General features: G+C 62.0%; 28 protein-coding genes (1 of these 28 cut by a window edge). 17 read left to right on the forward strand and 11 right to left on the reverse strand.

The window, feature by feature from the left end:
- Positions 1 to 1,451 carry the 3' portion of a hypothetical protein gene (locus ACILSR_RS23385; protein ID WP_395752225.1) on the forward strand. It extends 742 nt beyond the left edge of the window, so 1,451 of the gene's 2,193 nt are visible here — the last part of the coding sequence; its start codon lies off the left edge, out of view; it ends in the stop codon at positions 1,449 to 1,451.
- Between the two features lie 332 nt (positions 1,452 to 1,783).
- Here ACILSR_RS23385 and ACILSR_RS23390 read toward each other — a convergent pair whose 3' ends face one another.
- The 5 genes from ACILSR_RS23390 to ACILSR_RS23410 all read right to left on the reverse strand — a co-directional run bounded on the left by ACILSR_RS23390 (position 1,784) and on the right by ACILSR_RS23410 (position 15,791).
- Positions 1,784 to 10,423 carry an autotransporter-associated beta strand repeat-containing protein gene (locus ACILSR_RS23390; protein ID WP_395752226.1) on the reverse strand — a complete coding sequence of 2,880 codons (8,640 nt, stop codon included), beginning with the start codon at positions 10,421 to 10,423 and terminating at the stop codon, positions 1,784 to 1,786.
- Between the two features lie 199 nt (positions 10,424 to 10,622).
- Positions 10,623 to 11,534 (reverse strand): HAD-IIA family hydrolase, encoded by a 912-nt coding sequence (locus tag ACILSR_RS23395; RefSeq protein WP_395752227.1) that lies wholly within the window; start codon positions 11,532 to 11,534, stop codon positions 10,623 to 10,625.
- 116 nt (positions 11,535 to 11,650) lie between these two features.
- Entirely contained in the window at positions 11,651 to 12,487 is an 837-nt protein-coding gene (locus ACILSR_RS23400; RefSeq protein ID WP_395752228.1) for a helix-turn-helix domain-containing protein, read from the reverse strand.
- Positions 12,488 to 12,872: 385 nt separating this feature from the next.
- Positions 12,873 to 14,096, reverse strand: coding sequence for a DUF5722 domain-containing protein (locus ACILSR_RS23405; RefSeq protein ID WP_395752229.1), 1,224 nt, complete (start codon positions 14,094 to 14,096; stop codon positions 12,873 to 12,875).
- A 462-nt stretch (positions 14,097 to 14,558) separates the two neighbouring features.
- Complete coding sequence (locus ACILSR_RS23410; RefSeq protein WP_395752230.1) at positions 14,559 to 15,791, reverse strand: hypothetical protein; 1,233 nt, start codon at positions 15,789 to 15,791, stop codon at positions 14,559 to 14,561.
- Positions 15,792 to 15,917: 126 nt separating this feature from the next.
- Here ACILSR_RS23410 and ACILSR_RS23415 point away from each other — a divergent pair, with 126 nt between their 5' ends.
- The 5 genes from ACILSR_RS23415 to ACILSR_RS23435 all read left to right on the forward strand — a co-directional run bounded on the left by ACILSR_RS23415 (position 15,918) and on the right by ACILSR_RS23435 (position 23,660).
- On the forward strand, positions 15,918 to 18,020 hold the full coding sequence (locus ACILSR_RS23415; protein WP_395752231.1) for an acetate--CoA ligase family protein: 2,103 nt from the start codon (positions 15,918 to 15,920) through the stop codon (positions 18,018 to 18,020).
- Positions 18,021 to 18,229: 209 nt separating this feature from the next.
- A complete protein-coding gene (locus ACILSR_RS23420) occupies positions 18,230 to 19,417 on the forward strand; it encodes an efflux RND transporter periplasmic adaptor subunit (RefSeq protein ID WP_395752232.1) in 1,188 nt (395 codons plus the stop codon).
- A gap of 6 nt (positions 19,418 to 19,423) precedes the next feature.
- Positions 19,424 to 22,546 (forward strand): efflux RND transporter permease subunit, encoded by a 3,123-nt coding sequence (locus tag ACILSR_RS23425; RefSeq protein ID WP_395752233.1) that lies wholly within the window; start codon positions 19,424 to 19,426, stop codon positions 22,544 to 22,546.
- Between the two features lie 295 nt (positions 22,547 to 22,841).
- A complete protein-coding gene (locus ACILSR_RS23430) occupies positions 22,842 to 23,027 on the forward strand; it encodes a hypothetical protein (RefSeq protein ID WP_395752234.1) in 186 nt (61 codons plus the stop codon).
- A 15-nt stretch (positions 23,028 to 23,042) separates the two neighbouring features.
- Positions 23,043 to 23,660 carry a hypothetical protein gene (locus ACILSR_RS23435; protein WP_395752235.1) on the forward strand — a complete coding sequence of 206 codons (618 nt, stop codon included), beginning with the start codon at positions 23,043 to 23,045 and terminating at the stop codon, positions 23,658 to 23,660.
- Between the two features lie 229 nt (positions 23,661 to 23,889).
- On the opposite strand, the gene ACILSR_RS23440 is transcribed toward ACILSR_RS23435, so the two are convergent.
- The 4 genes from ACILSR_RS23440 to nuoF all read right to left on the reverse strand — a co-directional run bounded on the left by ACILSR_RS23440 (position 23,890) and on the right by nuoF (position 27,060).
- The gene (locus tag ACILSR_RS23440; protein WP_395752236.1) at positions 23,890 to 24,327 is read right to left on the reverse strand and encodes a hypothetical protein; all 438 of its coding nucleotides are present in this window, start codon (positions 24,325 to 24,327) and stop codon (positions 23,890 to 23,892) included.
- A gap of 22 nt (positions 24,328 to 24,349) precedes the next feature.
- Complete coding sequence (locus tag ACILSR_RS23445; protein WP_395752237.1) at positions 24,350 to 25,009, reverse strand: hypothetical protein; 660 nt, start codon at positions 25,007 to 25,009, stop codon at positions 24,350 to 24,352.
- 67 nt (positions 25,010 to 25,076) lie between these two features.
- Positions 25,077 to 25,307 (reverse strand): hypothetical protein, encoded by a 231-nt coding sequence (locus ACILSR_RS23450; protein ID WP_395752238.1) that lies wholly within the window; start codon positions 25,305 to 25,307, stop codon positions 25,077 to 25,079.
- A 358-nt stretch (positions 25,308 to 25,665) separates the two neighbouring features.
- The gene (nuoF, locus tag ACILSR_RS23455) at positions 25,666 to 27,060 is read right to left on the reverse strand and encodes an NADH-quinone oxidoreductase subunit NuoF (RefSeq protein ID WP_395752239.1); all 1,395 of its coding nucleotides are present in this window, start codon (positions 27,058 to 27,060) and stop codon (positions 25,666 to 25,668) included.
- A gap of 495 nt (positions 27,061 to 27,555) precedes the next feature.
- On the opposite strand from nuoF, the gene ACILSR_RS23460 reads away from it, so the two are divergent.
- Positions 27,556 to 29,592: a DUF1549 and DUF1553 domain-containing protein gene (locus tag ACILSR_RS23460; protein WP_395752240.1), complete on the forward strand. Its 2,037-nt coding sequence runs from the start codon at positions 27,556 to 27,558 to the stop codon at positions 29,590 to 29,592.
- A 239-nt stretch (positions 29,593 to 29,831) separates the two neighbouring features.
- On the opposite strand, the gene ACILSR_RS23465 is transcribed toward ACILSR_RS23460, so the two are convergent.
- Positions 29,832 to 30,872 (reverse strand): hypothetical protein, encoded by a 1,041-nt coding sequence (locus ACILSR_RS23465; RefSeq protein WP_395752241.1) that lies wholly within the window; start codon positions 30,870 to 30,872, stop codon positions 29,832 to 29,834.
- Positions 30,873 to 30,972: 100 nt separating this feature from the next.
- Positions 30,973 to 32,511: a sialidase family protein gene (locus tag ACILSR_RS23470; protein WP_395752242.1), complete on the reverse strand. Its 1,539-nt coding sequence runs from the start codon at positions 32,509 to 32,511 to the stop codon at positions 30,973 to 30,975.
- A 138-nt stretch (positions 32,512 to 32,649) separates the two neighbouring features.
- On the opposite strand from ACILSR_RS23470, the gene ACILSR_RS23475 reads away from it, so the two are divergent.
- The 10 genes from ACILSR_RS23475 to ACILSR_RS23520 all read left to right on the forward strand — a co-directional run bounded on the left by ACILSR_RS23475 (position 32,650) and on the right by ACILSR_RS23520 (position 41,342).
- On the forward strand, positions 32,650 to 34,077 hold the full coding sequence (locus tag ACILSR_RS23475; RefSeq protein ID WP_395752243.1) for a hypothetical protein: 1,428 nt from the start codon (positions 32,650 to 32,652) through the stop codon (positions 34,075 to 34,077).
- 274 nt (positions 34,078 to 34,351) lie between these two features.
- Complete coding sequence (locus tag ACILSR_RS23480) at positions 34,352 to 34,909, forward strand: hypothetical protein (RefSeq protein WP_395752244.1); 558 nt, start codon at positions 34,352 to 34,354, stop codon at positions 34,907 to 34,909.
- 233 nt (positions 34,910 to 35,142) lie between these two features.
- Entirely contained in the window at positions 35,143 to 35,574 is a 432-nt protein-coding gene (locus ACILSR_RS23485) for a hypothetical protein (protein ID WP_395752245.1), read from the forward strand.
- A gap of 30 nt (positions 35,575 to 35,604) precedes the next feature.
- Complete coding sequence (locus ACILSR_RS23490) at positions 35,605 to 36,090, forward strand: hypothetical protein (protein ID WP_395752246.1); 486 nt, start codon at positions 35,605 to 35,607, stop codon at positions 36,088 to 36,090.
- A gap of 191 nt (positions 36,091 to 36,281) precedes the next feature.
- Positions 36,282 to 36,944, forward strand: coding sequence for a hypothetical protein (locus ACILSR_RS23495; protein WP_395752247.1), 663 nt, complete (start codon positions 36,282 to 36,284; stop codon positions 36,942 to 36,944).
- A 532-nt stretch (positions 36,945 to 37,476) separates the two neighbouring features.
- Positions 37,477 to 38,199 (forward strand): hypothetical protein, encoded by a 723-nt coding sequence (locus ACILSR_RS23500; protein ID WP_395752248.1) that lies wholly within the window; start codon positions 37,477 to 37,479, stop codon positions 38,197 to 38,199.
- Positions 38,200 to 38,215: 16 nt separating this feature from the next.
- Positions 38,216 to 38,410 carry a hypothetical protein gene (locus tag ACILSR_RS23505; protein WP_395752249.1) on the forward strand — a complete coding sequence of 65 codons (195 nt, stop codon included), beginning with the start codon at positions 38,216 to 38,218 and terminating at the stop codon, positions 38,408 to 38,410.
- Positions 38,411 to 38,477: 67 nt separating this feature from the next.
- The gene (locus ACILSR_RS23510; RefSeq protein ID WP_395752250.1) at positions 38,478 to 39,116 is read left to right on the forward strand and encodes a histidine phosphatase family protein; all 639 of its coding nucleotides are present in this window, start codon (positions 38,478 to 38,480) and stop codon (positions 39,114 to 39,116) included.
- Positions 39,117 to 39,265: 149 nt separating this feature from the next.
- Positions 39,266 to 39,916, forward strand: coding sequence for a hypothetical protein (locus ACILSR_RS23515; RefSeq protein WP_395752251.1), 651 nt, complete (start codon positions 39,266 to 39,268; stop codon positions 39,914 to 39,916).
- Positions 39,917 to 39,974: 58 nt separating this feature from the next.
- Positions 39,975 to 41,342: a DUF1501 domain-containing protein gene (locus tag ACILSR_RS23520; RefSeq protein WP_395752252.1), complete on the forward strand. Its 1,368-nt coding sequence runs from the start codon at positions 39,975 to 39,977 to the stop codon at positions 41,340 to 41,342.
- Positions 41,343 to 41,640 lie beyond the last annotated feature (298 nt).

Genomic DNA, 41,640 nt, shown 5'->3' on the forward strand with positions numbered 1-41,640 from the left:
TTACCGTGCTGATCAGCGACTACCTGGCCAGCGATGCCGAAGTCACACGCGCGAAAGCCAAGGCGAAAGAAAAGCCCACCAAGGCCAATCAGGTTCTGGCGGATCAGGCGGAGGGCGCACGCAGCCGGCTGAAAAAATATGCGGACAGCTGGACCCACCTGGCGCTGAAGTTTGCCACCGCGGAGTTTCCGATGACCTGGGAGGACATGATGACGGAGAAGGTGCAGTTCCCCGGAGCCACGGACTTCTTTTACAATCAGCGTTCGGCAGACATGGAGAGCACCTGGGCCGCGCTGCACGCGCTGTCCGTCTGCGCAGAAATGAAACGCCTGCCGAAGGCGTCCGTCCGCCCGCTGATACCCGCAGCCTTCAATTCCGTGCAGAAGATCGGCGCCACCGTGACGACCAAGCAAGGCCCGGTGACGAACTCCCAGCTCAATGAGACGACGGTGCCGCCGGAAGCCTCCATGGCCGTGCTGGCCCGCGCTGCCAATGCCCTCGCGGGACTGCTGCCGGAGAAGAGCGGCTGGACGGAGTGCAACTTCCACCAGCCCGTCACGGACTTCGACGCCTTCAGCAAGTTCCTCGCCGTGCCTGCGGACGCCGCGAGCTTCCCGCCGCTCGCCTCTCCCGTCACTGCGAAGAGCGCCTCCATGGGCATCGCCGCGCTGGACAGCATCGGCCGTGCGGTGGGCATGGAGAAGATGGCAAAGTTTCAAAGCAAGTACACCTCGGGCGCCCAGGGCCGCACCGCCGCGCAGCAGGACCTGCTCAAGAGCCTGTGGCCGAAACCCATGCAGAAGCCAAAGGGACTGAACACCGACTTCCTCGAGTTCTTCCTTTCCACCGTCCGCCCTCTGCAGGGAGAAATTCCCGATGCTGCGAGCGCGGATGCGCTGGCAGAGCAGTTCACGCGCTATCTCATTCTCGCCGCTGACGCCGATGGCGGCTGGGGGGAGAAGCTGCGCCGCACCCACATCCCAAGCAGTTCACGCGAGCGCTACAAGGCGCTGGAAAATCTCCAGGGCCAGATCTGGAAAGCCTGGCGGCTGGATGTGCCGATCGATCTGCACAAGGCGCACATCAGCCTCTGGCATGTGACGCCTTCGAACAGCTCCTACTACCAAAACATCAGCCCCGCGTCTCCCTTTGCCACGGCCATCGCGGTGAGCTACCTCGCCTCCCGCCTCAAGAACCCCGGCGCGATTTTGGAAAAGCTCTGCGCGGATCCCACGCTCGAGGATCAGCGCAAAGGCCTCGATGCTCTCCTGCTGCCGCAGCCCAAGCCCAAGCCCAAGCCGAAGCCGAAGCCTGCCCCCGTCGTGGCCGCCAAGCCGCCTCCGCCTGCGGAGAAGCCGCCGGAGAAGGCCATGGTGAAAGCCGAGGAGATCATCCCCATCGTCCCCATCAAGCCCGTCAGCACGCAGCCGAAGAAGGACGAGACGTTTTGAGAATGTACGATGGACACTCCTGTCCGTTGGTCTGGGGGGATTTGTGTGCGCCAGGGATCAACCGGCAGAGACCATCCCCTGCTCCTGCCATGAGACCACAGAGCACCCGAACACAAGGTGACTTGATGATGAAAAGAAGATTGTTTCTCGGATCTCTCGTTCCCTCTGAATCTGCTCAGAGCGTGTGGCACGGGAGATGTAGCTCGGTATTCCATTACCGAGTCGTCACCGTCGCGGTATCGGAATACCGCGCTACATCCCCGCATGGTTCCACTCGAAGTGATGGGTGAACTGTCGATGCCGCAGTGACTTCTTCAGGAGACTGCATCCACTCACCGCCTCCTGCGAGCGCACATCACCGCCAGCGCCATGCCCAGCAGCAGCAGCCGCGCTGGTTCGGGAACGGCCACGACTGCGATCGTGCCGTCGGTGGTGAAGCTGCTGATGTCCCACGTATAGCCTGAGCCGGAAATGTCCGGAAGATCAAAGCCAGTGGCTTCGTCGCCATTGCCCATGAGCAGCGTGCTGAAGCTGAAACGGCTGTCAAAGACAGGGCCGGATGCCAGGCCGGACCAGTCGAGCAGATTGAACACCGCAGGCGCGCCGGGCGTGTAGCCCGTGGCGGTGACGGTGATGTTGCCGCTGAAGTTCACGGTGTTCGTGCCGGTGCCCACGAGATTGATCATGTCCGATGTGCCGCCTGGATTGAGGCCGAGAATGATTGTGCTTCCTGCCTGGAAATCGAGGGTGCCAGAGCCTGTAACGGGTTTGAAATTCAGCGTGCCGTAGCCGGCCTGCACCGTGCTGTCGCCTGCCTGAACGAAGGAGCCGCTGGCGGCGGTGAAGCTGGAGCCCTGCACTGTGCCGGTGCCGGAGAGCGTGGCGCCGCTTTGCACCGTGACATCGCCCGTGCCCGTGGTGCCGACTCCGCCACTGCCCACCTGCAGCGTGCCGCCCTGAACGGTGGTCGCGCCGCTGTAGCTGTTGTAGCCGCCCAGCAGGGCCGTGCCGGCGCCTGTCTTGATGAAAGCGACCGTGCCTGTGCCGCTGGAATTGTCAGCAATGCTTCCCATGAACTGTCCGCCTGTGGCATCGCCAGAGCCCACGGTGAGCGTGCTGCTCGTGCCTGTGGCATTGTTGAGGATGGTGCTGGATGGGTTGCCGTTGAGATTGCCCAGCGCCTGATTGTAACCGTTCAAGTTCATGGATGAGCCAGCGTTGATGCTGAGGGTTGCGGTACTGGCGATCTGCTGGCCCGCGTTCAGTTGCAGTGAGGCGGTGCCTGAGGTGCCATTGACCGAACCGAGTGTCAGATTGGTCGGGATGGCGATGGCGCCGTCGGTTTTGGCGAGGATGACCGCGCCGCTGTTGATCACGGTGGCTCCAGTGCCGCTGTAAGTGTTTGAGACAGCGCCGCCCAAAGTGAGGCTGCCCTGTCCGGATTTCACCACGGAGAGGCCGCTGCCCACCAGCGCACCGTTGAAGGTGGAGTTGGTCACATTCGGGCTGAGCACGTTGCCAATCGTCAGCGTGGAATTCACGGTGGTCGTCACCGTGCCGGAGCCGTTCAAGGCGGAAATGGTTTGCGAAGCACCGAGCGCGAAGGTGTTGCCGCTGCCCACGCTCACCTGCGCAAAGGTGCCGAGGGCATTGGTGATGTTGGCATTGACCGTCACTGTGCCGCCGGTGCTGGCGAGATTAACCATCGTGCCATCCACCAGGCTGGTCGCTGCCGTGGCCAGGATGACACTGCTGGCCGCCGTGCCGCTGTTTTGGAAGGTGATGGTGCGTGGCGCGATGGCCTGATCCGTCAGTGCGCCAAGCGTCAAAATCATGGAGGCATTGGCCGTGCTTTGCACATCGAAAAAGGGATCCCCCGGAGCCATGGCGGGGCCGCCGAGTGTGATGGTTCCGAGTGTCAAACCCATCGTGCCGCTGCCCACATTGCCGCCTGGTTTGACGGTCAGCGTGCTGCCGCCGGTGATCATGGCCCCGAGGGTGAAGGTCAGCCCACCGGCTCCGCTGGTGGCGCGATCTGCGATGATCGTAGAGCTGGAAAGAAGATTGACCGCATTGCCCAGAGAGCCGCCTGCATCATAGCCCAGGCTCAGGGTGCCGCCATTGAGCGCAAATGCTCCCGTGCCCACGGGATTGAGCAGCGTGGCCGACTGCAGCCGCAGGGTGCCCTCATCGATTTGATTGGTGCCGCTGCGTGCGCTGCTGGCCGTGCTGGTGAAGGTCAGCGTGCTGCTGCCCACTTTGGTGAGCAGCGCATTCCCGGTGATGCCACCTGCGTTGTTGATGAAGATGTCGCCGCTGCCGCCGATTTTGGCCACGGCTCCCTGCACCAGGGTCCCTGTGATGGTGGCCTGCGTGCTGCTGCTGTTGATGATGGCGCCGCCGCCGTTGTGACCTGTTCCGCTCACGGAGGTGAAGTTCCGGTCCGTGCTCTGACCATTCAGATCCACCGTGCCTCCGGCGCTGATCGTCACTCCGCTGCTCGCTCCCAAAGCGGTGGCATTGTTCAGCTTCAGGATGCCGAGGCTCACGACCGTGGCTCCGGTGTAGGTGCTTGCTCCGCTCAGGGTGAGTGTGCCGAGTCCGTTCTTGGTCACTGCCAGGGTTCCCGCGCCATTGCTCAGCGTGCCGGTGAATTCCGTGCTCAAAGGCGTGCTGCTGTTGGCATTGCCCACTGTCAGGATGAAGGCGCCGCTGGCGGTGACGGTGCCGCTGCCGGCCAGTGATCCGATCGTTTGCGCAGCGCCGATGTTGAGGATGCTGTTTCCATTCACCGTCACCTGCGCCAGCGTGCCCAGGGCCGCCGCGATGTTGAGGTTCAAAGTCACGCCGGCTTTGCTGCCGTTGTTGAGCGTGACCACGGTGCCATCCACCAGGCTGGCCATGGCGGTGCCCAAATTGGCAACGCTGTTGATGGTGGAAGTGCCGGAATTGGAAAACGTGATCGTTTTGGCCACGCCCTGATCATTCAGCGCTCCGAGTGTCAGCGTCGTCGTGCTGCTGGCAGCCGCGGTGGGGCTTTGCACATCAAACGTGGGGCTGCCGAGCAAGGTGGTGGCTCCAAAGGTCACGCCCGCATTGGTGCTGGCGGTGGTGACATTGCTCCCGGCCTGGATGGTCAGGGTCTGGCTGCCGATGGCCAGCACACCGAGCGCGTGCGTGAGTCCTGCGCCTGCAGTATAGACATCGGAGATGATGGTGGAACTCGCTGTCACCGAAACAGGATAGGCCAGCACGGAAGCCGAACTGCCGAGGCTCAAGGTGCCGCCATTGAGGATCACTGCCGCCGTGGCCGCGCCGATGGCGGAGGTCGAATTGCTGATGCGCAAAGTTCCTGCATCGATGCGCGTGGCCGCAGTGCGCGTGCTTGGCAGTGCAGTGCCGCCGTTGTCACCGAAGGTCACCGTGCCAGCGCCCGTCTTGACGAGGATGTTGTTGCCGCTCAGCACTCCGGTGGAGGTGATGCTGCCGGAGCCGCCGATGCTCGCGCCAATGCCTCCCGTGCCATTGCCCAGCCCGATCGTCAGCGCACCGATAGAAGCGCCGGTGCCACTGTTGTTGACCAGCGCACCACCGCTGCTGATGCCCGCGCCATTCAGCACGGCGGTGTTGATGATGACCTTGCCGTTGAGGTCCAGCACGCCGCCCACCTGCACCGTGGCGGTCGAACTGCTCAGCGCGCCTGCGTTTCCGAGCACCAGGGTTCCCGCATTGATGCTGGTGGCTCCCGTGTAGGCATTGGCGACGGTGAGTGTCAGAGTGCCCGCACCGTTTTTGGTCAGGCCGCCGGTGGTGGTGCTGATGATCGAAACCTGAATGTCCAGACTGTCGCCCGCAGCGTTCGTGCCGATCACCAGATCCCCGCCGCCGCCGGTGGTAAGGCCTGTGGCACTGCCTTCGTTGGCGATGACTGCAGCCACTCCGCCGGTGACCAAAATGCCGCCGGCGGTGTTCGTGCCGTTGTTGATCGTCAGCAGCGTGCTGTTGCTGATCGTCAGGGTGTCGCCTCCGGCAAATTTCAGACCCGCATTCACGGTGACGGAACTCGTCTGTGCAAAAGAGCCGCTGATCAGATAGGGCGCGGTGTTGCCGTCAGTCATGCTGCTCGTGGCTGTGGTGGTCGTTGCGGCACCGATGGCACCGGCTGTGGATGCGGCGAAATCGACTCCATTGTAAGTGATGCGCGGATTGATGATGCCATTGGTGTTGGCAGCGCCGGTGATGGTCACACTGGTGCCGGTTGGTGAAAGGATGTTCAGGCCCGAACCCAGCGCCGGTGCCGCGAGTGATGTGAAAGTGAGCGCATTGGTGCCGGAGCCTGGCGCATCCACTTTCAGCACACCGCTGCCTGACGTAAGCGTAAGTGCGCCGAGCGCCTGCGTCGTCGCGGCAGTGGATCCGCCATATTCAAAGGTGCCGCTGCCCGTGTAGGTGAGGCCCGGTGCGCTGCTCCATCGGCCCGTGGTGCCGTCTCCGAGTTTCAATGTCCCTGCATTCAAGATGATGGCTCCGGTGCTGGTGTTGACCCCTTTGAGCGTCCAGGTGCCGGTGCCGTTTTTCGTCAGCGTGCCGGTGGTGGTGCCGATGATGCTGCTGACGCTGCCGTCCCCCGCACCCGCAAAGACCAGGCCGATGGTGGCACCGGTGATGGTTCCCGCATGGGTCAAATTGAGCGTGCCACTGTCCGAGGAGATCGTGACTGCCGCCGTGGAAAGGGTGAGCAGGCCGGCGTAGTTGTTCACGCCGCTGGCATTGACCAGCGCACCGGTTTGAATGTTGATTCCATTTGAGCCCACGAAACCGGAGCCGCCCGCGAGGGTCAGCGCCTCCGCCAGGGTGGTGATGCCCCCTTGGATTTGCAACGTCGCCCCGCTGGTGACAGACGTGCCGCTGGCTGTCGTGCCGAGTGCGTTCGCACTGCGGATGCTCAGAATGCCGGAGCTCACGGTCGTGGCGCCGGCATAGGAGTTGTTTCCCGCCAGGATCAAAGTGCCCAGCGCGGTTTGTCCGGAATTGCCGGACACGATCGCGCCGCTGTTGGTGCCTTGCGTCACATTGCCGCTGATGGTCAGCTGGTCGGTCACATTGGTCAAAGCCATGGTGCGGGTGGCGGACACGCCTGTTCCGGTCAGCTGCAGCGTGCTGCTGCTGCTGATGGTGCTGACGCCATTGAAGGTCATGGTTCCGCCGGTTTGATTGATCACCAGCGTGCCCGCGCCTGTGATCGTGGTGCCAAACGAAGTGGAAAGGGTGAGCACGGTCAAATTGAAGCCGTTCAGGTTCAGCGTTGAGCCGGCGTTCAGCGTCAGTGCGGTCGTGGCGGCGGCTGCCTGATCGCTGGCATTCAATTTAAGCGTGGCGTTTCCCGCCGTGCTGGCAGCCGCCACGCCCACGGTCAGAGCGCCGGGTATGGCAACTGCTCCTCCGGTCTTGCCCAAAATCAAAGTGCCTGAGTTCACGGTTGTAATACCCGTGTAGGTGTTTGAGGTGCTGCCGCTCAGCGTCTGCGTGCCCAGTCCCGCTTTCGTCAGCGCCAGGGTTCCCGTGCCATTCGCCAGCACGCCGCTGAAGTCGCTGTTCAGCAGGGTCGCGTTGGCGGCGTTGCCGACGATCAGCGTGAAGGTGCCGCTCGCATTGACCGTGCCCGTCCCTCCCAGCGAGCCAAGCACCACGCTCGTGATGCCCGTCGTGAGTGTGCTGTTGCCATACACATTGACCTGGGAGAGCGCGCCCAGCGCACCCACCACATTCATGTTCACCGTGACGCCTGCCGTGGCGCCGTTGTTGATGTTGATCACCGTGCCATCCACCAGGCTGGTGGCCAGTGTCCCCAGCGTGATCGTGCTCGCGGCAGCGCCGCTGTTTTGAAAGGTGATGGTGCGTGGCGCGATGGCCTGATCGCTCAGCGCACCCAGAGTGAGTGTCATTGCTGCTGCCGTCGTGCCCTGCACATCAAAGGTCGGGTTGCCGGGTTTCATCGAGACGCCGCCGATGCTCACCGCGCCCAGCGTCAGCCCCATGGTGCCGCTGGTCACATTGTCACCCGGTTTCACCGTCAGAGTGCTGCTGCCGATGGTGAGCGTGCTGAGGGCGAGCGCGAAACTGCCCGCACCAGCGCTGGCGCGATCAGCGATGATCGTGCTGCTGCTGATCACATTCACCACATTGGTCATCGTGTTGGCCACATCAAAACCCAGGCTCAAGGTGCCGCCGTTCAATGCATAGGAACCCGTGCCAATGGGCGCGATGGCAGTGGCCGCCTGCACTCTGAGCGTGCCTGCATCGATCTGGTTCGTGCCCGTGCGCGCACTGGTGGTGGTGGAATCAATCACGGTAAGCGTGCTGCTGCCCGTCTTGGTCAGCAGCACGTTGCCGGTCAGGCCCGTGGCGTTGCTGATGGTGATGTTGCCAGAACCACCCACATTGGTGGAGGTGGCGAGCGCCACGGTGCCAGTGACAGTCGCCGTTGTGCCGCTGCTGTTGATGAGTGCTCCCAAACTGCCGATGCCGGTGCCGTTGAGGGAGTAGCCGCGGTCCGTGGTCTGTCCATTGAGATCCACCGTGGCGCCGGAACTGACGGTGATGCTGGCCGCCGCCCCGCCCGCGGCGGTGCTGGCAAGTTTGAGCGTTCCCGCGCTGACCGCCAGAGCACCGGTGAAAGTATTCGTGCCTCCGAGCACCAAGGTGCCGGTGCCGATCTTGGTCACGGTGGCGGAACCGTTGAGGACGGCATTGACCGTGACCGTGCCTGCCCCGCCAAAGGTGATGGCGCTGCTGTAGGTCATGGTGCTGGACGATTGGATCGTCAGCGAGGCTCCGGCATCTGCCGCGATCATGAACATGGCATTCTGAGTGATGGCTCCGGAGATGATGTTGTCTCCGCTGATGCTGCGGATGGCGCCGTTGTTGCCATCGCCAAAACCACCGATGGCTGCGAGAGCGCGGCTTAGGGTGATGTTTCCAGAAAGCGCCAGCGTGGCTCCGTCCACCACCGTGACGGTTCCCGAGGTGCCGAGCGCCCCATTGCTGCGCACTTCCAAAATGCCGCTGGAGATCTGAGTGCCGCCAGTGTGCGCATTGGTGCCGGTCAGCACGGTGCGGGATCCCGGCGCGCCATTGATCACCAGCGTGACGGCGCTGGTGCCGTTGTTGGCGAGATTTGAATTGATCGTGAGCAGTTCGACGCTGCTGTTATTGGTGAGAAAGAGAGAGCCCGTGGTGTTGGTCACCGCACCACCGGCGGAGAGCGTGCTGGTCTGGCCGCTGATGCCCACGGTCAGGGCGCGTGCGCCATTGACCAGCTGAATGCCGCCCGCCGTGCCCAGACGCAGCGTCTGCCCTGTGCCGAGCGAGATCTGCCGCGCCGTGGTGAGATCTGCCATGGAGATCGTCGCCAGATTGGTGGTGCCGGAACCCAGCGTCAGCGCGCCGGTGGAGGTGTTGTTGATGCCCACATTGGAAGTGGCGGAAAAAGGCGTCGTGCTCAGGCTGCTGCCGGTTGTGTAAGAAAGAGCGCCGCCATAGCCGCTGGTGATCAATCCTCCGGCAGATTGCGCCCAGCTCCGGCTGCCATTGCTGGCGGTGTAGGTCAGCCACGGCCCGACGAATCCCGCCGCCTGTGTCGTCGTGATGGAGCCCGAAACCGGTGCCACGATGGAAAGCGTGGCATTGGCATCCGTGCGTGTGAAGGTCCCGAGGCTGACATTGACCGTGCCTCCTGCGCCTGAGAGCAGCTCCAGGGAGCTGTGCGTGCCATTCACCGTCACATTGTTAAAGCGCTGGCTGTCCGTCAGGCCGTCTTTGCCCACGAGGCGCAGGACGCTGACCGAGTTTCCTCCGATGAAGTTGAGGTTTCCCGCCGAGGCCAGGCCATTGTAAAGGATGTCGTTTTGCGGTGAAGTGGCTGCTGTGAAGTCGAGGATCGTGATGCCGCCGGAGTATCCGCTGAGCGCGCGACCCAGCGTGGTGGCGCCGCCATAGGTGTTGGCAGCGGCCAGTGTCAGAGTGCCGTCTCCTCGCGTGAAGGCAAAGCGGGTGAAGCCAAAGTTGCTGCCGCCATCAGTGATCGCTGAATTGATGAGGATGCCGGTGGTGCCATTGGCTCCGCTGAAGTTGGTGTGGACGCCCGCGTCCGCAGTGAGGAGGATGCCGCCGGAGACCGTGGTGTTGTTGGAGGTGAAGCGGATGGCTCCGTAGGAAGTGCCGGAGAAGGCGAGGCTGTTGCCATAGCCTGCAAGGTAAAACTGCTCATAGTAGTTCGGATTGGTCCCTCCAAGGACGGCCGAGCCGCCCGCCTCTACCACGATGCGGCTGACATTCTGCATCGTATTAGGCGCGGCGATCGTGAGATAGATGCTGCCTCCGATGGTGAACGGCCCCGTGAGCTCCAAATTTTGAGTCATGGCGAGCGTGAGATACTGGAAGCTCGTGGACAGCCCATATTTCTGAACGCGCAGGTTGTCGCCTTTGAGCCGCAGATTGCTGCCGATGCTGGCAAATTGAGAGCCGCCCGAAGAGCGGTCATCCATCTGAATCAATCCATTGCTGCCAAAGTCCAGCGTGATCCCCGCCACACTTCCCTGCAGGGCGAACTGCTGCCCGGAAACAATGGTGCCCGTGGTCACCGCCAGGAGGCGCAGCTCTTTGAGCGTGATGTTTTCAGTGATGCTGATCGGGTTTGAACTGGCCGGAGTCGGGATGTTCGTGCCAAATTGTGCGATGGCGGAGGTTGAGTTGACCCAGGAGACGTTCGTCGTGCCATCCCACCAGTTGGTGTTCGTGGTGTTCCATTGCAGGGTATTCGTGGTGCCATCGGAGTTCTGCGGTCCGGTGACTCCGGTGTTGGAATCCCACGTCACTGTTTGAGCAGTAACGGTGAGAGAGAGCAGCAGCATCGCTGCAACGGACAGCCAGCAGATTCGATGGAGGCGACGAGCATTGTGGGGGATATGCATAGGAGAGGCTTCTTTGAGCCTCTCTTCCCAAGCACATGCATGACCATTCCTCCGATCATGCAGACCCCGAATTGCGCAAAGAAGACGTTATTTGTGCAGTCCTCAAAAACAGCGGTGTCATGCCAAAATGCAGTTCCGCGGATTCTTCCTATTCCTTCATCCAATCGTCTCTCTGCCGTTCATTGTGCAACTCCACGCATTACTTCGTCATCGCGGGTCTTGGCCTTGGATAAGCGATGGCTGCGCGCTGGTCCGGATGTTTGGAGCCCGGCTTTCTCTGTTCTTTTTCCGTGAAGTTGGCGGCAAACTGCAGGCGGCTGCTGCTGGTGCCTTCTCCTTTGAGCTCGTCCAGCAGCTCTGCCACCCCTTCGAGCACGCAGGTGGGCTGGTACACGTAGTTCGTCAGATCTTCCAGGCGCGTGGATCCGGTCAGCACAAGGCAGGCCTGCATGCCGATCTCGATGGCGCCGCGGATGTCCGTTTCCATCGTGTCTCCCACCATCATCACCTCCTCCGTGTGGCGCTGGAGCATCCTTCGTGCGCGCATAAACATGTATGGGTTCGGCTTGCCTAAAAAATAGGCACGCTGCCCGGTGCTCGCTTCCAGGTAAGCGGCCAGCGCACCCGCCCCGGGCCGTGTCACGTCCTTCTTCACCGGGCACCAGTTGTCCGGATTGGTGGCCACCAGCCGCGCGCCTTTCTCAATCAGCTCATGCGCCTTGGAAAGTTTTTCCGTGGACTGCATGCCCTCTCCCACGACCACATAAGTCGGGCGGATGGAGTCGTTGGGAATGCCCGCTTTCTGCAGAGCCAGGGTCAGCCCCGCATCTCCCATGACAAAGGCGGTGCAGCAGGGATGGTTCTCCGCCAGAAACTCGGCGGTGTTCATCGCTGCAGTGTAAAAATGCCGGGATGAAATGCCGCTGATGCCCAGATGGTTGAGCTTGACCACCAGATCCTCCGGGGTGGGGGCGGAGTTGTTGGTGACAAACAGGAATGGCGTGGAGGTCTCGATGAGATGATGAATGAATTCCGCGGCTCGTGGCAGCAGGTGGTTTTCACGGTAGATCACACCGTCCATGTCGATCAGGAGTCCTTTGGTTTGCTGCATGGTCTGAGAGGGGTTTGAGGTTTGCGTCTGCTGCTTGCTCAAGCATGTGCGGGACCAGACCTCGGAGCATGCAGGCCCCAAATCGTGCAAAGCAGACGCTTCTTGTGCACGCCGCCTCAGCTCTTCTGCACCCGGCTGCGATACACCAGCGGCACGCAGTGCTGGTGCTCGCGGAACTGGCGCTGAAAATGCGCGGGAGACACAAAGCCGCAGTCCATCGCGATCTGGCTCACCGTCAGGTCCGTTTCCGCCAGCAGCAGGCAGGCACGCGCGATGCGCAGTTCATTCACATACTGCGGAACCGTGCGGCCCGTGCTCTTTTTGAACAGGCGGCTGAAGGCGCTCCTGCCCAGTCCCACGATCGCGGCGAGGTCCGCCACATAGACCGGCTCCGGCAGGTGGGAGGCGATGTATTCGCAGGCGGTGCCGATGCGGTCGGAGGCCCCGGGGCGTGGCTGTGGCAGCACCGCCGATGAGATCTCCTGCAGCTCCTCCGAGTTTGACAGCAGATCCAGCAGCTGCAGCAGCAGAATGACGCGCTTCATGCCATGCACATGCTGCATCTCCCGCACCATGCGCGTGGCCGTCAGCCTCGTGATGCCGGTGACTTCCAGCCCCTGCTCGGCACGCTGAAACAGCCGGCGGATGGGTTTCATGGTCGAGCGCTGCAGCCAGTCGTCATGCCCCGGCAGCTGCGGCATGAACTGCACCACGATGGCCTCCACCTCGGCTGGCTTCTCACCCGGAGCGGGAACATTACGGTAGTCATGCGGCACATTGGAGCCGAGGAAAACGAGATCTCCCGGCGCAAGCGGCGAGATGTTGTTCCCCACCAGCCGTTCCGTTCCGCCTTTGACCACCAGCGTGATCTCACACTCCGTGTGGTAATGCCAGACACAGCCAAAATCCTGCCCTCGCACGACCTCGCACACCACCGCTTCTGCGGAAGCCATGGGGGAGAGCATTTCGACAATGGGTTTCATCGGCTGCGGCTGCGGGTGCTGGGAGCTGGAGCGCACCTTTTTCTGCCATCGCGGATGGCTGGGTGCGTGAAGTCCTCCATGAGACGAATACGATCCGAGGCCCGGCACAGAAGCGCGTTTCTGCTGCAAGGCGTTGTGTGCGAAGTCGATTTCTGGCGCAAGGTTTAGGAGGAAATGAACTGGGAAAATGGACTGACTCACCGGCTTTTACGGCTGCCATATCCCTATGCAGCATGCGTGCCACTTTTGGGTGCGGCGCGTCTGTTCCGCACAGATGTTTGTTCATCTGCGACATTCGTATCACCTCCTCCGCCCGGGTGCTTACTGTGGTATCAAAATAAAATGCGTCAGCGCTTCATTCATTCCATGCCTTCATGCCGGTCACGGGCAGCAATGCATCCGCCGCCGCGCGCCACTCCGGTGTGCCTGCTTTTTTGAAAAGCTCATAAATCAGCTTCGTGCTGTGTGGGGTGGCGATGGAGTTCGGCGCATTCCGCCACAGCCCCAGACGCAGGCCGCCTTCCTTGGCATGATCGACATGCCGGTGGTAAATGAACGCATCGACCGTGGGCAGCGTCTGGATTTTCTCCCAGGCATACACATACGCAGCGGCCTGCAACCGCTCGCCATCCGGTGTCAGCAGCGTGTGGAATCCCTGCTCGCTGAGGATGATGCGGCGCTGTTTGCCGTTGAATAAAAATTCAGGTGCCGCCAGATGCTTCGGAAGCACCTCCAGGTTTTTGAAGGTGACCTTGTTTGTGCTGTCCGCATGCGTCACCGTTTTGTCCGCCCAGGCACGCGGATTTCCCAGATCCTCGGGGTAGGGGTGCCAGGCCACGTTCCAGTCAAAGTCCCCGCGCTCCCGCACCAGCCGCGCAAAGGTGTCCAGAAAGTCACGGCCCGGCGTGGCCTCCTGCGCGCTCACATTGTGCATGCTGCTGCTCCAGTGATGGTCTGAGGAAAGATAAGTGCGCGCGTTTTGCGAGTGCCTGCGGATGGCCGTGTGCATGATGCGGTAGGCCTTTTCGTATTCGCTGGCGGCGGTTTCCAGCGGCACCAGGCCCATGTTGTTCCAGAGGAAATGCGAGTTCACTTCATTGCCGACAATCCAGCCCCACACGCGCCCATTTTCGGGATGCGCACCGCTCCAACGTTCCGCCAGAAGGTTCATGACGGCATCGAGAAATCCGTTCGTCGTGTTCACCGCGCCGACGCTGAATTTGTAATCCTGCCGATGTCCCGGATGCAGGACCACGGCGTCGATGGCGGGGTTCTTGGAAGGGTAGGCGATGAGGATGAGATAGACGAGCACGCCTTTGTCCGAGAGCGGCTTGATCTGACGATCGAGCGACGCGAGGTAGCCTTGATTGAAAACGAACTCGTTGCTCTCCGCCTTCGATTTTGCGTCAAACAGGGCCGTCAGGTTCACATTGATCCCCGCGTGGTGAATGCCCAGCGCCAGCGCGTCATCCACCATCTGCACCTGCAGCCCTTTTTGATTCGGCGGCGTGGGGAAGGGGTCCGTGTTTTGAGCACAGACGGTTTGCGCAAGAAGGAGAGCGAGAAGAAGATGACGCATGAGTGGGGAGACAACCAGCGCAGCAAACGACCCGCCGCAAGCCGCCTGCGAAAAGTACTCGCGAGCTTTAGCTCGCTCTGGAGATGGCGCACACGTCACCCAGAGCGAGCTAAAGCTCGCGAGTACTTTGCAAAGCGCCCAAGCTGCCTGTGAACGCTGCGGAAAACCTGACGCCGCCAACGTCGGCGATCAGTTCATCTGCGATGACTGCTACATCGCGTGCGGCTCCTGCTGCTCGGGAGAGGAAGAAAGTAGTTAACAGCTTCAGCTCGTTCTGGAGGGGCGATGCGAGCGCGCTGACCGGACCGAGCTAAAGCTCTGGACTACTTTGTCTGCAATGCCTGCTGCATCGAATGCGGCGCGTGCTGCGCGGGGGAGGAAGAAAGTAGTTAAGAGCTTCAGCTCGTTCTAGGGGAGACGCGAGCGCGCTGACCGGACCGAGCTAAAGCTCTGGACTACTTTTCACTCCTTCTCCGGCACCAGCTTCAGCGCCAGCTTCCTGAAATCCTTCACGCGGTGAAACGTCGCCGTGTCTGCATCGTGCTGATTCGGCGCATGGATGCTGGAACGCGCGATGATCGCCAAATCATCTCCATCCACCACCGGACGCGCATACATAAAAGACTGCGAGAGCTTCGCGGCCTGCGCGATGCATCCCGCAGGAAACCAGTTCAGGCCGTCGAGGCTGTACTGCAGCATGAGAAAGCGGCGGTCGTTCGCGCTGGCTCTGTGAAGGCCCTTTTTCTCGGCCTCCGCCTGCCAGCCGAAGATGTCATGGCTGTCCACCGCCAGGTTGGCAGTGCACCAGAAGAGCTGGGAGGGCTCGTCCCGCAGCACGCAGAATTTCAACTGACCGCCGGGCATGGCGGCGAACTGAGTGAACTTCAGATCCAGCTTTGCGCCGTCGTCGGTCGCGTCAAAGACGGTGCACAGCCCTGTGACGCTGGGGCGTTTGATCTTGGTCGCAGCCAGCAGGCGCAGGCGGCCCTGCACTTCGATCACGTTGGCTTCGAGATACTGGTCCGGCATGTCCTTGAACTTCGCATCGTAGACTTCTTTGGGCGTGCCAGGGTAGGGGACGGCTTCGGAGATGCGCCAGGCTTTCGGGTCCATGGGATCTTGGGTGAGATCGCCCGCTATCAGTCGCGGACCGCGCCGCTTGCCGAAGCTCAGGTCGTCCGTGGCCCAGTAGATGCGGTCCTTGTTTTGCACCATGCCGGTGTGGCAGTTCCAGTAGTAGCCGGTGAAGAGGGTCACGGGCGGCGTCCACGTTTTGCCGCCGTCTTCGCTGCGCAGCAGCAGCAGGTCTGCATTGCGCTTCTTGCCCTGGCCGGGCTTGTTGGTGAAGAGATAAAGATGACCGCGATCCACCCACGGCGCTGCGGAGTAATAGGGCAGGTCAGACTGATGCTGCCACGTTTTGCCGCCATCCGCACTGCGCAGGATGTGCGTCACGCTATGCTCTGCGCGCCGTTCTTCGCTCCACTTTTCCCGTGGCACCACCGGCACCGCGGCGATGAGCGTGCCGTCATCCATCCGCACCAGCCCCGGGCCTTCCACATAGTATTCGGGATCTGCATTGTGCCACACCACCACATGCTCCTGCGCCAGAGGTTCAGCGGCATGCAGGCCGCAGGCAGAGGCGAAGATCAGCGCGAGAAAGGTGACGGCACGAGGGACGGGGAGATGAAACATCCTGCGTCAACGGATTTCGCCTGCGGATGTTGCAGGCATGCGCCCGGCATGGGCGGCGGATCAGAATGATCTCAAAAAAGCACAAGCACCGCCGAGACTAGGGCCGGAGTGTCCGTAGATTCGCCCATGTCTCTCGCCTCCTTCTTCCAGCCCCGCAGCATCGCCCTCGTCGGAGCCACCGAGCGGGAGGGCAGTGTGGGCCGTGCGATCTGGGACAACCTGCGCAGTTTCACAGGCCCGGTGTTTCCGGTGAATGCAAAGCACGCGGAAGTGTGCGGCGTCAGGGCTTTCCCAAAGATCGCTTCCTTGCCGGAGGTGCCGGAACTGGTGATCATCGTCACTCCTGCAGCCACCGTGCCGCAGCTCGTTGAGGATGCCGGAATAGCTGGCGCAAAGGCCGTGGTGGTGATCTCCGCGGGCTTCAAGGAAACCGGTGCTGAAGGCGCGAAACTCGAAGCCGAAGCACTGGCGGCGGCCAGGCGGCATGGCGTGCGCCTCATCGGTCCGAACTGCCTCGGCCTCATGAATCCGCATGCGGGGCTGAACGCCAGCTTTGCCAGCAGCGTGGCACGTCCCGGACGGGTGGCGTTTCTCAGCCAGAGCGGCGCGCTGTGCACCGCCATCCTCGACTGGAGCCATGATCAGCATGTGGGCTTCAGCGCCTTCGTCTCCACCGGGGCGATGGCAGATGTGGGCTGGGGCGATCTCATCCGGCATTTCGGCGCAGATCCCCACACGGGCAGCATTGTGATCTACATGGAATCCGTGGGCGATGATGCGTCCGCCTTTCTGGCGGCGGCGAGATCCGTGGCGGCGGAAAAGCCGATCGTCGTGATCAAAGTGGGGCGCACCTCCGAGGCCTCGCGCGCAGCCGCTTCGCACACGGGCGCCATGACTGGCAGCGATGCCGTGCTGGACGCCGCCCTGCGGCAGAGCGGCGTGCTGCGCGTGGACACCATCGAGGAGCTGTTTGACATGGCGGAGGTGCTGGCGAAGCAGCCCCTGCCTGCCGGACCACGGCTCGCCATCGTGACCAATGCCGGCGGCCCCGGTGCGCTGGCCACGGACGCGCTCGTTCTCGGTCATGGCGCGCTGGCAGATCTCTCCGCAGAGACGATGGCGGAGCTCAATGCCCTGCTGCCCGCGAGCTGGAGCCATCACAATCCCGTGGATGTTTTAGGAGATGCCGATGCGGCGCGCTTTGCCCAGGCCCTGCGCATCGTCTCCAGGGACCGAGGGGTGGACGGCGTGCTGGCCATTCTGACACCGCAGGCCATGACGCACCCCACGGACATCGCGCGCGAGGTCGCGCAGATCGCCCAGAAGGCCGAGAAGCCGCTGCTGGCGAGCTGGATGGGCGCGCAGAGCGTGATGGAAGGTCGTGCCATTCTCAATGCGGCCCATGTACCCACCTATGACTACCCTGACGAAGCCGCGCACGCCTTTGTGCGCATGCGCGAGCACCGCATGCGCCTGCTCTGGCTCAGCGAAACGCAGAGCGCCCATGCGGATGATGATGACGCAGAACCGCCGCAGGTCAGCGAAATGATCAGCGCCGTGCTGCGCAGCGGCCGCACCCTGATGACCGAGCAGGAGGCCAAGCAACTGCTGCAGGTGGCCGGCATTCCTGTGGTGGAGACACGCGCCGCCTATGACGAGGCTGCGGCCGTCGCTGCGGCCGAGGCCATCGGTTATCCCGTGGCGGTGAAGCTGCTGTCCGACACCATCACGCACAAGAGCGACTGCGGCGGCGTGCAGCTCAATCTGCTCAATGCCACCGCCGTGCAGCAGGCCTGGCGGCTGATCCGGGACAACGTCACACACCTGCATGGCCTGGGGGCTTTTGACGGCGTCACGGTGCAGCGCATGATCACGCAGAAAGGGTATGAGCTCATCCTCGGCACCAGCACGGACGCGCAGTTCGGTCCGGTGCTGCTCTTCGGCGCGGGCGGGACTTTGGTGGAAGTGCTGCAGGACCGCGCGCTGGCGCTGCCGCCGCTCAATCACGCTTCCGCGCGGCGCTGGGTGGAGCAGACGAGAATCTCCCGCGTGCTGCATGGCGGGCGCGGCCAGCCTCCGGTGGATTTTGCCGCGCTGGATGATGTGCTGGTGAAATTTGCGCGCCTGGTGCAGCATGAGCGCCGCATCGTGGAGCTGGACATCAATCCGCTGCTGGCCACCTCCGAAGGCGTGCTGGCGCTGGACGCGCGCGTGGTGGTGCGGGAATGACCTGAGAATGAATGCGGCGGGTGGGCCGCCAGCCGCAGCGGGACAAAGGACCGTCATCATGGGTTCTACGCGCAGCCTTGTAGCGGCTACCGCCCGCCTGCGATCCGGCGTTGCGCAGAGTTTGCAGATGTGTTGGTTGCCTGTATGGACGAATGCTGCTTTCGAGATCAGCAACGTCCGGACGGACGTGTAAAACGAATCCTTTGCGCATGAAGACCCTTTCAAAGACCTCCCTGGCCCTGCTGGCGCTGTGCCTCACGGCTTGCGAGAAAAAGCCCGCCGGGCCGCCACCGGCAGCCATGGGCCCCATGGGACCTGTCGAGGTGGGAGTGCTGACCGTGGCCACCGCGCCCGTCACGCTCACCCAGGACCTGCCGGGCCGCATTTCCGCCTTTCGTGTGGCGGAGGTGCGCGCGCGCGTCAGCGGCATCGTGCTGAAGCGCCTCTTCAAAGAAGGCAGCGATGTGAAGGAAGGCCAGGTGCTCTATGAAATCGACCCCGCGCAGTATGAGGCCGCCTATGACAGCGCCATGGGCACCCTGGCACGCGCCGAGGCCAGCCTGAACTCCGCGCAGCTCAAGCTCAACCGCATGCAGTCGCTCATCGACTCCCATGCCGTGAGCAAGCAGGACTTTGATGAGGCCTCCGGCAGCACCAAGGTGAACCAGGCCGAAGTGCTGCTGGGAAAGGCGGCGGTGAAAACGGCGAAGATCAATCTCGACTACACCAAGGTCACCGCTCCCATCACCGGCCGCATCGGCATTTCTCAAGTCACCGAGGGTGCCTATGTGCGCACGGACCAGGCCACGCTGCTCACCATCGTGCAGCAGCTGGACCGCGTGTATGTGGACGTGAACCAGCCCAGCAGCGATCTCCTGCGGCTGAAGCAGGCGCTGGCCAGCGGCAAGCTCAAGGCCAATGGCTCGGGTCAGCCACGTGTGAAACTGGTGCATGAAAGCGGCGAGATCTACCCCGAGGAAGGCTCCCTGGAGGTGTCCGACGTGACGGTGAACACGCTGACCAATTCCGTCACCGTGCGCGCCGTTTTCCCCAACCCGCGTGGCGATCTGCTGCCCGGCATGTTTGTGCGCGCGCGTTTGGAGGAAGGCACCACGCCGGACGCCATCCTCGTCCCGCAGCTGGCCGTGAGCCGAAACTCCAAAGGCGAGCCCACCGCCATGGTCATCGGTGCGGAGAGCAAGGTGGAGCTGCGCGTGCTGGAGACTCCCCGCGCGGTGGGGAACCAATGGCTGGTCACTTCCGGACTCAAGGCGGGAGACCGGCTCATCATCAACAACCTGCAGAAGATCCGTCCCGGCGCCGAGGTGAAAGCGGCCCCTTCAGAGCCCGCGCCTGCACCTGCACCTCCTGCTGCAAACCCCGGCCCCGCCAAGTAATCCACGATGTCCCGCTTCTTCATTGACCGGCCTGTCTTCGCGTGGGTCATCGCCATCATCATCATGCTGGCGGGCGCGCTCTCGATCACGAGCCTGCCCATCGCGCAGTATCCCAACATCGCGCCGCCCACCATCGCCATCATCGCCACGTATCCCGGTGCCTCGGCGAAGACGCTGGAGGACACCGTCACGCAGGTCATCGAGCAGCGGCTCAATGGCATCGACCATCTCCGCTACATCGAGTCCTCCAGCACTTCGGACGGCACGGCCACCATCACGGTGACGTTTGATGGCGAGGCCAATGCGGACACCGCCCAGGTGCAGGTGCAGAACAAGGTGTCCCTCGCGCTGCCTTCGCTGCCGCAGGAGGTGCAGCAGCAGGGCGTGCAGGTGAACAAATCCGTGCGCAACTTCCTCATCGTCGTCGGCCTCATTTCCACGGACGGCAGCATGAGCAATACCGACCTCGCGGACTACAACGCCAGCGTCATGCGCGATCCCATCAGCCGTCTGCAGGGCGTGGGGGAGATCCAGGCCTTCGGCACGCAGTATGCCATGCGCATCTGGCTGGATCCCGACAAGCTCACCAAATACCAGCTTTCCACCAATGACGTCATCGCCGCCGTGCGTGCGCAGAATGCGCAGGTCTCCGCCGGGGCGCTCGGTGCGCTGCCTGCCATGCCGGGGCAGCTGCTCAATGCCACCGTCATGGCGCAGAGCCGGCTGCAGACCCCGGAGCAGTTCGGCGGCATCCTCCTGCGTGTGAGCCAGGACGGCTCGCGCGTCTTTCTGCGCGATGTCGCGCGCACGGAGCTGGGCAGCGAATCCTACAATGTGATGGCGCGCTACAATGGCATGCCCGCCAGCGGCATGGCCATCCGCCCCGCGCTCGGCGCCAATGCACTGGAAACGGTGAACATCGTGAAGAAAAAGGTGGAGGAGCTCTCGCAGTTCTTCCCGCCCGGCGTGAAGGCCATCTATCCCTATGACACCACGCAGTTCGTCCGCATTTCCGTGGAGGAAGTGGTCAAAACACTCATCGAGGCCATCATCCTCGTCTTCGTGGTCATGTTCATCTTTTTGCAAAGCTGGCGCGCCACGCTCATCCCCACCATCGCCGTTCCTGTCGTGCTTCTCGGCACCTTTGGCGTCATGGCGGCGGCGGGTTATTCCATCAATACGCTCACACTGTTTGGCCTCGTGCTCGCCATCGGCCTGCTGGTGGACGATGCCATCGTCGTCGTGGAAAACGTGGAGCGCGTGATGCAGGAGGAAGGCCTCTCGCCGAAGGAGGCCACGCGCAAGTCCATGGACCAGATCAGCGGTGCGCTGGTGGGCATCGGCCTGGTGCTCAGCGCGGCCTTTGTGCCCATGGCATTCTTCACGGGATCCAGCGGTGTCATTTACCGGCAGTTCTCGCTCATCATCGTCAGTTCCGTGGCGCTGTCCGTGCTCGTGGCCCTCATCCTCACGCCCGCGCTGTGCGCCACGCTTTTAAAGCCGGTGGCCAAGGACCACGGCATCAACAAGCGCGGCCCCTTCGGCTGGTTCAACCGCAGCTTTGAACGCATGGCGGACCACTACACCTGGGCCGTGGGCAAGTTCCTGAAGCATTACGTCATCTCGCTCATCCCGTATGCGGCCATCGCCGTGGCCGTGGTTTATCTCTTCGAGCGCGCGCCCACCGGCTTCCTTCCGGACGAGGACACCGGCGTGCTCTTTGCCATGGCGCAGCTCCCGCCCGGCTCCACCCGCGAGCAGGCGGATGCGGTGCTGAAGAAAATGGAAAATCATTTCTTCGAAGAGGAAAAAGAGGTGGTGGAAGGCGGCTTCGGCGTGCTCGGCTTCAGCTTCAGCGGCAACGCGCAGAACCAGGTGCTCATGTTTGTGAAGCTCAAGCCCTGGGAGGAGCGCAAGCTCCCATCCCAGAAGGTGAAGGCCATCCAGGGCCGCGCCATGGGCAAGTTCATGCAGATCAAGGAAGCGCTGGCCTTTGCCTTCGCGCCGCCCGCCGTGCTGGAGCTGGGCACCGCCACCGGATTTGATCTCCGCCTCGTGGATCTCGGCGGTCTCGGGCACGATGCCCTCATGGCCGCGCAGGGGCAGCTTCTCGGCATGGCCGCGCAGAATCCCGTCCTCACCTCCGTGCGTCCAAACGGCCTCGCGGACACCTCCGTTTATCAGATCGATGTGGACCAGGAAAAGGCCAGCGCGCTCGGCCTCTCCCTCTCGGACATCAATGCCTCCCTCAGCACCATCCTCGGCTCCACCTACATCAATGACTTCATCGACAAGAACCGCGTGAAGCGCGTGATGATGCAGGGAGACGCCCCTTTCCGCATGCTGCCAGAAGATATCAATCGCTGGTATGTGCGGAACAACCAGGGTGGCATGGTGCCTTTCTCCGCCTTTTCCGCCGCCTCCTGGAAAATGGGCTCCCCCAAGCTCGAGCGCTTCAATGGCTCCTCATCGCTCGCCATCCAGGGCGAGCCAGCCCCCGGCCACAGCTCCGGCGAGGCCATCAAGGAGATCGAAAAGATGGCCAAATCCCTGCCCACCGGCATCGGCGTGGCCTGGGCCGGTTTGTCCTACGAAGAACAGGCCTCCGGCTCCAAGGCCACCTCCGTTTACATCATCGCCCTGCTCATGGTCTTCCTCTGCCTTGCGGCCTTGTATGAGAGCTGGGCCATCCCGTTCTCCGTCATGATGGACATGCCCCTGGGCGCTCTCGGCGTCGTCGCCGCCACGCAATGGCGCGGCATGCCGAACGACATCTATTTTCAAATTGGCCTCATCACCATCATCGGCCTCTCCGCCAAGAACGCCATCCTCGTGGTGGAGTTCGCCAAGGAGCACTTCGATCAAGGCGCCACCCTCATCGAGGCCGCGCTGCACGCCGTCCGCCAGCGCCTGCGCCCCATTTTGATGACCTCCATCGCCTTCGGCCTCGGTGTGCTCCCGCTCGCCATCAACACCGGCGCCGGCTCCGGCAGCCAGAACGCCATCGGCACCGGCATCGTCGGCGGCGCCGTGACCACCACGCTGCTGGGCCTGTTCTTCGTGCCGCTGTACTTCGTGGTGATCCTCCGTCTCTTCCGCGTGAAGCCGACGAAGGCGCAGCCAAAGTAGTCCAGAGCTTTAGCTCGTGCTGGAAAGCGCTCCGAATCCTCCAGCCAAGATCGAACCACCCCCCGCTGAAGGCGCAGCCAAAGTAGTCCAGAGCTTTAGCTCGTTCTGGACAGCGCCCCGAATCCTCCACCCAAGATCGAACCACTCCCCGCTGAAGGCGCAGCCAAAGTAGCCCGGTTGCGCCGCAACCGGCCAGGGCAGGCTCCAGTTGCGGCGCAACTGGACTACTTTTCCTCCCCACAATTGCCATTTGCGCCATCGCCCGCCCCCGTTACTCTGCGGCACCCCATTTAACATGAAAACCGCCTCGTTCTTCCTCTGCTCCGCTGCCATCGCTCTTTTTTCGGTCTCCTGCGACAAGCACTCCTGGGAAGAAACTAAGGTGCTGCATGAAGGCACGCACAAAGCCCACCACAGCGAAGGCCATGGCGACGCGCACGACGCCAAGCCTGCCGAACACGGCGAGAAGAAGGACAAGTAAGTCCCCTCCACGCCCATGCGCCGCTACGCCGTCGTCGGCCTGGCCTTGCTGGCCCTTGTGGCGACCAGTTGCGTGATGTTGCGCACCTGGTGGGCACGCATCGCCCCGGCCATCGCCTCCACCGGCGGCAAAGATCTGCACATCCGCCTGCCTGACAGCGGCAAAACCCATCTGCAAAGGGACAAACGCTGGGCGGAAGACCAGCTCGGCACCTCCACAGGCACGCTCGGCAGTCACGGCTGCCTTGTCTCCAGCGTGGCCATGGCCTGCACCGATCTCGGCGTGGAACTCACGCCCAAGGAACTCAATGAGCGTCTCAAAAAAGCCGACGGCTTCCTCCCCCAGGGCTGGGTCGTCTGGAACGCCATTCCCAAAGTGACCGAATCCAGGCTCACCGCCGATTTCCACCCCGCCTCCAGCCACAAGGTCATGGACAAGGCCCTGGAAAGCGGCGCCTATCCCGTGGTGAAATTCTTCCTCCTCGGCGGCGTCCAGCACTGGTGCGTCATCGTCGGCAAAGACGGCCAGGAATACCTCGCCCGCGATCCCCTGCGCGATGACAAAGAGCCGGTGAAGCTTTCCAACCTGACGGCAAAGATCTATGCGGTGCGGGTGATCCGAAAGGCGGAGTGACGCGCGCATGCCCAGCGCGGGTAGGGCGGCTGGTCCCCCAGCCGCCGTGGCCCAGCGTGTGATGAAATACCACGGTAGAACATGCGCCGCTTCCGCAAGCCGCAAGCTCGCTGGCACCGGGCTCCGCTGCCACGGGTTGCCATTCGTGCCTTCCATCCCCTCACGCGGAGGGCTGGGGACAGCCCTCCCTGCCTCTCGCGCTGGGCACGCGCGTGTTCCTCACTCGCGGTCAGATCTCATAGTCCAGCGTGCAGCCGAGGGTGATCCGTTCCGTTAGTTTCCCCTCGTTTTTCTTTCTCGGATCGGTGGCTTCCAGAACGGCGGCAAAGCGGCTGTGGTAAGACCCCGGTCCTTTTGTGATGATCTTTTCGGTATTGGGAATCATCCACAGCCGGAACTTCCGGCCGCCGGCCTCTAGGACCAGAAAGTACACCTGGTTCTTCGGGTCACGGACCACGGTCTGCGATGATGATTCTACATTCGGAATCGTGTAGGACTCGCCATCTATCGTCAGCTTCACGAAGCTGACAGAGCCTTCGATATCACCCACACGCAATTCGAATGCCGTCCTGCCAGACTCGGTCTTGCCTCGGATGACAGCATCGGCGCTGCCAGCCATGAGCGGGTTGGTGATGAGAAGAAGTAGGAAGAGGAGGAAGCGGTTCATGGGTGAGTGAGGTCGAGGAGGACTATTTTCGCCACGAGCAGATGTTGTCCTCCCACGTCTTGGGATTGCGGTCCGGGCCGGAGGAGTAAACAAGGATTTCCAAACGCAGTATGGCAGGCGGCGGGAAGGCCCGGCAAAGCTCAGCATAGTCTGGGTCTGACAGGTCTGCGCCGAATTCAGGATTAGCGGTCTGTTTGTCATCGCTGGTGTCGAGCACGATGTAATAGGGCTGGCCCCAAGGATCGCTGAGCACCATCTCGTCGCCGTCTTGCCAGGTGCCTGAGGTGCGGTTCCGGGCTTTAGGCAGGCGGATGTAACTGATGTCTTTGGGATTCAGTTGTGCGCCGGTTTGTGGAGCATTCTCATTGCCGATGAGCCAGGGCAGCATCGGGCCCCGAGAGCGGATTGAAATGTCCTTGCCGGAGGAAGTGGAAATATCGGAAGAGGGAAGGGGGTAACGATTGTAGTCCACATGATAAAGGCTGATTCCCTCTCGGAGGTTTGTGATGATTTCTTTGGCTTCAAGACGGATTGCCTCCTTCCGTTCGGCGTTGGCAGAAATCATGAACCCCGTCAGTCGGAGCGAGGCTATCGCGATAAACAGCCCCAGGATGATGATCCAGCGCCTCCGCACTGCTCTCCTCCTGGTTGGTTTGTCGGTGTCCGAGTTGCCGTCGCTCATGGCACCCTTCTACCCGACAGAGGTTCACCCTGTCGAGTTCCGAATGAATGCCGACACTTCTCTCCCCCTACTTCGTAAATCCCGGCGGCTGATTATCCTCCCACGTCGCCGGGTTTCCATCCGGTCCGGCGGAGAAGACGGCGATGCGGGTGGAGAGTTCCTTCTGCGTGGCACCGGGCTTCGGCGGCACGGTCATGAGTTCGGGATTGGGAACCTTGCCGTCGTTGTTGAAGTCGCAGATGATGTAGTAGAGGGAGTCCCAGCCATCTTTGATCGGCGTGGCGATGGCCCATGGCATGTCGATCTTTTACACCGTGGCTTCGTCGGATTGCCAGTCCGTGCTTAGGGAACCAAGCAGCAGTGCAACGAAGCTTTGCAACGCCCCTCACCCAGCCTCTCCCCGAAGGATGCTTGGAGCTGCGAGGCCATGGGCGGGGAGAGGGGATTCGTGCTGGGTCGATTTCAAGCTCAATCGGAGTCGCAACGCGGCACTCCTCTCCCCGTCGAGGGCGTGATGGGTGTTAGACTTCTTCGGGGAGAGGCTGGGTGAGGGGAAAAGCCGAGCTTTCATGAGCCGCTGCCCACTTCCGCAGAGACCTGAATATTCGCCATCCACCGTCTGAAGCTCCAGAGCTTTTTCTTGTCGGTGGACGAGCTCACACCACCAAACCCGCCGCAGCCACCAGCGTCTCTTCATTGACGATCTTGCCTGCCAGATCGGGTTTGCAGTCGCCTTTGAGTTCGTCGCGGAATTTCTTGATGAAGCTCTGGGTGGGCCAGGAGGCGGCTTCGCCGAAGGCGCAGATGGTCTTGCCTTCGATCTGATTGGCCACGGTCTCCAGGGTGTCCACGTCATCGGGGCTGGCGTCGCCGGCCACGATGCGGTCGCTGATCTTCTTCATCCACAGGCTGCCTTCGCGGCAGGGAGTGCACTGGCCGCAGGATTCGTGCGCGTAGAAGGCGTTCAGATTGTTGATGACCCAGGTCATGCTGCGGCTGTCGTCCATGATGATGACGCCGCCGGAGCCTGCCATGGTGCCGCACTGCGCCATGGTGTCGAAGTCCATGGGGATGTCCATGATGCCGAGCTCGCGGCCGTCCTTGAGCTTGTACTTTTCATCCGCACGCAGGACCTTGGAGGAGCTGCCGCCAGGGATGATGGCCTTGAGTTTGCGGCCGGGTTTGAGACCACCGCAGAGCACGTCGATGACTTCGCCCATGGTGACCTTGCCGACTTCCACTTCGTAGTAGCCGGGCTTCTGCACGTCGCCGCTCACGCAGAGGATGCGGGTGCCGGTGTTGTTCGGCGTGCCGAGCTTGGCGTATTCCGCGCCGCCCATCTCGATGATGTGCTTCACGTGGCAGAGCGATTCCACGTTGTTCACGATGGTGGGGCTCATGTAAAGGCCGAGCGCCGCCGGGAAATACGGGGGCTTGATGCGCGGGTAGGGGCGCTTGCCTTCGAGGGATTCGATGAGGCCGGTCTCTTCGCCGCAGATGTAGGCGCCTGCACCGCGATGCACGTAGATCTCGCAGTCGAAGCCGGTGCCGAGGATGTTCTTGCCGAGGAAGCCTTTTTCGTGCGCTTCAGCGATGGCCTTTTCGAGAATCTTCGCGGCGTAGGGGAATTCTTCGCGCACGTAGATGTAGGACAATTTTGCGCCCACGGCGAAGCAGGCGATCGTCATGCCTTCGATCAGCTGATGCGGATCCTGGTGCATGATGTAGCGGTCCTTGAAGGTGCCGGGTTCGGATTCGTCCGCGTTGCAGATGAGGTAGACCGGCTTCGTGTTCGTCGGCGGGATGAAGCCCCACTTCACGCCGGTCGGGAAACCTGCACCCCCACGGCCGCGCAGACCGCTGGCTTTGACTTCGTTGGTGATGGCGCTGCGCTCCATGGTGAACGCCTTTTTGAGCTGCTCATACCCGCCGTTTTCCAGGTAGCACTCGATGGACGGATTGTATCCGGCGCGGTCGATGTTCTTGAAGATCAGGCGCTTTTCACGCGCATGGGGTTCTTTGCCGGGAAGGTACTGGACGGGGGAGGCCATGGTTTCCAGTATCCGAGTGTGAATAAGGTGGGCAACTGGGATTTGTGAAAAATTTCACAAGCGTGCGGGGAGGGCGGGAAGGGGGGATGCTTGGTTGCTGCGGCCCAGAGCAGCCTAGGCCGCGTACGAAAAGCCTCACAGCGTGGGAATGGCGATGACGTCCATGGAGCGCGGGCCTCCGGGCCCGCAGCACTCCGCACCATGCCTCTGCTCCGCATGTCCATAGCGCTGCTGGCCAGGATCATCGCTGTCGCTACGGACTTACGTTCCCTCAGCTCCTCAGAACCACTCTGCTTGCCACCTTCTGCAGCGAGGATATGCCCCTGCAGGGGGCTGCCACCTGCTGCGGGCTCGGAGGCCCGCGCTCCTAGGCCTGCATCCGTGGCGGCGCCTTGCAGGTGTGAGTGGGCGGGGAACCTGATACGGCACTGTGTTTCAGACCTTGAAGGCGTCTTTTTCTGGAAAGCTTCCCGCCCCAGGCGCTGTACCTTGCTGGTGCGTTTCCACACCTCCAGTTCCCTCTGCCTGACTCTCCTGCTCCTCGCAGCGGGAGGCGCAGCTTTGGCCAAAAAGGACGAGGGGCCGAAGCCGGTGCCGTGGTCCTTTGCGCCGCTGAAGCGAGGGTCGCTGCCGCAGGTGAAAGACACCGCATGGCCCCGGACGCGCATCGACTACTACATTCTCGCGAAAATGGAGGCCGCAGGGCTGAAACCCGCGCCGCGTGCGGAGGAGCGCGCGCTGCAGCGCAGGCTCTCCTTTGACCTCACCGGCCTGCCGCCGGCGGAGCAGGGGCAGGGGACGGCTTCGAGCTGGAGCCAAGCCGTGGACGCCACGCTGCGCAGCCCCCACTACGGCGAGCGCTGGGCACGCCACTGGCTGGATCTGGCGCGCTACACGGACCAGACCCCCGACTGGCTGGACTCCACCAAATACTCCTACCTCTACCGCGACTGGGTGGTGCAGGCGCTCAATGAGGACATGCCGTATGATCGCTTTGTGCTGCGCCAGCTTGCCACGGATTTCCTGCCCGACTGCGGCCCGCAGGATCGCGTGGCGCTGGGCTTCATCGGCCTGAGCCCCACCTATTTCAAGGAGCTGCAGCTCCCGCCGGAAATCATCAAGACCACCGTCGCGGATGAATGGGAGGAGCATGTGGATGCCATCGGCCGCACCTTCCTCGGCCTCACGCTGGCCTGTGCCCGCTGCCATGATCACAAATCCGACCCCATCTCCGCGCAGGATTATTATGCGCTCGCCGGCGTCTTCGCCTCCGTGAAGCTCTCCGAACTGCCGACGATGAAGGATGAATTCTGGAAGCCCGTGGCCAAGGCGCGTGCGGAAGTGGCGGCAATGGAAAAGCAGATGGCCGACCTCAAGAAAAAGAAGCCGAAGGACATGGCGGAGCAGGCCAAGAAAATCGAAACCGTCATCGCCTCCATCAAGACCGCGACCCCCCACTACAACATGCCCATGGCCAATGCCGTGGAGGATGCGGCGCTCTATGTGGTGAACAAGGAAAAGGAGCACGGCACCAAGCTGGACTACAAGATGGGCATGGCGCGCGATCTGGAACTCATGAAGCGCGGCAATCCGAATGACCTCGGCGCTGCGGTGCCGCGCCGCTTCCTCTCCATGTTCCCGTCCAAGACCGGCCTGCCGCGCAAATTCACCACCGGCAGCGGTCGCCTGGAGCTGGCGCAGGCCATTGTGGAAGACGCCGCACCGCTCACCGCGCGCGTCATTGTGAATCGCGTGTGGAAGCACCACTTCGGTCGCGGCTTGGTGGATACCCCCAGCGAGTTCGGCAACCTCGGCGAAGCCCCCACGCACCCCGAATTGCTGGATGATCTCGCCGGTCGCTTCATGGAGCACGGGTGGTCGCTGAAGTGGCTGCACCGTGAGATTTTGAACTCCGCCACCTGGCAGCAAAGCAGCCTCGCTCCCGCCTCCGAGCAGCGCGATCCCGAAAACAAACTCTACGCCCGCATGCTGCGCCGTCGCCTCGACTGGGAATCCTGGCGCGATGCCATCCTCAGCGCCACGGGGCAGATCGATCTCAAGCTCGGCGGCCCGGCTTCATCCATCAGCGCCCCCGCCAACGTGCGCCGTTCCCTCTATGGTGCTTCCGATCGCCAGGACATGGACCCCATGCTCCGCATCCACGACGTGCCAGATCCCGGCGCGCACAACCCCTGGCGCACGGAGACCATCACGCCGCTGCAGGGCTTGTTTGCGCTGAATTCCCCCTTCATCCAGCAGCAGTCCGCCGTGCTCGGGAAGTGGGCCATGGAGCATCGTGTGGAGTCACCCCCAAGTGATGTGGGCACTCCTGCCCGCAGTTCCGGACTCGACGCCAAGGATATGATGTCCCGTGTGGAGGATGTCTATGCCCGTTTGTTTGGCCGTGCACCGAGTGCGCGTGAGGCCGAAGTGGCACAGGCGTTTCTCAGCGGCAGGGAGAAGGATGGAGCCGCGTGGGCGCAGTACGCCCAGGCGCTGCTGGCGGGGAATGAGATGCTGTTTGTGGATTGATTGGAGGCACGACAGACACTCTTGTCTGTCGATCAGCGGCACCGCAGGCTCACTCGTTCACATTCTGCCAAAATGTACCTGCAACACCAAACCCACCGCCACGCCAGGCACCCCGTAGCGGCACACCAGGTCAGCTTGAGCCCCGCTCTCTCCGGCGGAGTCCTGGAACCGACGGACAGGAGTGTCCATCGTACTTGTTGGGGTGCGCTGCTCTTGATGAATCGAGCCAAATCGCGGGCCTATTCCACGCCCTTCTGTCTTTGCTCAATTTCGTCCATCAACCAGCCGAAGCGATCAAAGAACTCCTCCAGATCGCAGCTGGAAAGGTGGATGTGCTGCATGTCTTCTTCGGAGAGGTGTTCCCTGAGTATCTGACTCAAAAGGCTGGCTACATCTGCGCATTGGGACTCGATGCCGAGAAACTGTAAGTCTCCGGAACGGGGCAGGGGGATCTTGTGCTCGTCACACAGGCTTCCCACGTTCAGGAAAAGGCATTTTAGCTGCTGCTTTTCACAGCGTTGGGAGACGGCAGCTTCGATGGTGTAAACAAATTCCGGGGGGATGCCCTTAACCTCCAGAGCATAGAGAATGGTGGACTCCTGTTTCTGAGGCTGGCCGGATGTCGTTGCTTTGCTGGCACGCTTCATTTCTTTTGCCTCGATCAGCCAGCTCTGCTTGTAAGCCTTGTCCCAGTATTGGGGTTCCACCAGCAGCGCGAAGGACTCGTTCGCTTTGTCTGTCCATAGCAGCATGGGGAGTGCGTCCATGGCCAGAACCCTGCCCGGCATTCGGTTTACGGGGAAGATGGCGGTAACCAAGGAACATTCCACTCCGCCGCTGATCTCATCGGGAACGGGAATCAAACGTGCATCGCGGAAGATGTCGTTGTCCACCTCATCCATGAAGGCGGAAACTTCGTCCGACCAGCCTCCATCTCTCGCTCCGCGGTTTGAGCGAATCCAATGTGCAATGGGCGGCAGATGTTTAAGGGCTTGCTCAGGCGAGAGCTGAGGTGCGACCAGCGCCACGCCCAGGAATCGTTCGTCAGATTTTTGGGGGCTGAAGGCATCTCTGTGGGCTTTGATCAGCATGCTCCAGGTCGCGATGCCATCGAGATGAAAATGAAGGTCCGCAATCTCCGTGGAATCACGAAGTCTGCCGGGACAAAACCACTTCATCAAAATGATTTTGATGCTCTTGAGGACAGAGGGATCACGCGGCGGAGCGCCGAGATTCGTCAGCAGCCATTCGGGATTTTGCGGAAGTTCTGAATGCGACATGTCGATGTTTATTTTGAAGCGAAGGAAACCGGCAAGCTTTTTCGAGAAAACGAGTCAAGGTTGTACTCGGCTGGTCGCTCCAGCCGGGCGGTCCCATCTCCTATTTCCCACCCGGCGCCTCCAGCACACTCACCAGCACCGCCGTGTCCGGTTTCTTCCCTGAGTAAAACGAAAGGTAATGCGTGGCCCCGATCACCGTGGCGTTGACGTTGCCGGCGTCGATGGTGCTGCCGCTGCCCACGGCCACGGCCTCGCCCACAGGCCACTTCAGCGGATTGGCGATCACGCTTTTCGGATCCACCACTCGGCGCCACAGGATGCCGGCGCGGCCACGCTGAAAGTGGTAGTTGCTCAGCAGCCCGGTTTTGGCATCGAGGATCAGGCTGGGGGTGGAGATGAGGACGTCGGTGATGTTGGTCTGCGCACGCGTCCACGTTTTGCCGTGATCGGTGGAGAGCATCTGGAACTGAGCGCGCGCCGTGGTGGAATCTCCCGCCTCCGTGCGGCCGATGGCGAAGATCTTGCCATCGCCGAGGTAAACGGCGGAGGGCTCGGTGGGCCACTGATCTTTGGTGAGGCCGGACTCGATGGGCGTTTGCGTCCAGGTCTTGCCATCGTCCTTGCTCGTCACCACGCCCCAGGAGTGAGACGGACCCGCATCGCCGTAATCGCCCGCGAACCACAGCGCCATGAGGCCGACGTTGGGCACTGCAAACACATCCGTGATCTGCACGGGCCGCACATCCAGCTTCGGTGTGCAGATGAGGGTGAACTTCACGCCGTCCGTGCTGCGGTAGAGATCCTGGTGCCACTCTTTGCCCACACGGCGCACCCACAGCAGCATCGCCCCGGTGGAGTCCAGGCCTTTGCCCACGGGCACATCGCCGTAGCCGGGGGAGTTCGCCACCAGCGTTTCCTCGGTCCATGTCTTGCCGCCGTCCGTGGAGGTGCGTGCGTAGGTGGCGCGGGAGTCTTCGTGAATAGTGTGGCCGGAGCCGCGGCTGTACACGCACACCAGCTTGTCGCCGATCGCCTGCAGCATCGGCCAGGAGTTGTAGCCCGGCACATCCTGCACGATCAGGGGCTTGGCAGGCGCTTTCACCGGCGTCACCTTCACCATCGCCAGGCCCATGGGCCGCGTGAAGGTGTCTGCGGGATCGCCCGGCTCGCGCTGAATGCGCACGGTCAGCGGCGCATCGGGCACCACCTCGTAGTAGGACTCAAGGACGATGCTGCGGGAGTGCAGGGGGCCGGCAGGCAGCACGGTGCGCACGGGATCGCCCTGCAGGTGCCGCGCCGTGAAGGGCGCGCCCTCCACCATCTGCGAGAGATGTACGCGATACACATCTTCAAAGGCGGGGCTCGTTTCCGCATCCTCGGACGTCACGGTGATCTCCACGCGCACACCGCCGCAGTCTTTGGGCAGGCCGGTCACCACGCCGCAGACGGACTGCCCCTCCGTGCCACCAGAAAGCGACCACACCGGAATGTGCGTGGAGCCGCCGGACATCAGTACCAGCGAGGGCTTGCCCGTGGCGATGGAAAGCTGGTTTGCGTTCAAGTAAAGCGGCGGAAACTCCGCTGCCAGGGCAGAGAGTGCGGGGGTGAGAATGGCCAGAAGAAGGGCGGGGGTATGCATGCGTCGGGGGATTCAAATGAGGTCAAGAAGTCAAGCGGTGGTCAAGGTGAGAATCTTGACCCCTTTGACGATTCCTTGACCCTTTGACTTCCGCTCATCCACGGCCATTCTGCGCACCCTTTTTTCCGACCTATCGCAATGACCACGACCACCAAGCTCGATCCCAAATTCCTCGCTCTTCTTGCTGATACCGCGCAGAAACTCCAGGCGCTTGAAATCCAGCCCCGCGTGCTTGAGGAGGCCGCCCCCGCGCTGACCACCACTGCCACGGAGCTGGGGCAGCAGCTGCTCGACTACAGCGTGCAGCTCACCGCCGCCATCGAGGCCAAAAGCGCCGCCGATCTCGCCGCCAAGGAGGCTGCCAAGGCCCAGGCGCTCGCCGAGAAGGAAGCCGCGCGCATCGCCGCGCTGGAGGCCAAGGAAGCCGCCCGCATCGCCAAGGAAGAAGCGGCCGCCGCTGCCAAGGCGCAGGCCCTGCTGGAGCTGGAGGCCATGCGCGCCGCCGCAGCAGCCGTGAAGGCCAAGGAACTCGCTGAAAAGGAAGAAGCCAAAGCCCGCGCTCTGGCCGAGAAAGAAGCGGCCCGACTCGCCAAGGAGCGTGAGGCCGCCGAGAAGATCGCTGCCAAGGAAAAAGCCGAAGCCGAGCGCATGGCTGCCATGCTCGCCGCCGCCGAAGCCAAGGCGCAGGCTCTGGCCGAGAAGGAAGCCGCGAAAGCCGCAGCCGCCGAGGCCAAGGAAGCCGAGCGTCTCGCCAAAGAGCAGGCTGCTGCTGAAAAAGCCGCCGCCAAGGCTCAGGCCGAGGCCGAAAAGGAGGCCGCACGCATCGCTGCCGCGGAGGCCAAGGAAGCCGCCCGTCTGGCCAAGGAGCAGGCCGATGCCGAGAAAGCCGCCGCCAAGGAAGCTGAACGTCTCGCCAAAGAGCAGGCCGCCGCCGAGAAGGCTGCTGCGAAGGAAAAAGCCGAAGCCGAGAAACTGGCCGCCATGCTCGCCGCCGCCGAGGCCAAGGCCGCCCTTCTCGCCCAGAAGGAGGCCGAGAAAGTCGCTGCTGCCGAGGCCAAAGAGGCCGCCCGTCTAGCCAAAGAACAGGCCGAGGCTGAAAAAGCCGCTGCCAAGGAAGCCGCGCGCATCGCCAAAGAGCAGGCCGAAGCTGAAAAAGCCGCCGCCAAAGCCCAGGCCCTCGCCGAAAAAGAAGCCGCCAAGGAAGCCGCCCGTATCGCCAAAGAAGAGGCCGAGGCCGCCAAAGCCGCCATCAAGGCCCAGGCCGAAGCCGAAAAAGAAGCCCTCCGCGTCGCCGCCGCCGAGCTGAAAGCCAAGCAGCAGGCCGAGAAGGACGCCATCCGCATCGAAAAAGAAAAGCGCGCCGCCGAAGCCGCCGCCATCAAAGCCCAGCAGGACGCCGAACGCGCGAAATCCTCCCAGGCCGAAGAAGAAGCCAAAGCCCGCCGCGCCGAAGCCCGTGCGAAGACGCTGGCCGAATACGAAGCCAAGCAGAAAGCAAGACAGGCCGCCGCCCTCGCCGCCATCCAGGCGGACAAAGCGGCGCTGAAGGCGGAGATGAAAAAGTAAAAGTAGTCGAGAGCTTTAGCTCGTTCTGGACAGCGCCCACGCTGTTCCAACGAAGCCGCATTTCAAATGACCCGCGCAAACGCACAGCGTCATCTTGGAGTGCGGCACGCGATGCCGCCGCATTTGAACGGCTGGCGGCGTGCATGGCATCCGTTGCCATAGATGATTGATCAATAACGCGAGCGCTTTATCATGCGCCTACTCCCTTCTCCCCCTTGGCCCGGCTGCCCTGCGTGGCTGCGTGGCTGCGTGGCTGCGATTTCCGCGAAAACAGATGCCCTATACCACTAACATTACAACGAAGTGGTTCCCCGATATCAGGGATTCGCTGCCAGGCCTTGAACTTACCATTCGAGGTGATGGGAGTTATGATGGAGACTATCAATTGCTCAAACGCATTTGGTTGATCGAGCGTGCCGGAGAACAAAAGCAGTATTCAAATTTTGATGACCTCTGGAGGGAGCTTTCGCCGACTCCGGAGGATGTCAGCAAGGCGCTGGTGAATTCAGAATCAGACTTCCTCCATATGCTTTCTTGCGGACTCGAATGCGGACGCCCAATATCGCGACATCCTCTTTGGGATGGCTTCGATCTTGTCTCGGATTACCGTGATCCCGTGGTGAAGGATGGCGTGCTTGCATTTTATGTATACGAATGCCGCGGGCTATTCGAATATCCTTCACCGTTCTGGAGACGAATCGAGAGGATACGGTTCAAAATTGCTGACGGCTCGTTTTCACGTGAGCATGTGCTTGATCTGCCACCACGGAACCAACAGGGCTTGGGGGAGAAGGCTGGCACCGAATCCCGCGCCAAGCCCCTGGAGGAGTAAGAAGGGGAGCACGAAGCCCGCTTAGCCGCCGCTATGGCTGCCATGCAGGCAGATAAGGTGGAGATGAAGAAGTAGTCGTCACGAGAGAGGCCCGCTTTATTCCCGGGGTGTTGCTGAAGCTCAGAGGGCCTGCGTCCGTGAGTTCTCGATGATGTGAAGCATCGCGTTGTCGAGATTCAAAGACAGGAAGAAATGTCGCGTGACATTTCTTATGTGTGTTTTGATATTTCCTGATGTCGAAGCGAGAGGAATCCATTCCTTACATCTTGGTGCACAGCGTCCCGTGGTGGGTAAGCGGCATTCTTGCAGCAGTGGTCTATGCCCTGATGCGTTGGGTATCGCCGGACGTGCGGTTGGATGATCCCATGCTGTCGATGTTCATTAAAGCCTTGCCAGACGTTGCATGGATGGGAGCCGCGTTGCCGTTGAGTCTGACGATTTTGAATCTCTGGGTGACGCTTCTGAAGCGGGTGAATCAATCAGCAAGAGGCGGCATTGCAAAAGACCGCATGAGTGACGGGGAGCCGCGCCATGACACCGCTCCTTCGTGTCCCGTTTGCGCTCGCACAATGGTCCGCCGCACGGCCAAACGTGGTGCTAACGCTGGGGCCGATTTTTGGGGCTGTGCACAGTATCCGGCGTGTGGGGGCACCCGTTCAATGTAACACAGAATCCCATCAGGAGGCATTCCTCAGATGAAAGTTCCTGTTCAGACCAGTTCAATGGAGATGAAGCTCTGCGAGCCTCTGAAGTTCATGGAAAGAGGGCGAAAGAGCGAGCTTTCGGCCGATATTTGGAAACAGTTGATGAAGCTCATCGTCCAAGCCCAGACAGCCTTGGAAAAGGGGGAGAACATTGGTGGCAGGATTGGCGAGATCGGAGAAGTGTACGCCGAGGCGAAGCTTGGCCTTAAACGTCATCGGCGTCATGCACAAGGCTCTGACGGAACGCTGCGAAATGAGTTTGTTGAAGTGAAGACGATCAGTCCGTGGAAGAAGAAACCTGTGGTGAGAGTGAAGCGTGCCGGACACTGGAGCAAACTGGTGATTGTGAGAATCAGCGCCCGTTGGATCTTTGAACTGGAGATTTTGGATCGAAAGCAGCTCGGAAGCGGCTGCGGAGGCAAGTACGCTAGCGTCAGCTGGAAGAAGGGCAAACAGGTAGCTGCTCAGAAGGCGTAGCATAACAGGTCGGCAGGCGGCAGACGAAAACTGCTGGAGTCTGACAACACCCCCGCTTCCAATCTCCGCCGCACACTGTCATTGCCAAGAACCGGGGACTCGGTTCACTCACGGGCATGCTGAGTTATCGGTTTTGTTTTTATGCGATTCGCGCGGCGCCGTGGGTGCTGGGGGTGGGGTGGCTTTTGAATATGCGGCTCTCTCCAGGGCTGTCTTTTTGGGAGATGACGCCGGTGGAGGTGATGCTGGCGTTTCTGAGCGTGGGTTATGTGCTGATGGGCCTGGGGCTGGGAAGGAAGCTGAAGCGGGGGCAACTGGCGCTGATGTGCCCGTTTTGCGCAAGGCCGGGGCAGGCACATCTGGATGGCTCGGAAGAACTGACGATGGAGTGCCCGGCCTGCGGAGAGATCCGGGGCGGCGGGCAGCTGGGGTGGAAGATCGTACGCGACCAGAAGAAGCCCAAGTCCAGGGCCGGTAAGCGGCGTGCGGTGCCGGTGAAACAGGTGCAGTCTCGGTCGCCGTGGTTCTGGGGGCTGTTTGGGCTGTCGGTGGTGTCGGCGGCGGCTGGGGTGGTGATCCATGCATTCAGCTTTTTCACAGTGTTTGTGCCGCTCTGGTGTTTTCTGGTAGGGAGACATCTGGAGCAGACGCTGCGCACGGGCTGCCTGCATGACAACAGGGGGCCGACCTTTCGCAGCCGGCAGCCGGTGAAGTTCTGGGTGGGCACCGGCGCCTGGATGTTCAGCTATGCGTTCGCGGTGGTTATGCCGCTGGGTTTTGCACTGCAGGAGCGGGAGACGATGGAGGAGAAGGAGGCTGCAAAAACGGAGTTGAGGGACGGGGAGCGAAGGTGAGATGTGGCCGTAATTTGGAGTGCGGTCGCGAAGTGAGGAACGAACGCAGCTACCGCTTTCCGCAGGCGGGTGGGCTTCGTTGTTGTGACAGGGCGTGCGACAGCTCAGGGCCTCACGCGGCGCGCTGAGGACAGCGCGCCCTACCAGGTGCGCCGTGATGGCGTTGGCCTTTCGCGCGGCCGGCGTGGGGTAGGGCGGTTTGTCCCAAACCGCCGTCGTTCGCTGGCGGGTGGGCTTCGCGAAATGCAGGCCAGCTTGCGCAGGCTCCAGGACGTTCGAAAGCGGTGGCTCCGGTGAGGCTTGCGCCGTGCATTTGCGCGACCGCATTGATTCGCTATCGCTCACCCCTTTGGGGCAGCCTTCGGCTGTCTATCTCCGCTTCGCTCCGGTTCCAAATTCGCGCGCATGTGAACACCCATGGCGTGCTTTTCCAAACTAAACGCAACCGCGTTCTGTCACAGTCCCACCCGCTTCCAATTCCCGCCTCAGACTGTCATTGCCAAGGGGAGGGACATCCGGTTCACTCGCGGGCATGCTGAGTTATCGGTTTTGTTTCTATGCGATTCACACGGCGCCCTGGGTGCTGGGGGTGGGGTGGCTCATGAATGTGCTGTTTTTTCCAAGGCAGTCCTGCGGCGACACCTCGCCGATGGACGGGGTGCTCATCGTTCTCATTGGGGTCTATGCTCTGGTGGGTGGGGTGCTGGGGGTGAGGCTGATGCGGGGGAGTCTGGCGCTGCTGTGCCCGTTTTGCTCGAGGCCGGGGCGGGCGCGTCTGGACCGCTCGGAAGGTCTGGGGATGGAGTGCCCGAAGTGCGGGGAGATCCGGGGCGGCGGGCGGCTGGGGTGGGAGATCGTGCGGGAAAAGGAGGAGGCCTGCGGATCGAAGCCTGCGGTGCCGGTGAGCCGGATGCAGTTTCGCTCGCCGTGGTTCTGGGGGCTGTTTGGGCTGTCGGTGGTCTCGGCGGCGGCCGGGGTGGTGATCCATGATTTCAGCTTTATAACGGTGTTTGGGCCGCTCTGGTGTTTTGTGGTAGCGAGCCATCTGGTGCAGGCGCTGAGCACGGGCTGCCTGAACGACAACGCGGGTCCGACCTTTCGCAGCCGGCAGCCGGTGAGGTACTGGGCGCGCACCTTCATCTGGCTGTGTGGCTACGCCTTTGCGGTGTACCTGCCCGTGGGGCATGCGCTGCAGGAGCGGGAGACAATGGAGGAGAAGGCGAAGACGGAGGTGCGGGCTGGGGGGAACCCTTGAACAACGATTCTCTTTCATGAACTCTGAACGAACCGATCGTCTGTGGAAGCTGCTGCTGGGATTCAGTGCGCTCGGGGCTGGGGTCGGGTTGGTGTCCTTTGGGCTGGGCGTGGATGAAGGTGCCTTCCTGGTCTTCGCGATGATGGCCGTCGCCACATTCCCGCTGTTTCATTTCGCATCGCGCTGGCCGATGAAGAAGAAAAATGAGTGAGGAACGCCGGTCTGGCGTCACCTGCATTTGCCTCCACGCCTCAGCGCGCCTATGGCGGAGGTGAAATATGAAAACGATCTGGTTCATCCGTCACGCCGAAAGCCTCAGCAACGCGGGCTTTGCCACGGATACGCCGCATGCCATCGGTCTCAGCGAAAAGGGTCTCATGCAGGCCGAGGCGCTGGCGGCGCAGTGGCGCACGGAGCCGGACCTCATCGTCGTTTCACGCTACTCACGCACGGCGTACACCGCCGTGCCTCTATGCCGCCTGCATCCGCAGGTGCCGGTGGTCGAGCTGCCGGTGCATGAGCTGACCTTTCTCGCCCCGGCGCGCTACGTGGGCACCACGGAGACGCTGCGGCGCGAGCCTGCCCGCCAGTACTGGGAGCGCTGCGACCCCGACTACTGCGATGGCGAGGGCGCGGAGAGCTTCCGTGCATTCTGCGGGCGGATCGATGAGTCGCTGGAAGCACTGCGTGACCGCACGGAGCAGCGCATCGCGGTGTTTTGCCATGCGTATGTGATCAAGGCGATCCTGTGGCGGCAACTGCACCCTGACACACCCGTGACGGCGGAGTACATGCGTGGTTTTTTTGATTTTCACCTGAACTGTGTGGTGCCGAATATCATGGTATATCCCTTTGAAAGCGCGCAGGGCGAGGAGCTGAAGATGCTGACGCCGTTTCAGATTGAGATGGTGGGGTGAGTCAACGAGGCGGATGGGTGGAAGGCGGGTTCCACGAAGGCTCTGAAAGTGGAATTGCCAGGCATGAAGAAAACTGATTCACTGGCCGGGTGACTGACAGCTTGTGTATTTTTCTGCCCCGAGGAATGCCTGTGTGTTCAGTCACCGGCATGTTTTCGTCTCTTGGGTCTTACTTGGATCAGACGCCAGGCGGTGGATCGACGGAGAAGACGGTGGTCATGGTTTTGCAGATCATTGCTGTGGCGGGGTTCTTGGCCGTAGGCATGCAGATTCAGCGGCGCTGGAAGTCTCTGTGCTGCCCCTTTTGCAAACGCCCCGGAGTAGGAAACAGGCACCGCACCAAAGGCGTGGCGGTCCAATGCCCGGGCTGTGGTGAGATCATCCACAGTGGCCTGCCTGATGGGGCATCCCAGCCTGAGCCTGACGTGGTGCTGACGGCTCAGCGGCCGTACGTGCCGGTGAGGCGGATTGAGCTTCGCTCACCGTGGGTCTGGCTGCTTTTTTTGCTTGCGGTTTTGTCGGCGGTTTGCGGTGCGGCCATGCATTCCTTTGGCCTGGTGACGGTGCTGGTGCCGCTCTGGAGCCTACTCGTGGCGAGTCGTCTGATTCAGACGCTGCAAACAGGCTGCATGAATGGGTACTGGAGACTGACGTTTCGGGAGCGGCAGCCGGTGAAGTTCTGGCTGCTCATAGGCGTTTGGTTTCTAGCTTACGGTTTTGCTTTGTATCTGCCCCTCGGTTTTGGGCTTCATGCGCGCATGCAGGCGCGTCCCCCGGCTCCTGCGGGAACTAGGCCCTGACTCAGCACTTGGATGCAATGGCGCGCAAGCGCCGGGGCTTTGGCTGCGTACACTCCGCATGTCTGATCTCTCCGCACTCTCGCGCCGCGAACTGCTCTCCCGCATGGGGGGCGGACTGGGTGCGCTGGGGCTGGCTTCGTCGCTGCAGGGGGCGTCGGTTCTGGCACCGCGCACGAATTTTGTGCCGAAGGCGAAGCGGGTGATCCAGCTCTTCATGAACGGCGGCCCCTTTGGTCCGGATTTCTTCGATCCGAAACCGGGCCTGACCAAGTTCGCCGGCCAAAAGCCCGCCGGTGCCGACCTGCGCACAGAGCGCCCCACCGGCGGCCTGCTGGCCTCTCCTTACAAGTATTCCAAGCACGGCCAGAGCGGGCTGGAGATCAGCGAGCTGCTGCCAAATCTCTCCCAGCATGCCGATGACCTTTGCGTGCTGCGCTCCTGCCACACGGACAATCCGAACCACGGCCCCGCGCTGCTGCTCATCAACAACGGCACCATGACCGAGCGAGTGCCGAGCATGGGCTCCTGGCTCAGCTACGGGCTGGGCAATGAGAATGCGAACCTGCCTTCGTTCGTCGTTTTGTGCCCCGGAAAACCCGTGCGATTCTCCGTGCTCTGGACCAGCGCCTTCCTCCCCGCGCAGCACCAGGGCGTGTACATCAACCACTCGGACCTCAACCCGCAGAAGATGATCCCGTGGCTGACGAATGAAAAGCTGGCGCGTGCGGATCAGCGCAAGCAGCTCGATCTCATGCAGGCGCTGAATGCGGAGCATCTGGCCGCACGCGGCGGCGCCGATGTGGCGCTGAACGGCCGCATCCAGGCCATGGAAACGGCTTTCCGCATGCAGTCCGCCGCCACGGATGCCTTTGATGTGAATCTGGAGCCGGAAAAGGTGCGCGAGATGTATGGCAAGAGCCACTTCTCCAACGGCTGCCTCATGGCCCGCCGTCTGGTGGAGCGCGGCGTGCGCTACGTGCAGCTCTACTACGGCAATGGCCAGCCCTGGGACACGCACTCGAAGCACGACGAGCAGACCCGCAAGCTTGCGGCGGACATCGACCGCCCCATCGCGGCGCTGATCGGAGATTTGAAGCAGCGCGGCATGCTGGAGGACACCCTCATCATCTGGGGCGGAGAATTTGGCCGCACGCCCGTGAGTGAAAATGGCAACGGACGCGATCACAATCCGCACGGCTTCTGCATGTTCTTCGCCGGCGGCGGCGCACGCGGCGGCACCAGCTATGGCGAGAGCGATGACTTTGGCTTCAAGGCGGCTGTGGACAAAATGCACGTGCATGACATCCACGCCACCATCCTGCACCTTCTAGGCATGGACCACGAGCGCCTCACCTACCGCTACGCCGGACGCGACTACCGCCTCACCGATGTCCACGGCCGTGTGCCGCAGGCGATTGTGGGGTGAGTTTTCGGCGGGGAAAATCGTTCCGCTGAAGTCGCTAGAATGGCGGAGGTGTTTTGCGTGAGGGCATGCGTAAGGCCCAGTGTCCACGCGGGGATGAATTCGCGTTCCCACCAGCCGACTGCGACGAGTTGCCAAGGATTGGTAGGGAACCGCTGCGTCCTAACTTTTACCCACAAGTTGAGACAGCTTCCAAGTCTCCGTCATGTCATGGAGATGGTGGAGACCGCGCCATAGGACCTCCGCTCCGGGAGGCGGATCGTTCTTGCGGTCCTGGTAACCGCCCAGGCGTGCGATCCAG

It is taken from the genome of Prosthecobacter sp., assembly GCF_044222565.1.
In the GTDB taxonomy this organism is placed as follows: domain Bacteria; phylum Verrucomicrobiota; class Verrucomicrobiia; order Verrucomicrobiales; family Verrucomicrobiaceae; genus Prosthecobacter.

Coding starts and splice junctions, on each gene's coding strand:
- ACILSR_RS23390 (WP_395752226.1), bottom strand. CDS start 10,423: ATGCATATCCCCCACAATGCTCGTCGCCTCCATCGAATCTGCTGGCTG.
- ACILSR_RS23395 (WP_395752227.1), bottom strand. CDS start 11,534: ATGCAGCAAACCAAAGGACTCCTGATCGACATGGACGGTGTGATCTAC.
- ACILSR_RS23400 (WP_395752228.1), bottom strand. CDS start 12,487: ATGGCTTCCGCAGAAGCGGTGGTGTGCGAGGTCGTGCGAGGGCAGGAT.
- ACILSR_RS23405 (WP_395752229.1), bottom strand. CDS start 14,096: ATGCGTCATCTTCTTCTCGCTCTCCTTCTTGCGCAAACCGTCTGTGCT.
- ACILSR_RS23410 (WP_395752230.1), bottom strand. CDS start 15,791: ATGTTTCATCTCCCCGTCCCTCGTGCCGTCACCTTTCTCGCGCTGATC.
- ACILSR_RS23415 (WP_395752231.1), top strand. CDS start 15,918: ATGTCTCTCGCCTCCTTCTTCCAGCCCCGCAGCATCGCCCTCGTCGGA.
- ACILSR_RS23420 (WP_395752232.1), top strand. CDS start 18,230: ATGAAGACCCTTTCAAAGACCTCCCTGGCCCTGCTGGCGCTGTGCCTC.
- ACILSR_RS23425 (WP_395752233.1), top strand. CDS start 19,424: ATGTCCCGCTTCTTCATTGACCGGCCTGTCTTCGCGTGGGTCATCGCC.
- ACILSR_RS23430 (WP_395752234.1), top strand. CDS start 22,842: ATGAAAACCGCCTCGTTCTTCCTCTGCTCCGCTGCCATCGCTCTTTTT.
- ACILSR_RS23435 (WP_395752235.1), top strand. CDS start 23,043: ATGCGCCGCTACGCCGTCGTCGGCCTGGCCTTGCTGGCCCTTGTGGCG.
- ACILSR_RS23440 (WP_395752236.1), bottom strand. CDS start 24,327: ATGAACCGCTTCCTCCTCTTCCTACTTCTTCTCATCACCAACCCGCTC.
- ACILSR_RS23445 (WP_395752237.1), bottom strand. CDS start 25,009: ATGAGCGACGGCAACTCGGACACCGACAAACCAACCAGGAGGAGAGCA.
- ACILSR_RS23450 (WP_395752238.1), bottom strand. CDS start 25,307: ATGCCATGGGCCATCGCCACGCCGATCAAAGATGGCTGGGACTCCCTC.
- nuoF (WP_395752239.1), bottom strand. CDS start 27,060: ATGGCCTCCCCCGTCCAGTACCTTCCCGGCAAAGAACCCCATGCGCGT.
- ACILSR_RS23465 (WP_395752241.1), bottom strand. CDS start 30,872: ATGTCGCATTCAGAACTTCCGCAAAATCCCGAATGGCTGCTGACGAAT.
- ACILSR_RS23470 (WP_395752242.1), bottom strand. CDS start 32,511: ATGCATACCCCCGCCCTTCTTCTGGCCATTCTCACCCCCGCACTCTCT.
- ACILSR_RS23475 (WP_395752243.1), top strand. CDS start 32,650: ATGACCACGACCACCAAGCTCGATCCCAAATTCCTCGCTCTTCTTGCT.
- ACILSR_RS23480 (WP_395752244.1), top strand. CDS start 34,352: ATGCCCTATACCACTAACATTACAACGAAGTGGTTCCCCGATATCAGG.
- ACILSR_RS23485 (WP_395752245.1), top strand. CDS start 35,143: ATGTCGAAGCGAGAGGAATCCATTCCTTACATCTTGGTGCACAGCGTC.
- ACILSR_RS23490 (WP_395752246.1), top strand. CDS start 35,605: ATGAAAGTTCCTGTTCAGACCAGTTCAATGGAGATGAAGCTCTGCGAG.
- ACILSR_RS23495 (WP_395752247.1), top strand. CDS start 36,282: ATGCGGCTCTCTCCAGGGCTGTCTTTTTGGGAGATGACGCCGGTGGAG.
- ACILSR_RS23500 (WP_395752248.1), top strand. CDS start 37,477: ATGCTGAGTTATCGGTTTTGTTTCTATGCGATTCACACGGCGCCCTGG.
- ACILSR_RS23505 (WP_395752249.1), top strand. CDS start 38,216: ATGAACTCTGAACGAACCGATCGTCTGTGGAAGCTGCTGCTGGGATTC.
- ACILSR_RS23510 (WP_395752250.1), top strand. CDS start 38,478: ATGAAAACGATCTGGTTCATCCGTCACGCCGAAAGCCTCAGCAACGCG.
- ACILSR_RS23515 (WP_395752251.1), top strand. CDS start 39,266: ATGTTTTCGTCTCTTGGGTCTTACTTGGATCAGACGCCAGGCGGTGGA.
- ACILSR_RS23520 (WP_395752252.1), top strand. CDS start 39,975: ATGTCTGATCTCTCCGCACTCTCGCGCCGCGAACTGCTCTCCCGCATG.